Genomic DNA, 51,153 nt, shown 5'->3' with positions numbered 1-51,153 from the left:
GCCCGGTCCCATTCCGAACCCGGAAGCTAAGGCCACCTGCGCCGATGGTACTGCACTCGACAGGGTGTGGGAGAGTAGGACACCGCCGGAACATCATTGCGAAAGGCCCTCCAACTTCGGTTGGAGGGCCTTTTTGCGTTCCCGGTCAGGTGCCGTAACCTGTGCTGCCGGTTGACAACTCGCACGTCCGATCTCCACACTAGCGGGAGGGCGTGGGCCTGAGGCGGACGTCGCTGCGAGCTGACCGAGCTGTGTTCACACCACGCACCAGGGGAAGGTCAATGGCTGTCTTCATCAGCTACCACAGCAGCAAGCGGTCCGTCGTCGAACACATCGCCGGCTACTTTCAGCGTCGGGGGATTACCACATGGTGGGCGCCACGGGACATCCCGCCGGGTTCGAAGTGGGACGAGGCGATCTCGGTCGCCATCAGAGACGCCTCGGCGCTGGTTCTCTTGTTCTGTGCCGGTGCCGATTCGAGCGTCCACGTCAAGCGTGAGGTCCTGCTCGCCGATCGCGCCAAGATCCCGATCTACTGGGTGCGCCTGGAGCAGGTGGAGCCGGACAAACTCGGCTACTTCCTCTCGCCGACCCAGTGGGTGGATTGGCTGGACAGGCGCGATGGCACGCTGGAGGGCTTGGTCGCGGACCTCCTGAATCCCGCGGTCGGCGGCCGCGGCCTCGATCGAGACCAGGGGGCTCGGCAGGACTTACCAGCGAAGGTGACGGGCTGGCCGGCAGGTGTCGTGGCCTTCGACAACGAGGCTCAGGCGGCTGAAGCCGCCGCGCACACCTACTTTCGGGCAGCCAACCAGATGCCGCACCGCAGCGTCGTCCTGCCGACCGGCCGCGCCGGGACCCAGCTGTTCAACGCCATGCTGCGCATCGCCGACGACTATCACCCGCTGCCGTTCGGTTCCGCGCCGATCCTCTCCGACACCGAGACCTTCGGGGTGTTCGACCGGCACGATTCCTCACGTACCCGGCACGTCCTCGAAACCCTGGTCGAGCCATTGGCAGACCGCGGCCTCGGTCCCGCAGCCAAACAGCTTCAGCTGCTGTCGGGACAGATCAATCAGAACTCCGACCCGCTGCAATCCACCCGGCGCATGCTGCGCATGTACCCACCTGCGGTGCATGGCATTTCGATCTCTCCGGATGGAGAGGTGCTCGGCTACGAGGTCGGCGCGTACACCGAGCCGGATGACATCGCCGGCGACGGATGCCGGATCGTCGAGCTGAGCGAACACGGACGGCGCTACATCGACCCGAACCAACCGTCACGGTCCGTGATCACCATCGGCCTGGCGGCGGCCATCGAATGCTCGGCCTTGATGATCCTCGCGTTCGACCGAAGCAAGTCACGCATCATCCACCAGATGTCACACTTCCCGGCGACCGCGGGAGTGCCCGCGACACTGCTTCGGCGCAACGCCGGCGCGGTGATCGTCACGACCAGGCGCATCGCCGAGGAAGCCGAACTCGACAACGTCCACTATCCGATCTCGGCCAAGGCAGGTAGCGAATGGATCTTCGGCAAGTGTTTGTGAGACCGACTCCCACCGTGGCGGTAGTCGGGATGGCCACCATCGACTACCTCTATGTCCTGGACAGCCACCCGGCCGAGGACAGCGAGAACCCGGTGCGCCAGCACGAGGTGGTGATCGGAGGTCCGGCTGGGCGTGGCGCGATCGCGGCCGCACGGTTGGGCGGTGAGGGAGTCACCCTGTCGGCGATGTGCGGGACCGGCGTCCACGCCGACGTGCTGCGACGGGAACTGGACGCCGAACCGCTGACGACGAATCTGTCCGTGCGGCAACAGGAGAGCCAGCATTCGGCGGTGATCGTCACGGCCGATCGCGGCACCCGCACGACGATCTGGACCCCGCAGCCGCGTGCGGACGAGGAGTTCATCGACGCCTTGCCCACCGTGCTCGAAGGGGCTGACGCGGCTTTGCTCGACTGCACTGACCAGGCGTTGAGCAAGGCGGCGATCGCCCGGTGCCGCGAGTTGGGCGTTCCGGTCGTGATCGACACGGGCGGCTACAAGCAGTCCAGCGAAGACCTGCTGGCCGGTGTCGAATTCATCGTCTCGCCCGAGAAGTTCTTCACCGGAAGGCACCCGGGCGAACCTCTGGAACGCAGCATGGCGAAGGTACACGAGGACTTCCAGCCGAAGGTTCTCGTCGCCACCCAAGCCGCCAGTGGCGGCGTCTATCTCGACGAGGCCGGCTCGCACCGCTACCGCGGATTCCCCGTGGAGACCAAGGACTCCTGCGGCGCCGGCGACACCTTCCACGGCGCACTCGCATGGGCGGTGGCGGCGGGCGCCGACACGGCGACCGCACTGGATATCGCGTCATGGGCGGCCGCGCAGAAGTGCGCGGTCTTCGGAAATGGCGGGATCCCGGATCGTCGTCAGCTGGAACGATTCCTGGAGGAGTCGATCGGGGGATAGCGCCAGGTAGCTACTGGGTGTGCGAGGCCCGCCACAAGGTGTGCTCGCGACTGATCGCTTCCTCGGCATCGGCGACCGCCGACGACCACTCCTGCTCGGTATGGTCGCGCTCGAGCATGTCCCGGATCGTGCTCAGCTCGTGCGCGGCCACCGAGTAGGCGACCGCGGTGGTCGTGTGCTGCCGGGCGGACGACCACGCGGCGAGGCCGGCGATCGTCGCGGCGACAATGCCCGCCAGGTCGAAGTCGACAGCACCCAGCGCCTTCGCCAAGGCCGCCGAGATCCCGACGATCTCGAAGCTCAGCGAGACGAACCCGAACTGATTGGCCCGCCGGTAGTGGTACTCCGCCTTGGTCGCGTACCAGTGCTGCTGCTCGAGCACCCGCGCCTCGTTGTAGACAGCGCGGCGCTGACCCAACGGGAGCTGCCGCACCTCGCGCATCCGGTCGCTGATGGTCCGGCCGGTCGGTGGCGGAAAGTTCAGCGAACGCAGCGGACGCTGCAAGCGCCGCACCCGGTCGACGAGCAGCTGATCGGCAGCCGCTGCCGGCATACCGCTCGGGAACGGCGAACCGCCAACCATGTACTTCCAGGTGAGTGTCTTCACCGACTCGGCTAGTGCGCGTCCCTCGTACCAATCCTGATCGGGACGGTCACGCAGCTGCCAGACGTTCAGCGCGAGCATCGTCACGAACGCCACGGTCGTGACGATGGCGGCGGCATCGATACCGTGCGAGCCCACGCGAATGGTGAACGCGGCGAACACAGCCGCGACGACGGCCAGGACCAGCCGCGCACCATGAGCGCGCAGGAACTGGAACTGCCCCCGCAGCGAGGCAGAATCGGCAGATTGGTACAGAGCGGGATAGTCCTCGGTGGAGAACACGAACCCGTCCGCATGGCCCCCAGACACCCAACGAGAGTAGCAGTGATGGCCAGACCAGATCCGAGATACGTTCGACCACTGGCCATTTCACGGGTCTTTCTGCCTTCATCGAAGGCCGAGATACGATCTGGCGTAGGTGGTCTCGTCATCCACCGTGATCACGTCGCAGGTTCGGACAAGAACGATCGGCATCTCGGCGCCGAGATGCCCAGGTGGGGAGTGAAGGCCGCTTCGCTGCCGGTTCGCAGGACAACAGTGATCAGCTGGGTGATCGGATCGGGGGTTCGTGGGGTGAACACGATGGTTTTCGCTAGGTCGTAGCCGTATCGCTTGGCCAGCGAGCGCATTTGGATCTCGTCCCAGGTCTGGGCCGTGGAGATATCGGATCGGAGGTATGCGATGGCGGTGGGTTTCATTAGGCAAGGACCGATCGTGGGATATCGAGCATGGCCTTACCGCTGGGTGTCGTCGTGTAGGCGCTCCCGCAGGTCGACAGCTCCCACGCCGGGCGGTGGGTGGTTCGGCGGAGGAGCCCATTGAGGTGGAGTGTGCGCAGTGCTCGTCGGGTTCGGCGGAGAGACATGGAGGTGCACGCGGCGATCTGGTGGTCTGTGAGTTGTCCGCCTGGTTGCAGGATGCGGAGAACGAGTGCTTGAGCGACTAGCGCGGTCATCGTGTGGCTCCTCTCGTACGCAGCGGATCACGAGCCTGAAACAGGCTGGCCTGCATAGCGCGTCACGAATTTGTCGGTTACGGCGCTTGCCAGCGCGCCTCCAAACTGGAATCCGCGTGTCTTGACGTTGAACCGAAGCTATGCGTCAGCGGAGGGCATCTGAACTGCGTGGAGGACGTTTCGGCGGACATTTCAAAGGTCCTGTGCGTCCCGGAAATGCGGCGTAGGGTTCGGTCATGACCCAGCGGTTGGAATCGGCGATGCTGCGCGCGAGGCTGGACTCGTCCGCGTTGGCGGCTGCTGTGGGTGTTGACGCGAAGACCGTCAACCGCTGGTTGGCAGGTCGTGTTCCGCACCGGCGGACGCGGGCGGTCGTCGCGCGGATCCTGGACGAGCCGGAAGACCTGCTGTGGCCGCAGACGAGGCCTGATCTCGCACCGGGGGCGTCAGCCACGGCCGAGGTGCAAGTGGCCTACGCACACAGAGCCGATATCCCCAATGACCTGTGGACCTCGCTCCTCCTCGGCGCCAACGAGCAGATCGACATCGTCGGCTACGCCTACCCGTTCGTGATGGAACTGTTGCCAGACGCGGCGGATGTCCTCGCGACGAAGTGCCGCGAGGGAACTCGCATCAGGCTGGCATTCGCTGACCCCGATTGCCCGCACGTCGCTGAGCGTGACGCGTTGGAGCAGATGAACGGAACCCTCGCCGGCCGAATCCGCAACGCGCTGAACATGGTGGGGAAGTTGGCGGACACCCCGGGATGCGAGATCCTCCTACACGCCAGTCATCTCTACAACTCGGTCTTCCGGTTCGACGACGAGATGATCGTGACGCCATATCTGTTCCGAGCCCGCGGTTATCAGCACCCAGCGCTGCACCTGCGGAAGCTATCCCCTCATGGAATATTCTCCTCGTTCGCCGAGCAGTTCGAACAGATCTGGGGTTCGGCGACCCCCTACCCACAAGGACTTTCGCATGGGCTCACGGCGTGACTACTACAGGGACCCGAACGCGCCGAAGGCGAACAGTCTGGTCCCTGGTGGTTCGGTGCTTGTGGTGGACAGTGCGGGTCGAATTTTGATGCAGCGCAGGGGTGATTCCGGCAATTGGTCTCTGCCTGGCGGTGTGATGGAGATTGGCGAGACGCTTGAGGAGTGTGCAGTTCGGGAGACAAAGGAGGAGACCGGCCTCGACATCGAGATTACCGGGCTGTTGGGGATCTACACGGATCCGAGCCATGTCATCGAGTATTCCGACGGAGAAGTACGACAGGAGTTCGCGGTCACATACTACGGCCGGGTGACCGGCGGAGTTCTACGCGTCAGTAACGAATCGACCGAGGTTCGATTTATCAGAATAAAGGAGATGTCGGAACTGCCGATCCATCCCACAGTCAGGCTGCGGCTCGAGCATTACGCCGATCAGAGGGATACGCCGTACCTGGGGTAACGCCATAAGCGTGGGCTTCGGCAGAGCGAATTGACGATACCGCAGCGGCTATTTCGCCCGTGCGAGTGAGACCCAAAGCTGGGTCATCCTGTTGTTCTGGCCGCCCAGTGGTGAGATTCCTCATCGTTGGGTGATCACGCAACGGGAATCACCCCCGCAGTCGGGACTGCTGCATGGATAGGTGACATCTGACCTGCACGCCGAATGAGTTCCAACTCCGGTTGCTAACCGGCAGCCGTCCCGAAAGGCTGACCAACGTGCCACGCGCCTATCCCACGGAGTTTCGGACCCGGGCCATCGCTCTGGTCCGGGCGGGCAAGTCAATCGCGAGAGGATCCAATGCCTCTGGCGCGACGAGGGATTACGAGTGCCGCAGCGACACCGCCGAAAGCGCCTGGGCACCTCCACCACCACGAGGACGGAGGCAAACGCACCCACCGGGTGTGGGCAGTTGACCACCAATTCGATGCCACCGACGACGGACGCCCAGTCAAGATCGTCTCCATCGTCGATGAGCACACCCGCGAACGCTTGGGCGGGCTGGCGGAACGGTCTATCACCGCCGACAGACTCATCGACGAACTGGACCGGATGCGGCCACCCCGCCGCGCCGCGTTGCGACAACGGCCAGAATTCGCGTACCGAGCGATGGTCGACTGGGCGGCCGAACGGGTCGGGCTGACGTTCGTACCGCCCGGTCAACCCCGGCGCAACGGCTACATTGAATCGTTCAACGTCCGCCTGCGCGAGAATGCCTCAACATCAACAGCTTGTGTTCGTCGACTCTAGCTCGCATTGTGATCAGCGACTGGAAGGACGAATACAACCACCGCCGAAGACATTCCGCCCTGGGCTACAACACCCCAGCTGGATACCTGCATCCACCAATAACAAGCTCTCTCACACGGTGGACCGACTACCGGGGTCCCATCACTGCGACTTCGACTGTTGTGTGACACCCAGGGTCACGCGGTGACCTCCTCACTTCCGGTACGACACGCGCTCGGAGCTCGGGCTGCTCCGCTGGTCGGGCCTACACCACGTTTATTGGGCGCAACCGTCGATAAATGGCAACAAGCAGGGCTTTCACGGCGTGGACTTGGGTGGTGTCGGTGACAGACTGTTGGTTCCCACTTGGCGATCACGTCGTCGTTGGAATGGGTGGTTGTGGTGGAGGGTGGTTTGTAGGTGACTTCAGCGAACCCGTCACGTTGCCGGACTCGCAGTGATCGCCGCGTCTAACTCTTGACCTCCATCTCGCCAAGAGCGGGAGATTAAGCGTATGAACACGGAAGAACCCGGTCACACAAGTAAACGTTCGGTAAGATTGCAGGAAGGGGGCCAGCGACGTCTCCGCGTGAGGAGACCTGCAGCGTGAGCGAACCATGGTTGTCAGCTCATGACGTCGCCGCTCACCTCGGTGTCACGAATGACACCGTCTACGCCTGGATTGCCCACCGTGCGATGCCTGCCCACAAGGTCGGCCGGCTCTGGATGTTCCAGGCCAGCGAGGTCGACGCGTGGGTCCGCCGGGGAGGCCCAGAGAATCCGGATTGACGAGCCGCGCCGGAACCGACGATAGAAAGGTCGGTGGTCTCGGATAGCCTCATCTACTGCCCAAGAACAGGAAGGAGGCCCTGTGGCCGTGACCCACCGCCCAGGATCGCGCTATGCCTTGTCGTTCACCAGCGGCGGCCTCTTGGCACGCGAGGGCGAGGTAGTCGCTGAGGTGTATCTATCCTGCCGTTCCTGGGACGAAGCTCGCACCCGCGTCGTGAGGGGTAACCGGCTGCAGGCCCGCACATCCTCATCGAGCACCCGGGTCACCCGCGAGACTGTTCAACGACTCTCCGTGTTGAGCGACGGTGAGCTTGAACTGCTCACCGATGCAAGTCCCACCGAGCAGCGTCATCTCATGTGGGTTGCGGCTTGCCGTCGCTACGACTTCATCGGCGACTTTGCCGAAGAAGTTCTCCGCGAACGCTTCCTGTTGATGACTCCCACACTCAGCGCTGAGGACTTCGAACGCTTCCTGACCGGCAAGAGCCTGTGGCACCCGGAACTCGACGAGCTGAAACCTTCAACCAGTCAGAAGCTCCGCCAGACCCTCTTCCGGATGCTCCACGAGGCGGGACTACGCACCACGAGCGGGGATATCATCCCTGCGGTGCTCTCTGCGCGTGTCGTCGAGGTGCTCGGCCACAGGACCCCTAGTGACATCCGATTCTTCCCGACCACGACGCCGATCTACCAGTTCAACCACGAGGTGCAGCGATGAGAACCGCCCAGCGGGATCGCGTCAGCGACGAGAAGCACGTCTACGACGTGCTGCGTAGTGAACGGTTCCTCAAGATGGAAGGCCTGTCCAAGGAAGTCCCGTTTTTCATCTACCACTTCCCGCCCTCCTGGGCACTCGACGTCGAAGACATGCGTGACCGTGTGCAGACGAAGCTTCAGAGCGACGACGGTCTCAGCGTCGTGGATATCAATCTCTACGACCTCGCCGTGAGGCTGTTGCAGGACCGCGGTGTCTGGGAGCGCGTCCTTGACCTCGAGCCGACTATGGACAAGTCGGAGTTCCGTGAGGTGTTGCAGGGCATGCTCGACCCGCACGATCACCTCGCACCCGCCATCCGGGCACGGCTCGATGAACAGCCCAGCGACATCGTCTTCCTCACCGGCATCGGTGAGGTGTTCCCGTTTATCCGCACTCACACGGTATTGGAGAACCTGCAAAGCGTCGTGGTCGGGCGTCCGATGCTTACCTGGTTCCCGGGGACCTACGAGTTCACGCAGACAGCCGGTCACCAACTGCGCGCACTGAACCTCAGCGGCAGCGACAGCTACTACCGGGCCAAGGACATTTTGGAGCAAGAAGCATGAGCGTGAGCATGATCAACGAGATCTTTGGTAAGCGGATTGACCGACCGATCGAGGGTGTCATCAAGGCCGATGACACCTCCCAGCTCGCCACCGAGGTCGAAGAGTACGTGCTCACGAACGAGGCCGCCAAGGGTGTGGAACATGTGCTGGAGGCCTACACCAACTACACGAACGCCAACGGCGTGTGGATTTCCGGCTTCTTTGGCTCCGGCAAATCACACCTGTTGAAGATGCTCGCCCACCTGCTCGGTGACATCGACGGCCACGAGTATTCACGAGCCCAGGTCTCGGAACAGTTCCGGGCCAAGGCCGATGACGCGTTCCTGCCTGCCCTGATTGATAAGGCCGATCGGATCGCGGCCAAGAGTCTGTTGTTCAACATCGATCAGAAGGCGACGCTGATCTCGAAGGACCAGAACGAGGCCTTGCTCAAGGTTTTCGTGAAGATCTTCGACGAGTCCCGCGGCTACTACGGCAATCAAGGGCACATCGCCCGTTTCGAACGCGACTTAGACTCCCGCGGTCAGTACTCCGCGTTCAAGGCTGCCTTCGAGCGCCTCGCAGGGATTCCATGGTCACAGGGCCGCGAACAGTCTGCTTTGGAAACTGGGAACATCGACAAGGCCTTCGCCGAGGTCAACCACGTCGAGAGCCCTGGCATCATCCGCCAGTACAGCCAGAACTACAAGGTCTCGATCGAGGACTTCGCCGACGAGGTCGCCGCTTGGCTGGGCCAGCAACCCGAGGGCTACCGGCTGAACTTTTTCGTCGACGAGGTCGGCCAGTTCATCGGCACCAACACCCAGCTCATGCTGAATCTCCAGACCATCGCAGAGTCTCTTGCCACGAAATGCAAGGGGAGGGCATGGATCTTCGTCACGTCACAAGAGGACATGGAGAAGGTCGGCGGAGACCGCACCAAGCAGCAGGCCAACGACTTTTCCAAGATTCAGGCACGGTTCAAGAACCGGCTCAAGCTCACCAGCCAGGACGTCGAGGAGGTCATCCGCAAGCGACTGCTCGCCAAGACCGAATTCGCCACCGGTGAGGTTGCGGCGATCTACGGCGCCGAGCACGCGAACTTCAAGACGTTGTTCGACTTCGTCGAGGGACGTCACTACCCGAACTACCGGGACGAGTCGCACTTCGTTGGCACCTATCCATTCGTGAGCTATCAGTTCCCACTGTTCCAGTCCGCGATCGAAGGCATTAGCGACCACGACATCTTTGAAGGTCGCAACAGCTCTGTTGGTGAGCGCTCCATGCTCGGCGTTGTTCAGCAGGTCGCCACCGATCTGGCCGACAAGCCCTTGGGGACGCTCGCTTCCTTCGACCAGATGTTCGAGGGCATCCGCGCCTCACTGAAGTCCGCAAACCAGCGGGCCATCAACGACGCAGAGCGTAGCCCCTCGCTGCCTCCACTGGCCGTCAGGCTGCTGAAGGGCCTGTTCCTTGTCAAGTACGTGGACACCTTCAAAGCCACCGCCCGCAACCTCACCGTGCTCGTCTACGACCACTTCGGTACGGACCTCACCCAGCTGAGCAAGGACGTCAACGCGGCTCTCAATGCGTTGGAGGCGCAGACCTATGTCCAGCGCAACGGCGACTTGTACGACTATCTGACCAACGAGGAGCAGAAGATTGAGCAGGAGATCAAGAGCGTCGACATCGACAACTCCGAGGTTTCCGGAAAACTCAACAAGTTGCTCGCCGAGTCCGTGGTCAAGCTGACCAAGACTGCCTACAAGAACGGGCAGAACTTCCCCTTCGGATACAAACTCGATGGCACCCCGTATGGCAAGCAGTACGAGCTATCGATCCATTTCACCAGCCCTGAAACCGAGTTCAGTCTGGAGCAGATCAAGGCTCACAGCGCCGGTCTCGACGAACTGCGCGTTGTTCTCCCGGCCGAGGCCAACCGCATCCTTGGCGACCTGCGCCTGCTGTTGAAGACAGAGAAGTATGTCAAGCGTGCCCAGGGATCGAGCCGCACGGCAATTGAGCAAATGATTCTGCAAGCGAAAGGCACACAGAACGCGGAACGTGAAAAGGAGATCGTCGAGCGGCTGCGTACCGCGGTCGGCAACTCGACGCTGATTCACAACGCCGGCGTGCTGGACGTCAGCTCGTCTGACGCGCAGGTCCGTATCAACGATGGCTTCCATCGGGTCATCGCCGCGACCTACACGAATCTCCGGATGCTCGCCGGCAAGACCTTCAACGAGCAGAGCCTGAGCGGATTCGTGAACCCCGCAGGTGACGCCTTGTTCGAGCAGGCCGCCAGCATCCTGGACGTTCCTGGCGGAGACGTGCTCGGTCACCTGGAGATGCGCAGCAAGCGCCACGAGCAGGTCACCATGCGACAGCTCATCGATCGTTATTCGGCGAAGCCGTTCGGCTGGGATCAATGGTCGGTCGCCGCGGTAATCGCATACCTTGCCGGGCAGTCGAAGATCGAGATCCAACTGAACGGGAAGGTCCTGGCCCGTACCGAGATCACTGGTGTGCTGCGGAACACCCAGAGCTACTCGGCGATGGTCGTCGCGCCGCAGCGTGTGTTCGATCCCAAGATCGTGAACGCATTCCGCAAGTTCATCGTGGCGTTCACCGACGACGGTGGGATCACCAAGGACCCGTTGGAACTTGCGCGGGTCGGCAAAGAGCGCTTGGAAGCCAAACTCGCCGAGCTGAAGACCCTGCGTACAGCTTCACGGTTCGCGTTCGTCGATCAGCTGGACGAGCCGATTCAGATGCTCGCCGACCTGAGCGCGCACAAGGCGGATTGGTTCATCACCGACTTCCGTGACGCCGATGACCTGCTTGATGCGAAAGACAACGTGATCGACCCGATCAAGGCCTTCTTGAACGGCAGCCAGCGCGCCATATTCGAAAACGCTCTGGCCTTCATGCAGAAAAACCAGTCCAACATCGGCAATCTGCCCGTCGGCGCTACAGACGTCGTCGCGTTCGCGCTGGAAGACGCACAAATCTTCCGCGGCAACAAGACCCAGCAGCTCGGTGTTGCGGTGAACGAACTGGAACAGCAGCTGCACAACCTGATCGACGCTGAACGTATCGCCGCTACCGACGAGATCAACGACTACTGGTGCCAAGTGCCACAAAGTCAGGCCTACGCTGACTCAACCGACACCGCACAGCAATCGGTGACGCGTAAAGTGCAGGTGGTGCGCGACCGGGTGCAGCAGGAGACACAGATTCCGGCGATCAGGAACCTTGCATTGCACTTCGCCGACACGATCTACCCGGAGATTATCGACGAGCTGGAAGCCGCCAAGTCCGCGCCGGTTCCGAACACCGAACCGAACCCGCAGCCCGGCACCGACCCAGCCCCGACGCCCGCTCCTGGACCGGTCAAGCAGACCGTATCGATCAAGAAACTGGCGCTGCCGGGCAATGGTCAGGTCCTCGAAACCGCGGACGACGTCGACGCCTACCTCAACAAGCTGCGCGCGACGCTTCTCGCCACGATCAACGACAACAAGCGCATCACGCTCTGAGGAAGACAAGCACATATGGATACTAAGTCCCTGGAGCGGTTTGCCACCCAGGCCCGCCGGGAATTGCTCACCGCGGTTGAGGCTCGGACTTCGGCGGTGCTCGCTGCCGGTTCGGTCGCACGGAGCGAGCGCAGCGAGCCCGTGAAGCGACTCGAAAGGGATATAGCCAAGCACGGCCAGAAGAACGTGATCGACAAGATCGCCTACACGTGGTTCAACCGACTGATCGCACTGCGCTACATGGATGCCCGCGGTTACACGAGCGCCGGAATCGTCTCACCAGCAGCAGGACATCACCACGGCCAGCCGGAGATCCTCGCCGACGCCAAGCGGGGACACCTCGATTCCGACGTGATCGCCGACGGCCAATCGGCCTCCGCGATAATGGGGTTGCTCGACGGGACCCGTCGCAGCACGGACGCCGAGGGGGAGGCCTACGCGCTGCTCTTGACCGCATACTGCCGGTACTGGAACAAGGCCATGCCCTTCATGTTCGAACGCGAAGGCGATTACACCGAGCTACTCGTTCCGTCAGGACTCCTCGCCGATGGAGCCATCGTGTCACGTGCTTGCGAGGTCCTGACAGAGGAGGTCTGCGAGGATGTCGAGGTCATAGGCTGGCTATATCAGTTCTACATCTCCGAGCGGAAGCAAGAAGTTTTCGACGGGTTCAGCGCGAAGGGCGAGGCAAGGAAGCTTGCGGGGCCGGACGAGATCCCCGCAGCCACACAGCTCTTCACACCACACTGGATTGTTCGCTATCTGGTTGAGAACTCGCTCGGCCGACTGTGGATGCTCAACCATCCGACCTCGGGCCTCGTTGACAGGATGGATTACTATCTCGCCCCGGTCGACGAAGTAGCCGACTTCCTTGAGATCAACGGCCCCGAAGAGCTGACGGTGATCGACCCGGCCTGCGGGTCGGGACATATGCTCACCTACGCATTCGACCTGCTCTACGCAATCTACGAAGAACGAGGGATCGCGCCCGCGGAAATCCCGAGCCTAATCCTTGCCCACAACCTTCACGGCACCGAGATCGATCCTCGCGCAGGATCTCTGGCTGCGTTCGCGCTCACCATGAAGGCACGCGACAAGGACCGACGCTTCTTCACTCGTTCGCAGGTGAAGCCTAAGATCTGCGTAATCGAACCGATCTCGTTCGGACCCGATGAACTGGATTTCCTTGTGACCAAGGATGGCAACCGTCACGCGGAGGAAGCGTTCTGGAATCAGTTCAGTGATGCCGACAGACTCGGTGCACTGATTCAACCGGACCCCGACGAAACTCGGCGCGCCGAAGTCGAATTGGCCGCGCTCGACAGCGAAGGTGACATCTTCCACTGGCGAACTCTCGAATCGGCCAACAAGGCTATCAAGCAGGCAAAGATCCTCAGTTCCGAGTACGCGATTGCAGTTGCGAACCCGCCCTACATGGGCAGCAAGAACATGGACTCGATGCTTACGAGCTATGCCAAAGATCGGTATCCGGACGCGAAGTCCGACTTGATGACGATGTTCATGAAGCGCTCTAATGAACTGACGAGACATGGTGGGTGGTGGGGTATGATCAATCTGCCCTCGTGGATGTCTTTATCTTCATTCGAAGACCTTCGTGGATGGCTCCTTCAAAGCGTATCGATTGACACGATGTTGCACTTTGGGCGAGGGGTATTTGGATCCGATTTCGGCTCGGTCGGATTTGTGATCGAGAATCGGAAGCCGTCCCGTGGAAGGCGTGGCATCTACCGAAGGCTCTTCGAGAAGCATGTTGACGTGCGCTCGAACGAGAAAATCGAAGCGCTTTTCCGTGCCCCTTCATACCAGCGATTTTATGTGGAACAGGACGCGCTCGTCGGAATGCCTGGATCTCCGATCGCATACTGGCTCTCCGACGCGATGCGTGCCGCTTTTGCGAAGGGGAGACCGCTGAAGGAAGTCGCTGATTCAAGGCAAGGGCTTTCAACTGGTGACAATGACATGTTCGTCAGGAGCTGGTGGGAAGTCAGTGCGTCGCGGAGCGCTCTCACAGTTGGCTCCCGAGAGGAGGCCGCCGAGTCTGCGGCGCGCTGGTACCCATACAACAAGGGGGGCGAGTTCCGAAAGTGGTGGGGGAACCAGGAGCATCTGGTGAACTGGGAAGGCGACGGGAAGGCGGTTCGATCGTTTGGTATGGAAAATGGTGGTCGAGTCAGGTCTGCTGTTCGGAACGCAGATTACTACTTCCGTAATTCCGTGTCCTGGAGCAATGTAAGTTCAGGCGCCCCTGCATTTCGGCAGTACCCCAAGGGGTTTATTGCTTCAGCTAGCACTGGCGATGGCGTCTTTCCTGGTAATTCTCGCGAACTGGACAGAATTGTTGGAGTCTTGAACTCGTCGTCGGTTCAAGCCATGCTTGCGGCAACCGCGCCTACCGTGACGTTCAATGTCGGCACGATTAGTCTGGTTCCGATGCCAATTTCCGATCTTCACCTGGAGGGGATTTCCGCTGTAGTCGTCGACCTTGTTGCTACTGCACGTCGTGATTGGGATGACTTTGAGACTTCGTGGGGTTTCACTGCGCCATCATGGCTCGATAGGTCCTCCGGATGTGTGGTGCGACTACGGGAGCGGGCGACGGCATCGTCGTCCCAGTGGGCGGCGGAGTCTAGGGAACAGAAGTCCCGCGAATCAGAGAATAACTGTGTTGTTGCAGCGGCATATGGTTTGCAGGATGAAGTCCCCATTGAAGTGTCGCTACACCGGATCTCGCTAGCCCGCAACGTTGAGTTCAGGTATGGATCCGGCAAGTCTGCCGCAGAGTATGAAGCTCTAGAACGAGCTGACCTTGCTGCTGAACTGATCTCATACGCCGTCGGCTGCATGTTCGGGCGCTACAGCCTCGACAAGCCGGGCCTGATCCTGGCTGACCAGGGCGCGACGCTTCAGGACTATCTCGCGAAGGTGCCGTCGCCCACGTTCCTGCCGGATGCTGACAATGTGATCCCGTTCGTCGATGACGGTCGGTTCGAGGACGACATCGTGGAGCGCTTCCGCCAGTTCCTGCGTACCTCGTTCGGTGAGGAGCACTTCGAGGAGAACCTGCATTTCGTCGAGGAATCACTTGGCGTGAAGAATATTCGAGATTACTTCATTGCGAAGTCGAATCCATCGGGCAAGAGCATCGCGAAATCAAGGTTCTATGACGACCATGTGCAGCGCTACAAGAAGCGTCCGATCTACTGGATGTTCTCTTCGCCCAAGGGGTCGTTCAATGCGCTGGTCTACATGCACCGATACAACCCCTCGACGGTGTCGACGGTGCTGAATGAGTACCTGCGGGAATACCGAGCCAAGCTTGAGGTCGTGCTCCAGGGGGCGGAGGAAGCGGCCGCTGGTGGCGCCTCGGCAAAGGAACAGAAGAAGGCTGATCTTCTGCGTGCGATTCTAGCGGAGTTGCGTGATTACGAACACGACGTCCTGTACCCGTTGGACATCCACCGGGTAGAGATCGACCTCGACGACGGCGTGAAGGTGAATTACCCGAAGTTCTACCCAGCTTTGAGAAACATCACAGGTCTGGAGGCATCAGATGGGTGACTTGGAGTCCGTTGGTGCACGGCGCGCGGCGCACCTATTCGGGAGGAACTCGGCGCTGATCGAGCAGACTCGCATTGTCGTCGATACCCAGGCGAATGCGGATTTGTCGCAGACGAACTGGGAGATCAGTCCTCTCATCGACACAGCGGTGCTCCAGGACCAGCGAGCCGGGTACCTTCGGGAGGCTCTGGCGACCCGGGTTGTGCGCCGCGAACTCGGCCGCGATGACAGAGACGACGAATGAGCGAAACGCCGACAATCTTCGACTACCTGGCAAGTCGCTTCGCCGAGCAACGCATCGTCGTGTGGCATGACCCAGACGGCGGTTACGAAGCTGACCTTGAGAGCCACGTACCGGGGGGTATCACCGTGCTTCGCATCGAGGACAACGAATTCGCCGCTAAGCATCGTGTGCTCCGCGAGGACACGATGACTCAGTTCGTGCTCTACCGCTGCAGAGCCGTGGCGGAAGGAGTGGGTAACTGGCTGCTCGACATCGAGTTGGCCTATGGTCCGGTGTTCACGGCAGATCGTGATGCGCTCATACGCGCTGGCCTGGGGCTGGCCTTGCCTGGCGCTGACGCGCTTATCGCCGAGCACGCCTCATTCTTCGCTGATGCCACGTTGGTCGACAAGTTGAAGGCGCTGCTCGCGCCGAGCGACGACCTCGTGACGGTCCAGGCGAAGATGTGCGCTGTCGCGATCGGTCAAAAGGAACATAGCTTCTCCGAGCTCACGCGCACTCTGCTGGTCCAGCAGTCGGCCGGTAGCTCGGCCGGTTTCGACGCCATGTCAGAGTACGGGCTTGCCGACTTTCACTGGAGCGGCGCAAAGCATATCTATGGGTACAGTTCCGAATCGCCGACAGTACCCGGCTTCATTCTGTGGATGTTCCAGCGAGCCCACGATGGCTTCGACGTCACCTCGTCCAACGGCGCCCGCAACCTCGCGATCGACTTCCGTAGCTTCCGGGACTCCAAACGTAGCGCTCACGCGATCAAGGTGCTTGCCCGCAAGACCGAGAATGATCTCGGATATCAGGAGCAAGTCGCCGAGATCCCGTGGGATGCACTCACCGACGCTGACATTTTCGATGCCGCTGAACGGGAGACTATCCGACGTCTGGTCGACGGGATCGTCAACCAGACGATGCCGCAACGCGATGTTCTCGACGCCATCAGCACCCGCCGTCGCGACAGCTTCTGGTTCGAGGACTACGCCACCCTCTACGAGGCACTAGCGGCCGCCGCTGAGCTTTTCCCCGCGATTCGTACCGGCCGAGTGGATTTCACCAGCTTCGACGAGGGGATCACGCGTTACCGAGACGAGCTGTTCCGGATCGATCAGCTATACCGCCAGTTCACTCACGCTTACCTGACGGCCGAATTCAAGCAGCCGCTCGACGAGCTGGCGGACCGGGTCGAGGCCGCCTACGTCACGAACTTCCTCGCCCCTCTCGGCATCAGCTGGCAGCAGCAAGTCGACGCGGTTGAGCAGTGGCGCACACTTGCTGTGACCTCTCAGTCTTCGTTCTACGAGCAGTATGTCGCGAAGCTCACCAAGGGCGGTCACAAGAAGGCTGTCGTCGTGATCTCTGATGCGATGCGTTTCGAGGTTGCTGAGGAGCTGACCTCGAAGATCCGTGGTGAGAACAAGTTCGAGGCCAAGATCGAGGCATTGCTGGGCGTGCTACCCAGCTATACGCAGCTGGGCATGGCAGCGCTCTTACCGCACAAGATGCTGGCGCATTCGCCGACCGGTGATCCGGTTCTGGTCGACGGTCTGAAGTCCGATGGTTCGGCGAACCGCAACAAGATTCTCAACGCGGTGGGCGGCGTGGCTATCCAGGCGAAGGACTTCGTGGAGATGAAGCCTGCCGACCGGCGAGACCTGTATTCATCCCACCAGGTGCTCTACGTCTACCACGATACGATCGACGCCACAGGAGACAGCGCGAAGTCGGAACACCGGACCTTCTCGGCAGTGGCAGAAGCACTCGATCAGCTGGTCGACATTGTGAAGAAGCTCGCCAACGCGAACGCTACGAACATCTTTGTCACCGCGGACCACGGGTTCCTCTATCAGCGGTCCACACTGGCGCCCCAGTTCAACCTCACGGTCAAGCCGCAAGGTGATCAGATCGTGGCGGAGAAGCGCCGTTACGTGCTCGGCCGTGGCCTGAAGAAGGACTCTGGGCTCCGGATCTTTCAACCGGAGCAGCTGGGGCTGGCCAGCGATCTCGAGGTGCAGATCCCGAATTCGATCCACCGGATCGTCAAGCCAGGTGCCGGTTTCCAATTTGTGCACGGGGGAGCATCCCTCCAGGAGATAGTGGTGCCGGTCGTCTCGATTAACAAGCGACGCTCCAACACGGTCGAGCCGCTCAATGTCGACATCCACCCTGAGTCGGACAAGATCACAACGGGTCAGATTGTCGTCAAGCTCTACCAGTCGATGAAGGTCGAACCGCAGCGCCCTGCACGACGGTTGCGTGCTGGGCTCTACTTCGGGGACCAGCTGATCTCAAACGAACAGGAGATGATGTTCGACTCGGAAAGCGACCAGGGGCGTGACCGGTTTCAGAGCGTGCGGCTCCTGCTGAGCAAGGACGCGGACGACGCTAACAACCAGAGTGTGGAATTCCGCCTGTTGGAGCCGATCGAAGGCACCGACCAGTGGAAGAAGTACAAGAGCGTGCCGTACTTCATCAAACGCTCCTTCACAACAGACTTCGACTTCTAAAGGAGCGATGATGAGCGAGAACATCGACCTGACCCAGGCCGCGCCCATCGAGGAAATTCTGGAAGACGAGGCGCCGAAAGCAACAGGGCAGCCCAGCAATCTGGATCGCACGATCAACGCGCACTTCGCCGGCGCCGTGGTCCGCAAGGACCTGGTCAAGGCGGTCAAGGGAAACGCGATAGTGCCCTCGTACGTGTTGGAGTACTTGCTCGGTCAGTACGCGGCCTCTGACGATGAGGCCACGATCCAGGCAGGCATCGACAAGGTGCGAGACATCCTAGCGCAACACTACGTGCACCGCAATGAGTCCGAACTGGTCAAGTCGCGCATTCGGGAAAAGGGCCGCTTCCGGATCATCGACAAGGTGAGCGTCACCCTCAACGAGAAGGACGACGTCTACCAGGCCTCTTTCGCCAATCTCGGAATCAGCGGAGTTCTAGTCGACCCGAGTACCGTGAACGCCAATCAGAAGCTGCTGGTCAGTGGTGTGTGGTGCCTGTGTGACATCGAGTACTTCCACAGCGACGACGTCCGTGCCGTGCCGTGGATTCTCGGCAGCTTGAAGCCGATCCAGATGTCGAATTTCGACTATCAGAACTACTTGTCTGCGCGTGCGAAGTTCACCACGGATGAGTGGATTGATCTGCTGATCCAGTCGATCGGCTTCAACCCGGAAAAGTTCGGCCGTCGTGCCAAGCTTCTCCAGCTCGTCCGCCTGATCCCGTTCGTCGAGCGCAACTACAACCTCGTTGAACTCGGACCGAAAGGAACAGGCAAGTCGCACATCTACTCGGAGTTCTCGCCCCACGGCATGCTGATCTCCGGCGGCGAGATCACCGTGCCCAAGCTGTTCGTCAACAACGCCAACGGCCGCCTAGGGCTTGTCGGCTACTGGGATGTGGTTGCCTTCGACGAGTTCGCGGGCAAGAAGAAGCGCACCGACAAGGCGCTCGTCGACATCATGAAGAACTACATGGCGAACAAGTCGTTCTCCCGTGGTGTCGAGACCCTGGGCGCGGAGGCATCGATGGTGTACGTGGGCAACACCGCGCACACCGTGCCGTACATGCTCAAGCACTCCGACCTCTTCGACGAGCTGCCCGAGAGCTACCACGACTCGGCCTACCTCGACCGCCTGCACTTCTACATCCCCGGCTGGGAATTCGACACGATCCGCGGCGACATGTTCTCCACGGGATATGGATTCGTCGTCGACTATATCGCCGAGGTGCTCAAGTCGATGCGGGACCGCGACTACTCCGACCGCTACAAGCAGTATTTCACGCTCGGTTCAGACATCTCGACTCGCGACCGCGACAGCATCCACAAGACTTTCTCCGGCCTGATGAAGCTGCTCTACCCGCACGAGCAAGTCAGAGCTGAGGAGATCGAGGAGATCCTGCGCTTCGCGATCGAGGGGCGCAAGCGTGTGAAGGACCAGATCGTGCGAATCGACGACACCATGGCCGCGGTGAACTTCGGTTACCAGCGTTTGGCCGGCGAATGGACGGCCGTCACCACGCTGGAGGAAGACGAGTACCCGGGGCACTACCATCGTGGTCGACCGAGTACTGGGAGCGTCGATGACGAAACTGCCGAGCTGGCTGTGCCAGCATCACGCCGGGCTACATCGGAGTCCTCGGCTACGGCCAAGGAGGAGCTGTTCCAAGGACAGCGGGACTTCGTCGAGAACCAGCGCGGAGTCTCCTACGACACCCTTCTCATGCCGTACCTGCGTGGTGCGACAGAGATCGAGTTGCACGATCCGTACATCCGGATGAGTCACCAGGGCCGGAACCTGGTCGAGTTGCTGGCGTTGATCGCTTCAGCGAAGGATCCCGCTGACGAGGTGTTTTTCAAGCTGTTTACCCTGCTCGACGATGATCCCGGGTATCAGAAGAAGCAGTTGCAAATGCTCAGCCAGATCGTTCAGGGAGCCGCTCAGCAGGGGATTAATGTGGATGTGGCTAAGGACCCCGGCGGTCATGACCGCTGGCTCCGCACTGACAACGGATGGCGCATCAACCTCGGTCGTGGTCTGGACATCTTCCAGAAGCAAGAAGGCGGCTGGTTTGACTTCGGCAGTACCCGCCAGGAGTTCCGCCAGGTTCGTGCGTTCGGCGTGACGTACATCCGAGATGACAGCTGATATGGGGTTGCTGCATGAGTAGTTGACAGTGTCACCTATGCCTGAGACCCCTTCTGGCCTCGGCGTAACCCGTATAGGTTTGTGATCAGTGGGCCTTGTGTTCAAATCTGGTGCTGCCACGACGAGTCCTGTTGCAGTGCAGGTTGTTTTGCCGTGGCAGCACCGTGGATTGTGGACGACCGAAGGTGGGCGGTGATCGAGTAATTGCTGCCGGTCGCAGCGCCGCGAAGGCTGAGTCCGGTACGGATGAACGATCTGCTTGTCCTGCACGAAACTTTCAGCGCTGATCATTCGGCATCGGTTGGCAGGTCTGCCTGAAGGTCCCAGCAACTGCGCGGATGGCAGTGGCCGACCGAAGTCTGGTCAGGTGGACAGGGCGTCGGCGATGTCGCTGTGTCCGCAGCGGGCTGCTTGGGGTGCGAGGAGAGTGCGGAGTCTGGGAGGGAGGTCGGAGTTGATGGCCGCCAAGGACTTCCACATTTCTGGGTCGGTGGTCGTGAACGAAGTGACCAGGGACTCGAGGTCGTCGAAGTCGGCGAGGTGGGTGAGTGAGCGGGCTCGGGTGGTGGGGTCCTGGCGGAGGACGATGCGGATCAGGGTGGTGGTGGCGCCTGCGGCGGGGGCCGCGGTGAGGGCGGCGTGGAAGTCGGGGGTGGAGAGGGTGGCGATGATGGTGGCGAGGTGGTCGTGGGTGTGGGGCGGGAGGATGTCGACGAGGGGGAGGGCCGCGGACCAGAGGTTGTGGGCGGCGGCCGTGGTGACGGCGGCGGACAGGGTGTCCGGGCGGTGCATGACGGGGAGGGTGGCGAAGCGGCGGCGGGCGGGTTCGTCGAGGGCCAGGGCAACCGGGATGAGGATGTCCCAGTGATCGTTCGTGTGGGCCTGTTCGATGAGCGCGGTGAGGGCGTCGTCCGGCTCCGCGGAGATTCGGGCGGCGACGATGTGGAGCTGGGTGGGGGTCAGGTGCTCGGCAACGGGGAGTAGGTCGAGCCAGAGGTCCTGGGTGAGGGCGAGGTCGGTGATGCCGGTCAGGACGGTGGGGTCGTGCATGAGTGGGCGTTCGGCAAGGCGTTGCAGGGCAGTGGGTTCCATGCCTGCGGCTACGGGGAGGAGGGTGTCCCAGGCGTTGAGGTCCGTCACTGCGGTGAGGAGGGCGTCGAGGATTTCGGGGCCCTGGTCTGCGACGACATTGCCCAGGTGGGAGCGCTCGGCGGGGCCGAGGAGGTCCAGGAGGGCGATGGCTTCGGGCCATTGGTTTTCGGCGGCTGTCGCGCGGATCATGCCGGGGATGCGGTCGGTGACGATGGTGAGGAGGCGGTCGGCGGCGTCGGTGTTCTCGAGGTAGTAGCCGACGTGGAGGAGGTCGATGTCGGCGGCGTGGGGGAGGGCGGCGCGCAGGACCTGGTCGGGGACGGCGCCGGCCAGGCGGCCCATGGTGAGGTAGTCGCCGCGGGTGATCAGTTCGCGGGTGGTGGCGGCGGCCATGCGGTCGGGAACCTCGGCGATGAGGGCGGTGGCGCGGCGGGGGTCGAGGGTGACGGTGGCGTCGGCGAGGAAGGTGGGGGAGAGGGCGCCGGCGATGGCTACGGCGCGGGCGGGGTCGACCGAGCCGGCGATCGCGGCGGCCAGGACGGGGCCGAAAGCGGCTTCGGTGATCTTGGCGGCGATCGGGGCGGGGATAAGTTTGGCGGCGGCGCCGATGCGCTGCATGCGGCGGGATTCGCGGTCGGCGATGGTGGTGGTGATCTGGTCGCGGAATCGGCGCAGGGCCGCGGGTGGGAGATCGGCCAAGAAGTTGAGGTCGGCGCCGTCTCGGCGGTCGAGCACGCGGGCGAGTTTGGCGATCTCGGCGGTGCTGTGGTGAGTCGTGGTCACAGTCCGAGCACCTTCTTCACGGCGGGGCGGGCGAGGCGGGGGATCAGGCGCATGCCGGAGTTGACGGCGTCGTCGAGGGCGTCGCGGCGGCTGTCGAAGGCGGCGCGGACGTAGGTGTCGAGGAGGGTCAGTTGCTCGGGGGTGAGGCTCGCGAACTCCGGGGGCGGTGGGGCGCCGAGTGTCGCGGTGAGTTGAGCCAGGGCATCCGGCACGGACCTTCTCCTTCGCTGCGGTGATCGGCAGATCGTACTGCCGGTACGAATTGCGATACTGCCGGTCCGGAAGGTCAATGTAAAGCGAGGCTGACTGGGTGGTGACGCTGGTCACGCCTGGCAAACCTGGTGTTTATCGGGTCGAATCGAGACCCGGCCTCCCGTTCGTACTTGCGGTACGTGTACGGTGTGACGGGTGACCAGACCGAGCCGCCGACCGCCGCCGGTGGGCCGGGATGCCATCGTCGACGCCGCGATCCGGGTGCTCGATCGGGATGGGCCGCGGGTCAGCATGGACTCCTTCGCCGCCGAGGCGGGGATCACCAAGCCGCGGTTGTATCGCCAGTTCGCCGACAAGAGCGATCTCTACACGGCCATCGGCAACCGGTTCGCCGATACCGCTTTCGCCGCGACCGGCACCGATCTGACGCTGCTGCTTCAGCCGCCTCGAGAGGCGATCGCGCGGGCCCTCGGAGATTACGCCGTCGGGATTCTCGACCATCCGAATGTGTTCCGGTTTCTGGCGCAGGCGCATGCCGGGACGAGTGGGGACGGGGCGACCGGGCAATACGACCTCAGTAGCGCTGTCGCGGACCGGTTCACGAAAAGAGCGCGGGCGGTGGCGGATTCGATTCCGCTCGACGCGGAGGGGATCGAGTATCTGGCGCGGGCGATTGTCGGGGTGATGATCGCGCTCACCGATCTGTGGTTGAGCGAGGACGAACCGGATTCGGGTGAATTCGTTCGGCGGGTGGGGGAATTGGTGTGGGGGATGATCGATGCGTTTTTGCGGGGGCGTGGGGTGGAGGCGGCGCCTGATGTGCCGATCTTCGTCACCCTGGCGGCGTTGAACGCGGAGCCGGAGTAGCGGCAGTTCACGGAAATTCGATTGGGGTGCTGCAGGCTACGGTCTCCGGTCCGATGGTCGGGACGTCGTACAAGGGCTCGCCGTCGACGTCGCGGGGATCTTGATCGGCTGTCGACGAAAAACCCAGACAGAACGAGATCGGATGGTGAGGGGTGAGTGGTGGCAGGTATTCCGCCGCCGACGGTCCTTCTGGGTGGATCACGCGCATGGGCAAGGGAACGTGGATGGTGTCGGTGAGGGTGGATCCGGGTTTGATCCGGGACGCCAGTGGGGGCGGTAGTGGCATCGACCTGGGTACGACACAGTTCGGCGATCGGTACCGGAATTGTCGTTGGCTGATCTCGACGACATCGTCGGAGCGGGGTACGACGAAATGCCTTTCGCGAGGTGCGGCCGCGCCGGTGTCCTGCTGGATTCGGTTGATCGCGTAGACGGGAGTAGTTCGGTTGTTGGTGGCGGTGTAGCGGATGATCAGTTCCGTGGGGGTTGTCGCGAAGTCCACGGTCAGCCCCAGCTTTTCGTCCCACTGCGCCGCAGCAGGTTCGCACCACTGATCGCGGTACTCGTCGGTCTGGATGACCGGAGGTTGTGGTGAGGTGCTCGGGATTGCGGGGTATTGCGCGGCCGAGTCATCGGGTTCCTGAGCGCATCCAGCGAGGACGATGATCGACGATACGAAGAGAACGCATCGTAGGTTCATGGGAGTTACCGGTCACTTCCCGGGTGCGTAGTGTTCTCGGCGGGGAATCCCCAGTTCGTCTCGCAAGGCATTCTCTGTCAGCGCGGCGGGATGTTCGCTCTCGTCGGCGACCTGTTCCGGTGTGCTGGGGTCGTTGTCGTGGTCGATAGTCAGGCCCACGGCGACCCGTTCGCGTTCGAACATGCCTTCGCCGGTCGGTGAGTACTGGTTCGGGTACCGGCGGTCGACCGCGTCGGTGCCGGTATAGACATCGGTGGTCGGCCGCATTGTGCCGTGCGTTTCGTCGTAGGCGTGCGCGGCTTCGTGGTAGAGGGTCGTGATCGGTGGGTGGTTGTCGTAGGGCGTTCCAGCATACGTGGGGCTGACCTCGGAGAACGATGTGCCGCGGGGGTTGTAGGTGATCGTCGAGGAAGTGCCCGCACCCGGCTTTCCGTCGGCTCCGAGATCGGCTGCGGCAGGATCGGTCGCTTTGGCGGAATCCGTGCCGGCCTCCCCTTCGATGATCGTGACGCTGTGCGGGGTCTCGCCCAGGCTCGCGAGCATCTGCTGCCCGGTCGGTGAGGAACGCATGAACTCCAGGTCGGCCCGTACTCGTTCCTGGAATTCCGGTGAACCGGTGACGGTGACATTGTCGGGAATATCGCTGAGCACCACGTTCACGACGTTGTTGGTGCCGTTCTGGTCGGCCGCCGAGACGGAATCCTCACCGTCCTGCGCGTAGATGGTGTCGTTGCCGCCGTCGTTGCCGACCGAATCGGTGCCGGCGCCGGTGTAGACCTTGTCGTCACCGCCGCCCGACTGCAATCGATCGTTGCCGAGCCCGCCGGACACGGTGTCGTTGCCGAATCCGCCGAAGACGGTGTCGTCACCAGCCGAGCCTTCGACGTAGTCGTTGCCGTCGCCGCCGAAGAGGGTGTCGTTGCCGTCGCCACCGTAGATGACGTCATCGCCCGTGCCGCCGCCGAGGATGTCATCGCCGGCGGCACCGTTGATGTAGTCCTTGCCGCCGCCGCCCTGGATCTTGTCGTTGCCCGCGCCGCCTTCGAGTTTCAACCCGACCTGCGTGCCCGCGTCGACGGAGATCGTGTCGTTGCCGCCTTCGGCGAAAATCGTGATGTTCTGGGCTTGCTGGCCTTCGAACTTGTACTCCTTGCCGTTCACCGTCACGGTGACGACGTGGGTTTGGGGGTCTTCGTGGACGTCGACATCGTCGTCGCCGTCGCCTGTCTTGATCACCACGGTCTTGCCGGTGGTGAGGACGACGGGTTGCCCGGCTGGATCGATGCCGCCGCCCAATTCCGTGGCAGCGGTTCGCAGTGCCGCGGCGGCGGTCTGGTCGTCGGTGGTCGCGTCGGCGACAATGGCTGCCACGGTCGCGACGATGTCCGATTGCACTGTTGTGCGGCGGGCGCGTTCGGACTCGGACAGGTCGGTGTCTCGTCCGTCGCGTTTCCAGCTGTCCGTCACCGAGCCGTCTGCGGCGATCTCGAATCCTTCTGTCGTCGCCCAGGTTTCGAGGTCGGTGGCTCGTGTTCGGAGTCGATCCATCGTGTCGGCACGGTTGATCGCGACCTGGGTGAGTGGCTCGACGATTCCGGCGATTCGACCTAGTTCGGTCTTGGACGTCAGCAGATTCTGTTGCGCGGCGTTCTTCGTCGCGCCGGTCCAACCGGTGAAGGCGGACGCACGATCGATGTACCCCTCGAAATCGCGGACTGATTGGGTGCGGCGGGACAAGGCACGGACCGCGTTCATCAGTGTGTCGGAATTCCAGGAGGTCACGTCGGCCCAGGTCGCCATCAGATGCCCGCCTGCGCTGTGAGGGCTGCCGCTGTCGAGCCGTCGGCCGCGGCGAGTGACTCGATACTCGCCGTGACGGCCTCGGAGAAACCGGTCAGTGCGGTCAGCACCGCGGTTCCGACGGTATCGAACGCGGTGCCGAGAGTCGTCGCGGCGGTCGCCGATTCACCGCCCCACCCCTGCTCGGCGCCGAGCATCTCGGTGGACAGCGAGTTCCAGTCGTAGCGAACTGTCTCGACCTCGGTGCCGAGCCGCTGGATGGTCGAAACCAATTCCGCGACAGGCAGGTCCAGATTTTCGGTACCGCTCATGATTCCCCCTTGCTGGAAGGCTAGTGAGGGAGCGGGTTGGGGTCAACGGTTCGGAACGGGTGGTTGGCAGTCCGTACGGACTACGCCTCCCTCGCCAGAGCTGCGGCGACTTCGTCGAGGCCGCAGGCGCGGGCCTGGACGACCAGGAGTTTGCGCATGCGGTCCGGGAGTTCGCCGCTGATGGCGACGAGGGTTTCCCAGGCGGTGTGGTCGCCGCCGCCGAGGAGTTCGACGAGGGAGTCGAGTTCGGGGAGGCCGTCGAGGAGGGTGAGGACGCGGGTTCGGGGTTCGCCTTCGACGATCAGGGCCAGGGGGAGCATGGTGGGGGCTTCGGGGCTGGCCAGGATGATCAGGTCGCGGAGGGCGGGGTCGGGTTCGGCGAGGACGCGGGTCGCGATGCAGCGCTGTTGGGCGGGGTCGAGGTGGCGGACCAGGGGGAGGAGGTCGAGCCAGAGGCCCTGGGCCAGGGAGATGTCGGAGACTCGTTGCAGGGTGGCGGGTTCGTGCATGACGGGGCGTTGGGCCAGGCGTTGGAGGCCGGTGATGGCCATGCCCGCGGCGACGGGGAGGAGGGCGTCCCAGGCGTCGAGCTGGTTGACGGCGGTGAGGAGGCCGTCGAGGATCTCGTCGTCTTGTTCGGCGACGATGTCGGCCATGCGGGCGCGTTCCTCGGGGCCGATGATGTCGAGGAGGGAGATGGCGTCGGCCCATTTCTCCTCCGCGTACATGGCGGTGACCATGCCGGGGACGCGGTCGGTGACCATGTTCAGCAGGCGTTCGGCCTGGGAGCTGTCCTCGAGGTGGAGGCCGACCTGGAGGATGTCGCTGTCGGCGGCTTGCGGGAGGGCGGCGAACAGGATGGAGTCGGGCATGGCGCCGGCCAGGCGGCCCATGGTCAGGTAGTCGCCGCGGGCGATGAGCTCTCGCGCGACCTCGGCGGCCATCGCGTCGGGGACGCGGGCGATGACTTCGGCGGCGCGTTTCGGGTCGAGCAGGACCGTCGCGTCGGCGAGGAACTTGGGGGACAGGGATTCGGCGATGCCGACCGCGCGGGCGGGCTCGACGGCGCCGGCGACCGCGGCGGCCAGGGCCGGGCCGAGTGCCTTCTCGGCGACCAGTGCGGCGATCGGCTTCGGGACGAGTTTCACGGCGGCGGCGACGCGCTGCATGCGCAGGACATCACGGCCGGACATCTCATCGCTGACCTGGTCCCGGTACGCCTTGATGGCCGAAGGGGGTTGCGTCTTCAGGTAATCCAGTTCGGCTGGGTCGACGCCGAGGACGCGGGCCAGCTTGGCGATCTCGGCGATCGTGTGTCGCACGCTGCTCATAGTCCTAGGACCTTTCGGACGGCGGGGCGGGCCAGGCGGGGGATCAGGTGCATGCCCGCTCCGAGGGCGTCGTCCATGGCGGCCTTGCGGGCGGCCAGTGCCGATTCGGTGAGGTTGTGGAGGTGGGTGAGGTCGGCGACGTCGAGGGTCGCGAAGTCCGCCGGGGGAGGGGCTCCGAGGGTCGCGGTCAGCTGGTCGAGGCGGTCCGGCACCGGGGGGCTCCTTCGATAGTGTTGTGGCAGTGGCGATTACACGATAGCGGTGGGGAACCGCTGCCGCTTCTTCGGCGAGCGGGCATCGCCGGGTACTCGGCGTTCGATTGCGACGGTGGGGCACGCTACGAACCGCCATTCGGGATCAGTCGGGATTCGTCCGCGCACGGGGCGGAGCAGGTACAGCTAGCGGAAACCGATGATGTCGAGAGTGGCGCCGCCGATCTCTTCGTTGTTCTGGCACACGACCAGGACGGCGGACGGGACGGTGGTCAGTGTCGGTTGGGTGCGGTTGGGACGGCAGGTGCTCGCGACCGGAATCGTGGTGGGGGGAAGCAGGGTTCGGCGGTCCCACACCGACAGCGTCGGCGGGGAGTCGAAGTCCAGATCGACGATCTCGTCGGTGAGGAACCCGACGGTGGAGCTCGGGGCGAGGCTCGGCACCATGCCGGGGATTCGTCGGGCGGGAGCGCCGTCGGTCGTCGTCATGGCCGCGTAGCTGCTGTAACGCGGGCCTTCGGGGTCCTTCAAACCGAGTATGACCTCGGTGCCGAGGGGATCGGCCGCGAATGGACTACCTGTTGTGTGGACCAGCGCGGTGGTGAGTTTGCCGGGGTGGTCGACGAGAACGTAGATACTGTGTTCGTCTTCGGGTTGCCGCCAGTCGACCAACACGGTGTTCGAGAGCAGGGATAGGTAGGGGCGGTTGCTCGTGTGGAGGTCGCGGCTTCCGGCCAATGCTCCGGTACTCGGGTCGATCGCGAGGATCCGCCACAGCGAGTCGGTGCACCGGATCACTCGGTAGACCGCGTTGGCCGCGACCAAGGTGTCACCTTCCCTGGGCGTGCAGTCGGACTGGACGGGGACCGACCACCGGCGTTCCGCGGTGCGAGCGTCGTATCCGGTCACCGCCGTTCGCGAGACGAGGAGTACCTCTTTCGACGTGGCGGATTCAATCAGGCTGCTCGCACGGTGGCGATGGTCGGCAGCGAAGTCGTTGTCCTCGTTGGAGTTCCACAGGATGCGGCCGGTCACGGCGTCGAAGGCGAAGACGATCGTCTCGCCGCCGCCGTACCACCGGCTGATCAGAACCGACCCGTCGGCAGTGGTGAACGGTGACTCGCGTTCGGGGGACAGCGCTCGGTGGCCGGACTGCGACCGGCGCAGATAATGCCAGCGTGGTTCGCCGGTCGCGCCGTCGAACGCGCGCAGGCCGTCGATGCTCACCACCACGAATCCGGTTCCCGCGGCGATGACCTTGCGGCCCGTGGCTTCCTGTCGTTCGTTGATCGGGGGTAATTGGAGTCGGAAGGCTTCGGTACCCAGACGGCTGGGAACAGGGCCGATCGGAGTTGGGGCGACAGTCAGGTGATCGATGTTGGCGCTGTCGTCGCCCGCGCGCACCGCGGTGATGCCCACAGCTGCCGAGACCGCCAGCCCGGCGGCGATCGCAGTCGCGAGGATACGGCGGCTGAGGGTTCTGGCCAGGCCCATGTGGATGGTGAGCAGCAGTGTGAGGATCGCGCCGGCACCTACCAAGAACGTCGCGCCGACCGCGGTAGGTAGCTGGTCGAAGTAGCGCTGCTCCGCGCGGATTACCGAGTAGCTGCTGGGCAGATGCATCCTCCAGGACATTCCGATGAGGAAAACGATCGCTAGCTCGGTGGCGCCGCTGACGCGAAGCTCCCAGGTGTGCTGGTTGTTCCACAGATCGATCGTGCGTCGTCGGCCGGCGAACCACGCGGCGACGACGATGGCGAGCACAACGGCACCGAGCACGCTGGAGATAGCGGCGAACTGCGCGGGCTGGGCCAGGGTGCTGCTCACCGCGCGGGTGGTGGCACCGAACCAGCTGTAGAGGCCGAGCAGGACACCGCCGGCGAGCAAGCCGGTGCCGATCGCGGCGGCTATCGCGCGGGCTCGGGGAAAGCGGCCGAGGGGGCGTTCCAGGGTGGGGAGCGAGGTGGGTGGATCGTCGACGGTGGTGCGTGCTTGTTCGGCGCTGGTGCTTTCCCCCACGGAACTGTCCCCTCGTCTGTTCGTTCGGCCGTGAGCGGCACGGCCGGGAACAGCGTATGCGGTCTGGATGACCGGCGCTGATCGCCCGATGCCCGCCCACCGAACTCGGCTACGCTGGAGGGGGAACGAGGGGAGCGGCCATGTCCGAGCAGCACGAAGGTGATCCGCGAGCGCGCTGGCGGGAGCTGCCGCCGGAGCCTACCGAGCTCATCGAGGAGACGACGGTCGAGACCAGGGCCGCCGATCTGGGGGTTCCCGCCGTTGATCTCACCGAGGAGTTCGTGCGCAAGTACGGGCTGTAAAGCCGATGCCGATCGCGCGCCGGCACGAGTCGGTGTGCTGAAATCGGACTACCTCCAACGTGATTGGCGCTGCGCCGGGAGGACGCGGCGATGTTCCGGGCGTCCGCCGATCGCTACAAGGCGGCGATGCTCGCCGAGTACTCCGGATACGACCCCCGGGTCCGCAACGAGCTGCTCGAATCGCTCATCACCGACTATGGGACGGAACTCGATCGGCTCATCGAGGCGGCGGTGCGTCATCGGTCGCCGCAGCATCCCGGGCCCGGGGTGATCGCTGGGGCTCCCGCCGCGCCTCGGGCGTCATCGGTACTGGCGCAGCGGTTCACGCGGCTGGTGGGGCGGATCGGGTGGAAGCGGAAGGCCCAGGGTGAGCGGTAAACCGAAGGGCGGGAAGCGGTCTGGGCCGTGGAAGGCGACTATGCGGTCGATGCCGGAGGCGGTCGCGGTGAGGACTTGGATGGAGTGCGCTTCGCCGTTCATGTAAACGGCGAAGGCGGGTTGGCCGTTCGCGGCGGTGGGGATCATGCGGACGGTGCTCGCGATGGACGGGCACTGGGTGGCGATCAGGTCCAGGATGCGGGCGCGGCCGCGGAACCAGTCGGGGATCGGGGGCATTTCCCAGACGGCCTCGGACTTCAGCAGGGTGGCGAGGGTGGCCATGTCGGCGGATTCGAAGGCGGTGGCCCAGCGGTCGAGGATCGCGCGGGTGGCGGGGTCGTCGGGTTCGGTGATGTGGTCGGCGTCGGTGGTGTGGGCGGCGAGGGTGGCGTGGGCGCGTTGCAGGGTGCTGTTGATCGCGGTCGGGGTGGTGTCGAGGAGGTCGGCCACCTCGGTCGCCTTCCAGTGCAGGACATCTCGCAGGATCAGGACGGCGCGCTGGCGGGGCGGCAAGGTCTGCCAGATCGCGATCAGGGCCAGGCGGGTGGCGTGGCGGGTGGCGACGATCGCGGCGGGGTCGGTGGATTCGGGTTCGATGAGGATGTCCGGGATGGGTTGTAGCCAGGGGACGGTGTCGGCGTCGCCGCGCAGCTGGTCGGGGTGGTCGGCGGGGCCGGTGAGCCCGGAGGGGAGGACGCGGCGGCTGCTGTGCTCGAGTGCGTTGAGGCAGGCGTTGGTGGCGATGCGGTAGAGCCAGGTGCGCAGGGACGCGCGGCCCTCGAAGTCGGCGTAGCCGCGCCAGGCGCGCAGCAAGGTCTCCTGGACCAGGTCCTCGGCGTCGTCGAGGGAGCCGAGCATGCGGTAGCAGTGGGCAAGGAGTTCGCGGCGGTAGGGCAGGGTGCGGGTCGCGAACTCGTCGGTCTGGGTCATTCGCCGTCCTTCCGGGCACAGGGGTCCCCTGCTAGTACTGACCGTCTGTCCGGCGAGAAGTCATCGGTGTGCGCGCGATGAGTTTGTCGCGGTGTCCGGTCGGTATGTGTGTGGGCTCGATCGACCGGAAGGACACCCCATGGAGATACCGACAGTGTCGAAGGCTACGCAGCGCTGGGTGCTCGCGCTGGGAGCCGTCGCTTCGATGATGGCGGCGCTGGACACCCTGGTGGTGGCGACCGCGCTGGGCACGCTGCGCGAGGATTTCGGCGCCTCGCTGGCGACCTTGGAATGGACCGTCAACGGCTACAACCTGAGCTTCGCGGTGCTGTTGATCACCGCGGCGGTGCTCGGGGACAGGTTCGGGCGGCGGCGGATGTTCGCGGTCGGGCTCGCGATCTTCGTCGCCGGATCGGCGGCGTGCGCGGTCGCGGGGTCGGCCGGGGTGCTGATCGCGGCGCGGGTCGTGCAGGGCGCGGGGGCGGCGCTGATCATGAGTTTGGCGTTGGCCTTGGTGACCGCGGCGTTCGCGCCCGAGCGGCGGGGTGGGGCGATCGGGGTGCTGGAAGGGGTGACCGGGTTGGCGGTCGCGTGTGGGCCGCTGGTCGGCGGGGCGGTCGCGGAGGGGTTGTCGTGGCAGTGGATCTTCTGGGTGAACGTGCCGCTCGGGCTGCTGGCGATTCCGCTGGTGCTGGTGCGGATTCCGGAGAGTTTCGGGCCGGACACCGCGGTCGACGGTGTCGGGTTGGGGCTGGTCACCGGTGGTGCGCTGGGCGTGGTGTGGGGGCTGGTGCGCGGCAATCTCGTGGGCTGGACCGACCCGGAGATCCTGCTGACGCTGGGTGGCGGCATCGTCGCGCTGATCGGCTTCGGGGTGTGGGAGGCACGGACGCGCACACCGATGTTCCCGGTCCGGATGTTCACGTCCCGGGGCTTCGCGGCCGGGAACGCGGCGATCTTCCTGACCTTCGCGGCGCTGTTCGGCGCGGTGTTCTTCTTCGCGCAGTTCCTGCAGATGGTGTTCCACTACGGGCCGCTGGGCGCGGGGCTGCGATTGCTGCCGTGGACCTTGACCCTGTTCTTCTGCGCGCCGCTGGCCGGGGTCCTGGCCGATCGGATCGGGGAGCGTCCGCTGATGACCGTGGGACTGACCCTCCAGGCGATCGGTCTGGGCTGGATCGCGATCGTCGCCGACCCCGCGATGGCCTACACCGCGATGATCGCGCCGCTGGTGGTGGCGGGAATCGGGGTGTCCATGGCGATTCCGACGGCGCAGAGCGCGGTGGTCGGGGCGGTCGAGCACGGCGCGATCGGGAAGGCGGCGGGCGCCAACAGCATGATGCGGGAACTCGGCGGGGTGTTCGGGATCGCCGTGGTGGTGGCGGTTTTCGCCGGATTCGGTGGGTACGGGTCGGCGGGGGAGTTCGTCGACGGGTTCGGTCCGGCGATCGCGGTGGGCGCGGCGTTGTCGTTGCTCGGTGCCGTCGTGGCGCTGGCGCTACCGGGTCGCCGGGCGCGGACGGCCGACGGCGCGGCGGCGGCGATGGTTCCGGTGTGAGCCGCGATCGCCGCGCGGGGATCTATCCGCCGGCGACGGCCGGGATGATCATCAGTTCGGTGTTCGTGGTCAGCGGGGTGTCGACGCCGTTCAAGGTGCGGCATTCGTCGCCGTCCACATAGAAATTGACGTAGCGACGCAGGGTCCCGCGCTCGTCGCGCAGGCGGCGTTCCAGGGCGGGGGACCGGTCGCGGAGAGTGTCGAGGACCTCGCGCAGGGTGGGGGCGTCGATGTCGAGTTCGTGCGCGCCGTTCGCGTAGGGGCGCAGGGCGGAGGGGAGCAGAACGCGGGCCATGGGTCAGCCGATGACGGCGGCGCGCACGCACAGGACGTCGGGGAGTTTGTCCGCGACCAGGTGCCAGTGGTCGCCTTCGTCGGGGCTGCAGTAGACCTCGCCGTTGCGGGTGCCGAAGTAGATGCCGGTGGGGTCGGCGTCGTCGGCGGTCATCGCGTCGCGCATGACGGCGGCCCAGAACGGCACCGTCGGAAGACCTTCCGTGCGCGCGGACCAAGTCCGGCCGCCGTCGTCGCTGCGGTAGACCGCGCAGGTGGCGTCGGGTGGGAAGCGGAAGCGGTCCATGTCGGCGACGAGCGGGAAGGTGTAGACGACGCCGGGACGGCGGGGGTGGGCCACGATCGGGAAGCCGAAGTTCGACGGCGGGAGGTCGGCGTCGATGGACTGCCAGGTGGTGCCGTCGTCGGTGCTGCGGAACACGCCGCCGTGATTCTGGAGGTAGAGGGTGCTGGGGGTTTCGGCGTCGCGGACGACCTTGTGCACGCACTGGCCCCATTCGGGCAGCTCGCCGGGCATGAAGTCGGCGGTGACGCCCTTGTTGGTCGGTGTCCAGGAGGCGCCGCCGTCGGCGGTCTGGTAGACGCCGCCGGTCGACATGGCCACGGCCAGGCGCCGGGTGTCGGTGGGATGCGGGAGGACGGTGTGCAGCGCCAGCCCGCCGCCGCCCGGCTCCCACTGCGGCCGGTGCGGGTGGTCCCACAGGCCTCTGACCAGCGTGAAAGTCCTTCCGCCGTCGGTGGAACGGAACAGGGCCGACGGTTCGACGCCCGCGTAGACCACCTCCGGCTCGGCCTCGGTGGCCGGTGTGATCTGCCAGACGCCTTGAAGTGCGGCGTCGGTGTCGTCGGGGAAGGCCAGTGGGGCGTCGTCGGGTTCGGTCCAGGTCGCGCCGAGATCGTCGCTGGCCACCAGCGTCGGACCGAAGTGGCTGTTGAGGACACCGGCCAGCAGGCGCGGCGGTGTGCGGCGCGTGTCGATGGCCAGGGCTTTCACATCGGCGACCGGGAACTGGGGCGGGCTCACCGTCCAGCTCACCCGGTTGTCCGAGCTGCGGGCCAGGAACAATCCCTTGCGCGTTCCGATTCCGAGAAGTACGTCCATCGCCGACCTCCAGGTCGTCAGCACCGACGCGGATGAAAATGAGCGTACTCCGCGGTGACGTAAGGGCCGCATGATCACGTTTCGTGAGGGATACTGGTCCGATCGTGCGCAACCCGCCGCACGAGCGTGACTTTTTCGCGACCATTTCGTAATCTGGCAGTGACCTTGTTCTCGACAGTAGCTGGTGATTGATAAAGTGCCTGGTCAACATCGCACCCCCGCTCCTCCGACGGGGCGCATGTCGTTGGCTGTGTGCAGCCTCGCAGCAACGGTTCCCGGCATGCTCTGGATGGCGTTCCGGCCGGGCGGGACCGAGGTGCAGCAGGTCGCGGCCGTCGTGCCGCACACCCCGTCCGCCGTCGAGGTCGACGTCCTGCCCGCGCTGACCCACGACGAGCCGACCATCGCGCCGGCTCCGGTCGCGGCCGACGACGAATCGGCGACGCTGTCCGCCTCGAAGCTCAAGTACCTGTGCTCGACGGAGTGGAAGGGCACCCAGCCCCACGTCGCGCAGGTCAGCCACATGGTGCAGAAGATGTTCGGGCTCTCCGACATCGGCGGCGCCCACGGACGATTCGACGGTGACCACGGCGCCGGCCTCGCGCTCGACATCATGACCTCGAACCCCGCGCAGGGTGATGCGATCGCCGCGTTCGTGCTGGCCAACAAGGCGCGCTTCGGCGTCACCTACGTGATCTGGCAGCAGCAGTTCAACGACGGCGGCGGCTGGTCGTACATGGAGGACCGGGGCAGCCCGACCCAGAACCACTACGACCACGTGCACGTGTCGTTCTCCTCGTACGGCGCGGCCAACCTCACCTGCTGATCTCCGGCACCGAAGTACCGGAGACCAGCCGCGGTCACTTGCCGATCGGCGCGCCGAACAGCCCGGCGAGGGTCTCGCCGACGATCGCCACCCATTCCGGCCAGGTGCGCTGATCGAGGGTCATGGTGCCGACATCGGTGAGCGTGCACCCGGACTCGACCGGCACGCCGGCGAAGCGGTCGCGCATCCACATCATCACGCTGGGGACCGCGATCGGTTCCAGTGAGAGATGCTCGCTGAGATGGTCACGGGTGTAGGTGATCCGGGCGGCGGGGTCCTGGCAGTAGGTGCCGTAGAGGGTGTTGACCGGGCCGACCGGGACCAGCCAATCCATGTTCGCCTGGTAGAGGAACACGGGCATGGTCGGCGTGGATTTGCCCATGCGGGTGCGGTCGAGGACCTTCTTCGCCTCCGGGGATTCGAGCGGGTCGCCGGGGGTGTTCAGCAGGCCCTTGATGTTCATGAAGGGGAATGACAGCGCCTGGTAGGTGACGCACATGCGATCCTTCGCGTCGAGCAGTGTCTGTGCGAGCGGGGTGCCGGTGCGGCGCAGGAAGGCGGCGAATTCCGGTTCCTCGTGGGCCAGTCCGATGATGCCGGCGAACACGACGCCCGAGGCCGCGTTGTTGTTGGCGAGGTTCACCAGCGCGCCGAGGTCGGCGTCGGTGCCGCCGGAGGCCGCGCCGACGATATTCAGCTCGGGCGCGTAGGTGGCGGCCAGTTCGGCGGCGTGCATGGTCGGGACCGAGCCGCCCGAGTAGCCCATCATGCCGACCTTCGTCGCCGCGCCGTCCAGGCCGAGCGGGCCGAAGTTCTCCGCGGCGCGGATGCCGTCGAGGGCGATGCGACCGGCGAGCGGGCCGTGGGCGAAGGCGGAATTGGGGCCCTGGTGGTCGGGAACGACGACGGCCCAGCCCTGCTGGAGCGCGACCTGCACCTCGAGGAAGGAGATCGAGGCCACCGACTGACCGGTGAGCTGGCCGGGAATCGACCACTGCTGCACCGCGTAGGAGGAGGCGCAGTACTGGCCGGTCGAGTCCTCGGCCATGTGGTAGGAGAGCAGGTTGCGGGTGCCGGGCGCGACCTCGCCGCGCGGCTTCAGCACGGTGGCCACCGACGCGATCGGCTGGTCGTAGCTGTTGCTGGAGCGGTAGGAGACCTGCCAGGCGTCGACATTGACCGGGAGCAGGGAGAAGTTGGCGACGCGGACCTCGCGCGCGGCGATGATCTCACCCGGCTGCTTGGTGGCGATCACCTCGGCCGGTGGGCGGTAGAACCCGTCGAATTCCGGGATCGCCGGGGCGCTGAGGAACGGCGGGGCCGGCTGCACCGGACCGTCGTAGGGATCGGCGAATGCCGGTGTGCCGCTGAGGATCAGCAGCGTGCCGAGCGCGGCGGCGCCCACCGTGGCGCAGCGGCGGAGCAGGCCGGTCCGCGTTCTGTCGTCGGATCTTCTTCGCGTACCGGGCACGCGGCACCCCTTCGTTCAGTTTAGACGCCATCGTCTAAATTGTGCCGCACGTTACAGCGTGCCGGAGCCGTTCGGCAAGAGGGTCAGGGCAGGGTGAGGGCGACCAGGAAGCGGGTGAGGACTTCGACCAGATCGTCGAATCCGGTGCGCGGCTCGGTGCTGCTCCACTGGTGCACCAGCGCCATCAGCGCGCCGATGAATCCGGTTGCCGCCGTGCGATATCCGCCGACGGGGGTGAAGTCCTTGCCGAGCGCGAGGCGCAATTCGGTGGCGAAGAAGTCGGCCCAGACCTCGCGCTGTTCGATCCGGTGCCGCTCGAACTCGTCGCTCACGCCGACGCACTCGACGAACGAGACGCGCGCGCGGTGGACATCGGAGCCGACCGACTCCGCGTAGGCGCGCATGGCGGCCCGCGCCCGGGTGACGAAATCGTCGGCGGCGGTGTCGGCGACCGCCGCGGCGACGGCCTGGCGCGCGTCGACCTGCACCGCGTCGTACACCGCGAGCAGCAGTTCCTCGCGATTGGCGAAGTGCTCGTAGAACTGGGCGCGGGCGAGTCCGGCGGCCTTGCAGATGCTGGTGATGGAGCTGTTGCGGTAGCCGGCGTCACCGAAGACGGCGAGTCCGGCGAGCAGGAATCGGTCGCGCCGCTGGGCTCGCCGGTCGTCGACGCGGCTGCTCGCGCGGGAAGAACTGGGGACCGTCACCGCCGTCAGGGTAGTGCGACGTCTCCTGGGCGGGTGATCAGCGTGTGGCTTTCCTGAGAGTCAACCGTTCATTTAGGCATATCCCCACGCGATCGGGGCCGCGCTCCTACGGTGAGAGTGGCTCAGTTCTGTCGAGAGGAATGTGGACATGGGACGGTTGGCGGGCAAGGTCGCGGTGATCAGCGGCGGAGCGCGGGGAATGGGCGCGGCACACGCGCGCCGGTTCGTCGCGGAGGGCGCGTCGGTGGTACTCGGTGACGTGCTCGACGACGAGGGTGCCCTCGTCGCCAAGGAACTCGGCGACGCCGCGATCTACCGGCACCTGGACGTGCGCGAGCCCGAGCAGTGGGCCGCGGTCGTGGCGGCGGCGGTCGAGACCTTCGGCGGGCTGCACGTGCTGGTGAACAACGCGGGGATCGTCAACGGGAACCTGCTCGTCGACTTCGCGCTGGAGGAGTGGCAGCGGATCATCGACATCAACCTGACCGGGACCTTCCTCGGCATGCAGGCGGCGGTGCCGGCGATGACCAGCGGCGGATCGATCGTGAACATCTCCTCGGTCGAGGGGATGCGCGGTAGCCCGGGCCTGCACGGCTACACGGCGACGAAGTTCGCGGTGCGCGGGCTCACCAAGTCGGCGGCGCTGGAACTGGCGGCGCAGGGAATCCGGGTGAATTCGGTGCATCCCGGTCTGATCAGCACGCCGATGACCGAGGGAATTCCGGCGGACTTCCTGCAGATTCCGGTGAAGCGGGCGGCCGAGCCGGACGAGGTGTCGGCGCTGGTCGCGTACCTGGCGTCGGAGGAGTCGTCGTATTCCACCGGTGCGGAGTTCGTCGTCGACGGTGGGCTCACGGTCGGGGTGCCGCACAAGAGTTTCTGAGTGGCATCGTGTCGGCGGAACCCCGCGGTTCCGCCGACCGGCACCGCGATCAGCTCAGGCGGCGGATGTCGCCGCGGACGCGGTAGAAGCCGCCGCGGGCGGATTCGGTGACGGCGTCGACGACGTAGCGGGTGCCCGCCTGGCGGATGTCGCGGGGGAACTGGACGTTCCAGCCGCGTTCGTAGCCGGGGCTGACGACGTGCACGCGCAGCGAGCCGCCGTGCTCGACGCATTCGACGACGATGCCGGTGCCCGCGTCGGCGGTGACCTCGAGGGTGCTGGAGGCGGTGACCGCCGAGATCTCGGGGGCCTTGACCGAGACGGTGCTGGGGAGCACGCCCTGGTCGGCGTCGCGGACGGCGGATTCGCTCACGTCGAGGCAGGCCAGCGCGCCGGACGTGGTGACCAGGTACAGCTTCTCGTCGTGGTACTGCATGGAGTACGCCGAACCGCAGCCGGTGGCCAGCTTCCACAGGCGGGTGCCGGTGGCGTCGAAGCAGTAGACCGAGGAGTGCGAGTCGCCGGCGAAGACGTAGCGGCCGTCGGGGGAGGCGGCGCAGGAGAAGACGGCGGCGTCGCACTGGTAGGCGCGGGTGGTGACGCCCTGCTTGGTGATCTCCTCGACGCGGTTGGCCGAGGTGCCCGCGTAGACGTCGGAGGTCTCCTGCCAGCCGAACAGGACCGAGCCGTTGGTCGGCGAATGCCATTGGGTGGCACCGGTTTCCAGGTGGTACTTGGTGACACCGGCGCTGTGGCCGTGGTAGACGCCGGTCGGGTCGAGGCGCACCATCCAGCCGGAGGAGCCGGTGCTGCGGGCCGACCACAGGGATTCCTCCTCGTGGTCGATGACGGTCAGCCCGCCCGCGGCGTCGGAGGCGGCGAGGATGCCGTCGTGGATGTCGAGCCAGTAGACGTCGGTGGCCGAGACGTCGTAGGCGGCGCGCGGGACCTTGCCCGACAGGTCGTAGACCCGGCCGTCGTCGCAGCCCGCGTAGATCCAGAAGTCGTCGGCCACCAGGCATTTCACGCCGTCGGGCAGCTGGTAGCGGTTGGTCACCACGCCGTCGGGGGTGAGGGTGTAGACCTCGCCGTTCTCGTTGCCGACCCAGCAGCGCTGCTCGTCGACGAAGATGCCGAACGCGGCCGCGCCGGAGTCGAAGCGCCACAGGACCGGAGCGCTCTTGGCGGTCGAGCGCTGGCTGGTGATCACCCGTCGCGTCACCGCGCGGCGCTGCCGCCCGCCCATCACCGCGGGCGCGTACCCCTTGCGGACCTTCTCGCCGATCTTCTTCTGTGCGGCTGACTTCGCCTTCTCCGCCGTGGCGAACGAGCTCGCCTTGGACTGACCCTGTTCCCCGATCCGGCCGAAGCGGATGTTGACCTGGGTGCCGGTGACGATCACCTCGTAGAACTTGTGCGAGGAACCGGTGTCGTCGGACAGTTCCAGGTAGGTGGTTTCGGCGGTCGTCATGGATCCTCGCTGAGCTCGTGCGTCTTTCGAACGAGCGAAAAGTAGCAAGGCACACCGACATCGCGGACACCCTCCGTGGATCCCGCGCGTTGACGCGGGTCACGGGGTGAACCGGGAGTCAGCTTCGTCGTCCCCGTGCGGGAGGTCGGACCGGTGTCAGCGGGACAATCGGCGACGCGTCCGATGTCGCCGACGCGGACTGGCCGAGTGCGACGACGACGGCGGCCCGGTTCAGTTCATCGCGAAGGCGAGGGTCCTCGACCTGAGCCAGGAGAATCTGGGCGTTCAGGAAGGCACGGTCGGCCCGCAAGGACTGCTCGACTTGCTCTGCCTGTCGCGCCAGGTGGGCGCGGGCCTTGCTCGCACGGGTGGTGATGACGCCACCGAATGTGGTCAGTAGGAGGCTGATAGTCGACACCGTCGCCGATGTCGCCACGCCGGGTGCGCCGGAATGCACGTCGTAGAGTGTGACGGCGGCGCTGGCCAGCATCATCACCGCGGTGGCGATGGTGAAGTACAAAGCCACGTGAAAAGTCTTGCTGGACTGGGTCAGCGCTTGGCACCGGAACTGCTCGAGGAACTGGCGGCTCTCGCTGGGAGCGTACGTGGCCGACTCGTCGACACTGTCTCGGACGACGTCGCCCACGGGCAGCGGTGACGCCGGAACGAACACGGTCGGAGCTGGACGATACCGGGCAGCCTGATCCCAGGCCCGCTTCCAGGGCTCGGCATCGGCGGCACCCATGGCACAGACCAGTCGGACGAAATCGAGCTTGGGCAGCGCTATCTCGCCGCCGCCCAGCAGCATCTGGATCAACGCGAAGGAGACGCCGGAGGTCGCGGCGATCTCCGCGGGGTCGGTCGGGGTGCCCTCGTGCAGCAGTCGCACCGCGAAGCCGAGCTCGGCGGGGCCCCTGACGGCATCGAGCATGAGTGAAAGGAGTTCTGCACGAAAAGGTTCCGAGCAGATGGCGGATTCGGCGGAGGTGCGGCCTGCATCGTTGTGATGCACCGGGTTGGACCTTTCTGTCGAGAGATCACCACGAGGCACTACCGCGGAGCCGATACCACACGTGTTCGATTGATCGAACACAGCCCAACCGATATCGTCGACACGGCAGTACTTCGTCGTGGATAGCTGAACACCGAGCACGCCGCCGCGAACTGCCATCACCCGTGTTCCGCCCCCTTGCCCGGGGCGGAACACGGCCATCGTCCTCGTGCCGAATTCCCCTCGGGGAAGATTCGATTGCTGGTCGCAACGCCGCAGTCCAGAACTGTAGCGCGCCGCTCCGACAAGATCACGAGTCAATAACTAGTGTGTTCCAGATCGGGTTCGATGCGAGCTTCCTCGCTCGGTGAAGCGAAGCGCAGGTGGCGGCCCGCGAAGGTTGTGAAGATCGAGGGAATCAAGATCAAAGTTCCTACCTGGTATGTAATCAATGTCACACTTGCACTACGGTGTTGGGTGGTCGATGGTGCGACCAGCTCGAGCGAATGACCTGTCAATCACGGCTGAAATGTAAATCACGCGCGCTTTGCTCACGGTAGGGTTAGCTGTGTCAAGGCTTTCTTGACGTGTGTCATGTCGGGGATGCGACGGGGAGGTTCGGTGTGGATAAGCCCTCCGACGAGCAGATTGCGAAGGTGGCGTCCGAGCTGAATCTGATTTTCGTGGCGCAGTGCGATCGGTTGGCTCGGGCGCTGCTCTCGGAATCCGGTGCGGCTGATTTCGCGTCGCCAGAACAGGTCTCGGAGCTGGAACTCACCAAGCTCCGGATTCGGCACCGCGCCAACGTCGCTGATCTCAGTGCAGCCGTGGCGGCCGCACGTATCGCGGGCGCGACCTGGGCGCAGGTGGGGCAGGCGGTCGGGTCGTCGCGACAGGCTGCGTTCGAGCGTTGGAACAAGGCGGTCAAAGCGTACGAGAACGCGACACGTGAGGGGGATCAGATCGCCGAGGACGTGCTCGACAAATACGACCCGTTCGGGATGAAGCTCTCGCCCACTGTTGCCCAGTTCCTCTCGGTCGACAGGGATTCCGCGGTCGACCGAGATTGACGCCGTCACATGCCCGCGACGTCGAGCAGCGGTGGGGGATAGACGGCGTGGGAGATCTCGGCGCGCCAAGGGCGGTGGATGGTGGGGCCGGGGAGGTGGGCTAGTTCGGGGAGCCAGGTGCGGGTGTAGGTGCCGTCGGGGTCGTAGCGGTCGGCTTGGCGGAGGGGGTTGAGGGTGCGGTTGGGGCGGGTGTCGGTGCCGGTGCCCGCGGCCCACTGCCAGTTGAGCTGGTTGTTGGCGAGGTCGGCGTCGACGAGCCAGTGCAGGAAGTGGGCGGCGCCGATGCGCCAGTCCAGGCGCAGGGATTTGGCGAAGAAGGAGGCGGTGATCAGGCGGGCGCGGCCGGGGAGCCAGCCGTCGGTGACGAGCTGGCGCATGGCGGCGTCGATGATCGGGTAGCCGGTGCGGCCTTGTTTCCAGGCGGTGACGGCGTCGGGGTCGGTGCGCACGGCGAACGGGCCGGGGCGGTAGCTGGTCCAGGCGGTGTCGGGGCGGGCCGAGAGGAGCTGGTGGTGGAAGTCGCGCCAGGCGAGCTGGCGGGCGAAGGCGTGGCCGCCCGGGTCGGACAGGTCGGTGCGGTGCACGATCTCGACGGGGGACAGGCAGCCGAAGTGTAGGTGCGGGGAGAGGTGGGAGGTGGCGTCGGCGGCGAGGTCGTCGTTGCGGTCGGCGTAGTCCGCGATCGGGCCCGCGAGCCACTTGCGCAGCAGGACCCGGCCGCTGATCTCGCCGCCGCGCGGGCAGTTCGGGGACGGGTCGCCGGTCGACAGGTCTCCGGGTGTCGGCAGGGGATCACTTGCCACGTCGGGCACCGACAGGTTGCGCGGAGTGCCGAGCGGGTGGCGCTGGTGGGCGTCGACCCAGCGCCGGAAATACGGTGTGAACACGGCGTAGTGGTCGCGGCCGGTGGCGGGGGTGAGGACGGCGGGGTCGGCGGCGGTGACGACCGCGCTGTGGGTGCGCACCACGCAGTCGGTCCCGGCGAGGCGCTCGCGCAGGGCCCGTTCGCGACGGGTGGAGTAGGCGCTGACGTCCTCGGCGAGATGCACCGCGCCCGCACCGGTCTCGGCGACGAGGCGGGCGAGTTCCTCGGTCACCTCGCCGTGGCGCACCACGAGTCTGCCGCCGATGCCGCGCAGGCGTTCGTCGAGTTCGGCCAGGGCGGAGGCGAGGAAGACGGCGCGATTGGGTGGGCAGCGGTCCGGGACGATGCGGTCGTCGACGACGAAGACCGGGATCACGGCGTCGCTCTCGCGGTGCGCGGCGGTGAGGACCGGGTTGTCGGCGGTGCGCAGGGCGCGGGTGAACAGCGCGATCGCGACGCTCATCGGGCGCACAGCGGGGTGATGTCGGAGCGGCCGCCGGTGGTCGGGGTGGTCAGGTAGATACAGGTGTTCTGGCCCGCGGCCACGATCGCGGCGTCGATGTCGTTCCAGGTGGCGGCGTCGACCGCGGGGGTGCGGGACAGCACGAAGCCGGACAGACGGCTGGGGTCGGTGACGACCGCCCAGGAGTAGTCCGGGCCGAGCGCGGTGACGATGTAGTTGGGGGCGCCGGTGCGCTGATCCTGGCCGGGCACGCCGGGGAAGGAGACGTGCAGCTGGGCGTTGGTGACGGGATCGGTCACCGTCGCGGTGCCCCGGATCTCGGCGGTGCCGCCCGACCAGGTGCGGCAGCGGTTGTAGACGCCGACGTCGCCGGCGTCGTCGAGGGTGTAGGTGGCGGTGGTGTCACCGGCGCAGTCGAGGCTGAACGGGGCCGGGATCGCGGCCAGCTGATGCCAGACGCCCAGATATCGCTCGACGTCGAGTGACGGCACGGGCGCCGGGGGCGCGGCGGAGGCGGCGGCCGGGACCAGCGCCACGGCGGCCGCCGCCGCGCAGGCGAGTAGCGGAACGGAGGAACGGGCGATGCGCACGGGAACTCCTCGGATCGTTGGTACTGACAGACTATCAATAAACGATGCATAATTGATTCATCCGGCGAGAGGAGTTCCCGATGAAACGGGAGTGGCCGTTCCGTCTGCTCGGTCTGGCGACCGCCGCCTATGGCGTGAGTGTGGCCGCACGCCCGGAGGTGCTGTTGCGGCCGTGTGGATGGGAGTCGGATCGGGCGGGCAGTCGGGCGCTGGCCCGGATGGTCGGGTGCCGGGACGCGATCTCCGGCGCGGCCATGGTGCTGGCGCCGGACGCCCGCGTCGCGCGCGCCGCCGCGGGGGTGCGCATCGCGGCCGACCTCGCCGACGCGCTGGTCCTGGGCGCGGCGGTCGAACCACGCCTGCGCCGGACCGCGATCGCGGTGCCGCTGGTCTGGGGCCTGTTCGGGGCGGTGAGCACGGCGCTGGCCTGGCCGCCGCGACCCGCCGCCACACGGCCGTGACACGCGGGCGCGGTGGCATCGGTCAGAATAGGACGATGCCCGCCGGTTCCGCCCCTGTCTCCGACGCGGCCGGGTACACAGTGCGCGCGGTCGCGGATCGTCTCGGCATCCCGACCGCCACCCTGCGCAGCTGGAATCGCCGCTACGCCATCGGGCCCGCGCAAGACCGTCCCGGCCGGCACCGGCTCTACACCGAAGCCGATATCGCCCTGCTCGAGCGCATGGTGACGCTGATCCGCGACGGCGCGAGCCCGGCCGGCGCCGCGGCGGCCGCGCGGGGGCCCGCGGTACTCGCGGGCAACCGTGCCGAGCTGATCGATGCCGCGTTCGCGCTGGATTCCTCGATCTCGGTCGACCTGGTCGAGGCGCATGTGCGCGCCTTCGGGGTGATCCGCACCTGGGACGAGCTGTGCCGCCCGGCCTTCGCCGACATCGTGGCGCGTCAGGGTGTGGGGGAGAACTGCATCGATGTCGAGCATCTGCTGTCGTGGTCGATCGCGGCGGTGATGCAGCGGGTGCAGACCGCGCCGGTGGTCGCCGACCGGACCGTCGTCCTCGCCTGCACCGGCGGGGAGACCCATTCGCTGCCGCTGGAAGTGCTGCGCGCGGCACTGGCCGAGCAGGGCGTCGGCGCCCGGATGCTGGGCGCCGATGTGCCGACGATCGCGCTGGTCGGCGCGCTGGCCCGACCCGCCGGACCCACCTCGTTGCTGCTGTGGTCGCAGCGGGAATCGACGGCGCTGACCTCGGCCGTGCTGGCCGGTCTCGACGCGGGCGCGCGGGTCTGCGTCGGCGGCCCCGGCTGGGACGTGGCGCTGCTGCCGCCGTCGGTCGCGCGGATCGCCTCGCTCGCTGGCGCGGTCGAGGCGTTGCGCTGACGGCTGGCCGCCGCGCATCAAACGATGCATAATTGATTCAAATCGGGTGGATCGGCCGCCCGTAGTCCGGGGACGACCGGAGGAATCGCATGCACGCATCGAATGGGCAACGCCGGGTAGCGGTGATCGGCAGCGGAGTCGCGGGGCTCACGGCCGCCTGGGTGCTCGCCCGCTCGGCCGAGGTCACGCTCTACGAGGCGCAGGGCCGTCTCGGCGGGCACGCCGACACGCACCGCGTGGTCGCGGGCAACGGCGAAACCCTCGGCGTGGACACCGGATTCATCGTGCACAACGACCGCACCTACCCGACGCTGCGGCGGCTGTTCGGCGAACTCGGCATCGTCACCGGGGAGACCGACATGAGCCTTTCGGTGCGCTGTGACGGCTGCGGTCTCGAATACGCCGGGGCGCGCGGGCTGCCGGGACTGTTCCCGCGCCCCGGGCAGCTGGTCCGGGGCCGGTATCTGCGGCTGCTCGCCGAGGTGCCGCGATTCCACCGCCTGGCCCGCGCCGAACTCGCCACGAGCGCGGCGACCGAACGCACGGTGGCCGAATTCCTGGCCGACGGCGGATTCTCCACCTACTTCCGCACCCACTTCCTGGCGCCGCTCATCGCGGCGGTCTGGTCCTGCGATCCGCGCACCGCGCTGCGCTACCCGGCCCGCTACCTGTTCACCTTCCTCGACCATCACGGCATGCTGACGGTGTTCGGCTCACCCACCTGGCGCACGGTCACCGGCGGATCGGCGACCTATGTCGCCGCGGTCGCCGAGCGCCTGCACCGGGTCCAAGTCGCCACCCCGGTCCGGGCACTGCATCGGCATCCGGACGGGGTCACCGTCCGCACCGCCGACGACGGTGTCGACGACTTCGACGCCGCGGTCGTCGCGACCCATCCCCACGAGGCCCTGGCCCTGCTCGCCGAACCGACCGCCGCCGAACGCGGCATCCTCGCGGCGATGCCCTACTCGGTGAATCACACCGTCCTGCACACCGATTCCCGCCTGCTGCCGCGCGCTCCCGGCGCCCGTGCGTCCTGGAACTACCGCCTGCCCGCCTGCGCCGCCGAGCCCGACCGCGTCCTGGTCACCTACGACCTCACCAGGCTCCAGCGCCTCGACGACACCGGCGACCGGCGCTTCCTGGTGACCCTGGGCGACGGCGACCGCATCGATCCCGGCGCGGTGCTCGAGACCATGACCTACGAACACCCGCTCTACACTCCGGAATCGGTGGCCGCCCGCGCTCGGACAGGCGAACTCGGCTGTGCCCGAACGGCCTTCGCGGGCGCCTACCACGGGTGGGGATTCCACGAGGACGGCGCGCTGTCGGGCCTGCGCGCCGCCGAGCGGCTCGGCGGACGCTGGACGGGACCGGTACCCGAGCTGGTGGCGGCCACATGAGCGCCCGCCTGATCCGCACCGACATCCGGCACACCCGGCTGGCGCCGATCCGGCACACCTTCCGCTATCGCGGGCACAGCTGGCTGGTCGATCTGGACCACATGCCCCGATTTCCGTGGTGGCTGCGGCCGTTCGCGGGTTTCGACGCGGGCGACCACCTGGGCGAACGCGGTGGATCACTGCGCGCCGCCGTCGACAGGTACCTGGCCACCGAGGACATCGACCTGCGGGGTGGGCGAGTGCTCATGCTGGCAGGCGCGCGCGCCTTCGGGTACGTCTTCGATCCGCTGACGCTGTACTGGTGCCGCGACCACACCGGCGCGCCGGTGTGCGTGATCGCCGAGGTGCGCAACACCTACGGCGGCGCGCACCGCTACCTGCTGCGGCCCGACGACGACGGTCGCGCCCGGGTCGGCAAGGAGTTCTACGTCTCGCCGTTCAACCCGGTGGCGGGGGAGTACCGGCTGCGCGTGCCCGAGCCGGATGCGGCGCTGCGGGTGTCGATCACCCTGGTGACCGACCGGCCGATCTTCGCCGCCACCGTCGTGGGCCGCTGCGTGCCCGCCACCACCGGCGCGATCCTGCGCGCCGTGCTGACCGATCCGATCCCGCCGCTGCTCGTGGCCGCGCGTATCCGCTGGCAGGGCGTGCGGCTCTGGGCGCGGGGACTGCCTGTCGTGCCGCGTCCGGTGGCCGTGCCCGAGGAGGCGCTCCGATGACGACCGTGGACACCACCGCGAATCCCGCTGTGCCGGAGCATGATCGGTGGGACCTGGCCGTGCCGCGCGGGCTGCGGGCGTGTGTGTCGGCGATGGCGGTCGATCCGCTGGTGCGCCGCCTGACCCGGCGGCTGCCGCTGGCGGTGCGCTATCCCGACGGCACCGTCGTCGGCGCGCCCACCGGGGTGCCGTGCCTGGTGCTGCACCGGCCCGGCGACTTCGCCGCCCGGGTCGGCGCGGCCGGGCTCATCGGTTTCGGTGAGTCGTACATGGCAGGCGACTGGGACGCGCCCGATCTCGTCGGCGTGCTGACCGTGCTCGCCGCCCACATCGACGAGCTGGTGCCACGGTCGCTGGCCCGGCTGCGCCGCCTCTACGTCGCCGGACATCCGGCCGCCGAACGCAATTCCGAGGCCAACACGCGCGGCAACATCGCCCGGCACTACGACCTGTCCAACGACTTCTTCGGGCTGTTCCTCGACGAGACCATGACCTATTCGGCCGCGCTGTTCGCCGATCCGGCCGCCGATCTCGCCACCGCCCAGCGCGCCAAGATCGACCGCCTGCTCGACCGCGCGCACGTGCGCTCCGGCACCCGGCTGCTCGAAATCGGCACCGGCTGGGGTGAACTCGCGGTCCGGGCGGCCGCGCGCGGCGCACGCGTGCACACCGTGACGCTGTCGACCGAACAGCGGACGGCGGCGCTGGAACGGGTGGCGGCGGCCGGACTGACGGAGCGGGTGCGGGTCGACCTGCTCGACTACCGCAGCGTGCGCGGCACCTACGACGCCGTGGTCTCGGTGGAGATGATCGAGGCGGTCGGCTACGAGTACCTCGACACCTATTTCGCGACCATCGGCCGGGTGCTCGCGCCGGGCGGCCGGGCCGCGATCCAGGCCATCACCATGCCGCACGAGCGCATGCTCGCCACCCGGCACACCTACACCTGGATTCAGAAGTACATCTTCCCCGGTGGATTCCTGCCGTCGGTGCGGGCGATCGAGGCATCCGTCGCGCGGGCGACGGATCTGTGTGTGCGCGAGGAGTTCTCGATGGGCGCGCAGTACGCACGGACCCTGCGGATGTGGCGGGAACGGTTCGAGAACGCGCGGACGGAGGTCGGCGGGCTCGGGTTCGACGAGACGTTCGTGCGGATGTGGCGGTTGTATCTGGCGTACTCGGAGGCGGGCTTCCGGTCGGGGTATCTCGACGTCGGGCAGTTCGTCCTCGCGCGGGGGTGAGTCAGCGACCGAGCAGGTGACGCAGCGTCTGTTCGAGGTCGGGGCCGCGGAAGATGTGGCCCGCCGCGGCCAATCGGGCCGGGGATACTCGCTGACTCGCCGCGGCCAGCTCCCGCGCGCCCTGCTCGCCCAGCAGCAGCGCCGGGCCGAACGACGGGACCGGGAGCAGGGCGGGCCGGTGCAGGACCCGGGCCAGCACCTCGGTGTAGTCGCTGTTGCGGACCGGATCGGGGGCGACCGCGTTGACCGGGCCGACGAGCGAATCATCCCAGAGCGCACGGTGATAGATGTCGAGCAGATCGTCGAGACCGATCCAGGACAGCCACTGGGTGCCGTCGCCGATCCGGCCGCCCAGACCCGCCGTGAACAGGGGGCGCAGCAGCCGCAGTGTTCCGCCGGTGGGTGATTGGACGATGCCGGTGCGGACCTGCACCACGCGGCCGCCGGCGGCCGCGCTCGCCGCCTCCCAGCCGGTCACCACCTCGGCGAGGAAACCGTCACCGGGATCGGCTGTCTCGGTGAGGATCTCGTCGCCCCGGTCGTAGCCGTAATAGCCGATGGCGGAAGCGGAGACGAAGGTGCCGACGCCGCAGCGGGCCGCGGTCTCGGCAAGCGCCTGGGTCGGGCCGATCCGGCTGTCGGCGATGGCGCGGCGGTGCGCCTCGGTGAACCGGCCCGCGATCGGCGCGCCCGCCAGGTGCACCACCGCGTCGACGCCGTCGAGCAGGTCCGGCGCGGGATCGGCCGGGTCCCAGCGGCGTTCGGCGGGACCGGACGGCGCGTGGCGCACGAGCCGGACGACCTGATGACCGCCGGTCGACAGGAACGCGCACAGCGCCGTGCCGACCATGCCGGTCGCGCCGCTGACCGCGATGGTGCGCGCGGTGAAACCCGCCTCGGCGGCGCGCCGGTGGGCGGCGAGGTCGTCGGCGAGCTGGCGGTAGCGGTAGTCGAACATCGGGCGCAGCAGACGGGCGGGGAGTGGGGTGTCGACGTGGTCGGCCACGCGGGTGTGGGTGTCGTCGACGGCGGTGAAGTCGTGGGTGTGCCGCCACGGCAGCAGGCGGCCGACCGGTGCGGAGGCCAGGCCCTCGACCGCGGTCGCGTCGGCGAAACGGTGGGGCGGGTCGTAGGCGGCCGGATCGTGTCGCGCGACCCAGCGCAGGCCGCCCGGCAGACCGAGCACGGCGGCGCCCCGGGCCAAATCGTCGGACTCGCTGAGCAGCCGGACCGGCTGCCAGGGCGGCGCCAGGCGGGTGAACGCGCCGGGCCGGGCGAACCAGGCGAAGACCTCGTCGCGGGGTGCGGAGACAACCATCGAACAGTCGATGCCCATCACTCGACTCTAGCCCCGATCCGCCATCGATGAAACGTTTGTGCATCGTTTCTCGCGGTATTCTGGGAGAGTGAGCACGAACAGTGGGAAAAACGATGCGAACTTCGAGCCGTCGTTCGTCGACGCGTCGCTGGACCGGACCGTGCTTCCCGGCTATAGCAGGCTCGGGATCGCGCTGCGACGGCGCACTTGGCCGGAACCCGACCCTTCGCCCGACGCGCTGCGCGGGCGGCGAGCCGTGGTCACCGGGGCCAACAGCGGCATCGGGCTGGCCGTCGCGGACGGATTGGCGGAGCTGGGAGCCTCGGTCGTGCTGGCCGTTCGGAGCCCGCGGCGCGGCGAGGACGCGGCGGCCGGACTGCGCCGACGGCATCCGGGGATCACGGTGACGGTGGTGGAATGCGATGTCGCCGAACCCGATTCGGTGCGGCGCTGCGCCGCCGAACTCGGCGAGACCCCGATCGACGTCCTGGTGCACAACGCGGGCGTGCTCCCGGCACAGCGACAGGAGACGAGCACCGGGCACGAACTCACCTTCGCCACCCACGTGCTCGGGCCGCTGCTGCTGACCGAGCTGGTCCGTCCCCTGCTGGCGGCCGCGCACGGGGCTCGGGTGGTGCTGATGTCCTCCGGCGGGATGTACGCCCAGCCACTGATGACCGACGACCCCGACTACCGGCGCGGCGAATACCGGGGCGCGCGGGCTTACGCGCGCACCAAACGGATGCAGGTCGCGCTCACGCCCCTGCTGGCCGCCGAGCTCGCCGACGAGCGGACGTGGGTGCACGCCGTGCACCCCGGCTGGGTCGACACCCCCGGCATCGCCGACGCGCTGCCCCGATTCCGCCGCGTCACCCGGCCGCTGCTGCGCACTCCGGCCGAGGGCGCCGACACCGCGATCTGGCTCGCCGCCACCGCACGGCCGGTGCCCTCGGGCCGGTTCTGGCACGACCGCCGGATCCGCCCGCTGCACCTGCGGCGCGGCACCCGCTACACCGAGGCCGAGGCCGCCGCGCTGTGGCGGGACTGCCGGGCCATGATCGGCGTGCCGGAGTCCACCTGACCGACACGGTGAAGGGCGGCGGTTCCACGGAACCGCCGCCCTTCCTATCAGATCGATCAGCCGAAATGGCAGACGTAGTGCAGGGTCTCGACGACCTCGATGTCGAAGGCGCTGTTGCCGGGAACCGAGAACGACTCGCCACCACGGAAGACCTTCGGCTCGGTCTCGCCGGGCAGGGTCACCTTCGCCTCACCCTCGATGAGCTCCATGATCTCCGGGGCGCCGGTGGTGAAGGTCAGGGTGGCGGGCAGGATCACGCCGACGGACTTCGAGGTGCCGTCGGGCAGCTCGATGTTGTGGCTGACGCACTTGCCGTCGAAATAGACATTGGCCTTCTTGACGACGGAGACGTTCTCGAACTTCGACATGGGTCCTTCCGGGGGTGAGGGGACCCTTAGTCTACTGGCGGGGGGGGGCGGGCCCCCCCCCCCCCCCCCCCCCGCAGACACCACTAACTCCGCGGAGCGGGCGACGGTCATA

Annotated in this window: 46 protein-coding genes, 1 rRNA gene and 1 pseudogene; 26 read left to right on the top strand and 22 right to left on the bottom strand. The window is 66.0% G+C overall.

The window, feature by feature from the left end; genetic code table 11:
* The 3 genes from rrf to AB0H54_RS28515 all read left to right on the top strand — a co-directional run.
* A 5S ribosomal RNA gene (gene rrf, locus AB0H54_RS28525) occupies positions 1 to 91 on the top strand; the annotation flags it as partial.
* A gap of 190 nt (positions 92 to 281) precedes the next feature.
* On the top strand, positions 282 to 1,550 hold the full coding sequence (locus tag AB0H54_RS28520; protein ID WP_357349454.1) for a TIR domain-containing protein: 1,269 nt from the start codon (positions 282 to 284) through the stop codon (positions 1,548 to 1,550).
* Entirely contained in the window at positions 1,526 to 2,458 is a 933-nt protein-coding gene (locus tag AB0H54_RS28515) for a PfkB family carbohydrate kinase (RefSeq protein ID WP_357349452.1), read from the top strand. Before AB0H54_RS28520 ends, AB0H54_RS28515 begins: the two co-directional genes overlap by 25 nt.
* A 10-nt stretch (positions 2,459 to 2,468) precedes the next feature.
* On the opposite strand, the gene AB0H54_RS28510 is transcribed toward AB0H54_RS28515, so the two are convergent.
* The 3 genes from AB0H54_RS28510 to AB0H54_RS28500 all read right to left on the bottom strand — a co-directional run bounded on the left by AB0H54_RS28510 (position 2,469) and on the right by AB0H54_RS28500 (position 4,017).
* Positions 2,469 to 3,371, bottom strand: a complete 903-nt coding sequence (locus AB0H54_RS28510) for a DUF4231 domain-containing protein (RefSeq protein WP_357349450.1) — start codon at positions 3,369 to 3,371, stop codon at positions 2,469 to 2,471.
* Between the two features lie 131 nt (positions 3,372 to 3,502).
* On the bottom strand, positions 3,503 to 3,760 hold the full coding sequence (locus tag AB0H54_RS28505; protein WP_357349448.1) for a hypothetical protein: 258 nt from the start codon (positions 3,758 to 3,760) through the stop codon (positions 3,503 to 3,505).
* Positions 3,760 to 4,017, bottom strand: a complete 258-nt coding sequence (locus AB0H54_RS28500; RefSeq protein WP_357349446.1) for a replication-relaxation family protein — start codon at positions 4,015 to 4,017, stop codon at positions 3,760 to 3,762. Before AB0H54_RS28500 ends, AB0H54_RS28505 begins: the two co-directional genes overlap by 1 nt.
* 236 nt (positions 4,018 to 4,253) lie before the next feature.
* Here AB0H54_RS28500 and AB0H54_RS28495 point away from each other — a divergent pair, with 236 nt between their 5' ends.
* From AB0H54_RS28495 to brxL, 11 genes and pseudogenes are all read left to right on the top strand, one after another.
* Positions 4,254 to 5,015: an XRE family transcriptional regulator gene (locus tag AB0H54_RS28495; protein ID WP_357349444.1), complete on the top strand. Its 762-nt coding sequence runs from the start codon at positions 4,254 to 4,256 to the stop codon at positions 5,013 to 5,015.
* The gene (locus tag AB0H54_RS28490; protein ID WP_357349442.1) at positions 4,999 to 5,472 is read left to right on the top strand and encodes an NUDIX domain-containing protein; all 474 of its coding nucleotides are present in this window, start codon (positions 4,999 to 5,001) and stop codon (positions 5,470 to 5,472) included. Before AB0H54_RS28495 ends, AB0H54_RS28490 begins: the two co-directional genes overlap by 17 nt.
* Before the next feature lie 319 nt (positions 5,473 to 5,791).
* A pseudogene (locus AB0H54_RS28485) lies at positions 5,792 to 6,428 on the top strand (integrase core domain-containing protein); the annotation flags it as partial.
* A 418-nt stretch (positions 6,429 to 6,846) separates the two neighbouring features.
* Entirely contained in the window at positions 6,847 to 7,029 is a 183-nt protein-coding gene (locus AB0H54_RS28480; RefSeq protein ID WP_357349440.1) for a helix-turn-helix domain-containing protein, read from the top strand.
* Between the two features lie 82 nt (positions 7,030 to 7,111).
* Complete coding sequence (locus AB0H54_RS28475) at positions 7,112 to 7,750, top strand: DUF1819 family protein (protein WP_357349439.1); 639 nt, start codon at positions 7,112 to 7,114, stop codon at positions 7,748 to 7,750.
* A complete protein-coding gene (locus AB0H54_RS28470; protein WP_357349437.1) occupies positions 7,747 to 8,355 on the top strand; it encodes a DUF1788 domain-containing protein in 609 nt (202 codons plus the stop codon). The genes AB0H54_RS28475 and AB0H54_RS28470 overlap by 4 nt, the downstream gene beginning before the upstream one ends.
* Complete coding sequence (brxC, locus tag AB0H54_RS28465; protein ID WP_357349435.1) at positions 8,352 to 11,873, top strand: BREX system P-loop protein BrxC; 3,522 nt, start codon at positions 8,352 to 8,354, stop codon at positions 11,871 to 11,873. The genes AB0H54_RS28470 and brxC overlap by 4 nt, the downstream gene beginning before the upstream one ends.
* A gap of 15 nt (positions 11,874 to 11,888) precedes the next feature.
* The gene (gene pglX / locus AB0H54_RS28460) at positions 11,889 to 15,452 is read left to right on the top strand and encodes a BREX-1 system adenine-specific DNA-methyltransferase PglX (protein ID WP_357349433.1); all 3,564 of its coding nucleotides are present in this window, start codon (positions 11,889 to 11,891) and stop codon (positions 15,450 to 15,452) included.
* Positions 15,445 to 15,696, top strand: a complete 252-nt coding sequence (locus AB0H54_RS28455) for a hypothetical protein (protein WP_357349431.1) — start codon at positions 15,445 to 15,447, stop codon at positions 15,694 to 15,696. Before pglX ends, AB0H54_RS28455 begins: the two co-directional genes overlap by 8 nt.
* Positions 15,693 to 18,194 (top strand): BREX-1 system phosphatase PglZ type A, encoded by a 2,502-nt coding sequence (gene pglZ, locus AB0H54_RS28450; protein WP_357349428.1) that lies wholly within the window; start codon positions 15,693 to 15,695, stop codon positions 18,192 to 18,194. Before AB0H54_RS28455 ends, pglZ begins: the two co-directional genes overlap by 4 nt.
* A gap of 10 nt (positions 18,195 to 18,204) precedes the next feature.
* Positions 18,205 to 20,343 carry a BREX system Lon protease-like protein BrxL gene (gene brxL, locus AB0H54_RS28445; RefSeq protein ID WP_357349426.1) on the top strand — a complete coding sequence of 713 codons (2,139 nt, stop codon included), beginning with the start codon at positions 18,205 to 18,207 and terminating at the stop codon, positions 20,341 to 20,343.
* Between the two features lie 363 nt (positions 20,344 to 20,706).
* Here the strand turns inward: brxL and AB0H54_RS28440 are convergent, their stop codons facing one another.
* Together AB0H54_RS28440 and AB0H54_RS28435 are read right to left on the bottom strand one after the other, a co-directional pair.
* The gene (locus AB0H54_RS28440) at positions 20,707 to 22,218 is read right to left on the bottom strand and encodes a hypothetical protein (RefSeq protein WP_357349424.1); all 1,512 of its coding nucleotides are present in this window, start codon (positions 22,216 to 22,218) and stop codon (positions 20,707 to 20,709) included.
* A complete protein-coding gene (locus tag AB0H54_RS28435; RefSeq protein WP_357349422.1) occupies positions 22,215 to 22,430 on the bottom strand; it encodes a hypothetical protein in 216 nt (71 codons plus the stop codon). The genes AB0H54_RS28440 and AB0H54_RS28435 overlap by 4 nt, the downstream gene beginning before the upstream one ends.
* Before the next feature lie 226 nt (positions 22,431 to 22,656).
* Here AB0H54_RS28435 and AB0H54_RS28430 point away from each other — a divergent pair, with 226 nt between their 5' ends.
* Entirely contained in the window at positions 22,657 to 23,298 is a 642-nt protein-coding gene (locus AB0H54_RS28430) for a TetR/AcrR family transcriptional regulator (RefSeq protein ID WP_357349420.1), read from the top strand.
* Between the two features lie 7 nt (positions 23,299 to 23,305).
* On the opposite strand, the gene AB0H54_RS28425 is transcribed toward AB0H54_RS28430, so the two are convergent.
* The 6 genes from AB0H54_RS28425 to AB0H54_RS28400 form a co-directional block, all read right to left on the bottom strand.
* A complete protein-coding gene (locus AB0H54_RS28425; RefSeq protein ID WP_357349418.1) occupies positions 23,306 to 23,998 on the bottom strand; it encodes a hypothetical protein in 693 nt (230 codons plus the stop codon).
* Positions 23,999 to 24,010: 12 nt separating this feature from the next.
* Positions 24,011 to 25,798: a M91 family zinc metallopeptidase gene (locus AB0H54_RS28420; protein ID WP_357349416.1), complete on the bottom strand. Its 1,788-nt coding sequence runs from the start codon at positions 25,796 to 25,798 to the stop codon at positions 24,011 to 24,013.
* Positions 25,798 to 26,109, bottom strand: a complete 312-nt coding sequence (locus AB0H54_RS28415; protein WP_357349414.1) for a hypothetical protein — start codon at positions 26,107 to 26,109, stop codon at positions 25,798 to 25,800. Before AB0H54_RS28415 ends, AB0H54_RS28420 begins: the two co-directional genes overlap by 1 nt.
* An 80-nt stretch (positions 26,110 to 26,189) precedes the next feature.
* Entirely contained in the window at positions 26,190 to 27,440 is a 1,251-nt protein-coding gene (locus tag AB0H54_RS28410) for a hypothetical protein (RefSeq protein WP_357349412.1), read from the bottom strand.
* Positions 27,437 to 27,652: a hypothetical protein gene (locus AB0H54_RS28405; protein ID WP_355279858.1), complete on the bottom strand. Its 216-nt coding sequence runs from the start codon at positions 27,650 to 27,652 to the stop codon at positions 27,437 to 27,439. Before AB0H54_RS28405 ends, AB0H54_RS28410 begins: the two co-directional genes overlap by 4 nt.
* 186 nt (positions 27,653 to 27,838) lie before the next feature.
* Entirely contained in the window at positions 27,839 to 29,671 is a 1,833-nt protein-coding gene (locus tag AB0H54_RS28400; RefSeq protein ID WP_357349410.1) for a PQQ-binding-like beta-propeller repeat protein, read from the bottom strand.
* Between the two features lie 140 nt (positions 29,672 to 29,811).
* On the opposite strand from AB0H54_RS28400, the gene AB0H54_RS28395 reads away from it, so the two are divergent.
* Complete coding sequence (locus tag AB0H54_RS28395; RefSeq protein ID WP_357349408.1) at positions 29,812 to 29,973, top strand: hypothetical protein; 162 nt, start codon at positions 29,812 to 29,814, stop codon at positions 29,971 to 29,973.
* Between the two features lie 300 nt (positions 29,974 to 30,273).
* Here AB0H54_RS28395 and AB0H54_RS28390 read toward each other — a convergent pair whose 3' ends face one another.
* The gene (locus AB0H54_RS28390; protein WP_357349406.1) at positions 30,274 to 31,281 is read right to left on the bottom strand and encodes a sigma-70 family RNA polymerase sigma factor; all 1,008 of its coding nucleotides are present in this window, start codon (positions 31,279 to 31,281) and stop codon (positions 30,274 to 30,276) included.
* A gap of 139 nt (positions 31,282 to 31,420) precedes the next feature.
* Here AB0H54_RS28390 and AB0H54_RS28385 point away from each other — a divergent pair, with 139 nt between their 5' ends.
* Entirely contained in the window at positions 31,421 to 32,839 is a 1,419-nt protein-coding gene (locus tag AB0H54_RS28385) for an MFS transporter (RefSeq protein WP_357349404.1), read from the top strand.
* Positions 32,840 to 32,861: 22 nt separating this feature from the next.
* On the opposite strand, the gene AB0H54_RS28380 is transcribed toward AB0H54_RS28385, so the two are convergent.
* Together AB0H54_RS28380 and AB0H54_RS28375 are read right to left on the bottom strand one after the other, a co-directional pair.
* Positions 32,862 to 33,134, bottom strand: a complete 273-nt coding sequence (locus AB0H54_RS28380) for a MoaD/ThiS family protein (protein WP_355279879.1) — start codon at positions 33,132 to 33,134, stop codon at positions 32,862 to 32,864.
* A 3-nt stretch (positions 33,135 to 33,137) separates the two neighbouring features.
* Entirely contained in the window at positions 33,138 to 34,235 is a 1,098-nt protein-coding gene (locus AB0H54_RS28375) for an exo-alpha-sialidase (RefSeq protein WP_357349402.1), read from the bottom strand.
* A gap of 280 nt (positions 34,236 to 34,515) precedes the next feature.
* Between AB0H54_RS28375 and AB0H54_RS28370 the strand changes: the two genes are divergently transcribed.
* Entirely contained in the window at positions 34,516 to 35,061 is a 546-nt protein-coding gene (locus AB0H54_RS28370) for a hypothetical protein (protein WP_357349400.1), read from the top strand.
* Between the two features lie 34 nt (positions 35,062 to 35,095).
* Here the strand turns inward: AB0H54_RS28370 and AB0H54_RS28365 are convergent, their stop codons facing one another.
* Both AB0H54_RS28365 and AB0H54_RS28360 read right to left on the bottom strand, forming a co-directional pair.
* A complete protein-coding gene (locus AB0H54_RS28365; RefSeq protein WP_357349477.1) occupies positions 35,096 to 36,391 on the bottom strand; it encodes a lipase family protein in 1,296 nt (431 codons plus the stop codon).
* A 224-nt stretch (positions 36,392 to 36,615) separates the two neighbouring features.
* Positions 36,616 to 37,239 carry a TetR/AcrR family transcriptional regulator gene (locus tag AB0H54_RS28360; RefSeq protein WP_357349398.1) on the bottom strand — a complete coding sequence of 208 codons (624 nt, stop codon included), beginning with the start codon at positions 37,237 to 37,239 and terminating at the stop codon, positions 36,616 to 36,618.
* 148 nt (positions 37,240 to 37,387) lie between these two features.
* On the opposite strand from AB0H54_RS28360, the gene AB0H54_RS28355 reads away from it, so the two are divergent.
* On the top strand, positions 37,388 to 38,122 hold the full coding sequence (locus AB0H54_RS28355; RefSeq protein WP_357349396.1) for a glucose 1-dehydrogenase: 735 nt from the start codon (positions 37,388 to 37,390) through the stop codon (positions 38,120 to 38,122).
* A gap of 49 nt (positions 38,123 to 38,171) precedes the next feature.
* On the opposite strand, the gene AB0H54_RS28350 is transcribed toward AB0H54_RS28355, so the two are convergent.
* Both AB0H54_RS28350 and AB0H54_RS28345 read right to left on the bottom strand, forming a co-directional pair.
* On the bottom strand, positions 38,172 to 39,593 hold the full coding sequence (locus tag AB0H54_RS28350; protein ID WP_357349394.1) for a WGR domain-containing protein: 1,422 nt from the start codon (positions 39,591 to 39,593) through the stop codon (positions 38,172 to 38,174).
* A gap of 118 nt (positions 39,594 to 39,711) precedes the next feature.
* Positions 39,712 to 40,605, bottom strand: a complete 894-nt coding sequence (locus AB0H54_RS28345) for a hypothetical protein (protein ID WP_357349392.1) — start codon at positions 40,603 to 40,605, stop codon at positions 39,712 to 39,714.
* Between the two features lie 602 nt (positions 40,606 to 41,207).
* Here AB0H54_RS28345 and AB0H54_RS28340 point away from each other — a divergent pair.
* Positions 41,208 to 41,654, top strand: a complete 447-nt coding sequence (locus AB0H54_RS28340; protein ID WP_357349391.1) for a hypothetical protein — start codon at positions 41,208 to 41,210, stop codon at positions 41,652 to 41,654.
* A gap of 5 nt (positions 41,655 to 41,659) precedes the next feature.
* Here AB0H54_RS28340 and AB0H54_RS28335 read toward each other — a convergent pair whose 3' ends face one another.
* Both AB0H54_RS28335 and AB0H54_RS28330 read right to left on the bottom strand, forming a co-directional pair.
* Entirely contained in the window at positions 41,660 to 42,982 is a 1,323-nt protein-coding gene (locus tag AB0H54_RS28335) for a deoxyribodipyrimidine photo-lyase (RefSeq protein ID WP_357349389.1), read from the bottom strand.
* Entirely contained in the window at positions 42,979 to 43,572 is a 594-nt protein-coding gene (locus tag AB0H54_RS28330) for a lipocalin family protein (RefSeq protein WP_357349387.1), read from the bottom strand. Before AB0H54_RS28330 ends, AB0H54_RS28335 begins: the two co-directional genes overlap by 4 nt.
* 80 nt (positions 43,573 to 43,652) lie before the next feature.
* On the opposite strand from AB0H54_RS28330, the gene AB0H54_RS28325 reads away from it, so the two are divergent.
* The 5 genes from AB0H54_RS28325 (at position 43,653) to AB0H54_RS28305 (ending at position 48,274) form a co-directional block, all read left to right on the top strand.
* Positions 43,653 to 44,033 carry a hypothetical protein gene (locus tag AB0H54_RS28325; protein WP_357349385.1) on the top strand — a complete coding sequence of 127 codons (381 nt, stop codon included), beginning with the start codon at positions 43,653 to 43,655 and terminating at the stop codon, positions 44,031 to 44,033.
* Positions 44,034 to 44,068: 35 nt separating this feature from the next.
* Complete coding sequence (locus AB0H54_RS28320; protein WP_357349383.1) at positions 44,069 to 44,911, top strand: MerR family transcriptional regulator; 843 nt, start codon at positions 44,069 to 44,071, stop codon at positions 44,909 to 44,911.
* Positions 44,912 to 45,000: 89 nt separating this feature from the next.
* Positions 45,001 to 46,314 (top strand): FAD-dependent oxidoreductase, encoded by a 1,314-nt coding sequence (locus tag AB0H54_RS28315; protein WP_357349381.1) that lies wholly within the window; start codon positions 45,001 to 45,003, stop codon positions 46,312 to 46,314.
* Positions 46,311 to 47,033 carry a DUF1365 domain-containing protein gene (locus tag AB0H54_RS28310; RefSeq protein ID WP_357349380.1) on the top strand — a complete coding sequence of 241 codons (723 nt, stop codon included), beginning with the start codon at positions 46,311 to 46,313 and terminating at the stop codon, positions 47,031 to 47,033. Before AB0H54_RS28315 ends, AB0H54_RS28310 begins: the two co-directional genes overlap by 4 nt.
* Complete coding sequence (locus tag AB0H54_RS28305; RefSeq protein WP_357349378.1) at positions 47,030 to 48,274, top strand: cyclopropane-fatty-acyl-phospholipid synthase family protein; 1,245 nt, start codon at positions 47,030 to 47,032, stop codon at positions 48,272 to 48,274. The genes AB0H54_RS28310 and AB0H54_RS28305 overlap by 4 nt, the downstream gene beginning before the upstream one ends.
* Position 48,275: 1 nt before the next feature.
* Here AB0H54_RS28305 and AB0H54_RS28300 read toward each other — a convergent pair whose 3' ends face one another.
* Entirely contained in the window at positions 48,276 to 49,610 is a 1,335-nt protein-coding gene (locus tag AB0H54_RS28300) for a TIGR01777 family oxidoreductase (protein WP_357349376.1), read from the bottom strand.
* A 70-nt stretch (positions 49,611 to 49,680) separates the two neighbouring features.
* On the opposite strand from AB0H54_RS28300, the gene AB0H54_RS28295 reads away from it, so the two are divergent.
* Positions 49,681 to 50,673: an SDR family NAD(P)-dependent oxidoreductase gene (locus AB0H54_RS28295; RefSeq protein ID WP_357349374.1), complete on the top strand. Its 993-nt coding sequence runs from the start codon at positions 49,681 to 49,683 to the stop codon at positions 50,671 to 50,673.
* A 56-nt stretch (positions 50,674 to 50,729) separates the two neighbouring features.
* Here AB0H54_RS28295 and AB0H54_RS28290 read toward each other — a convergent pair whose 3' ends face one another.
* A complete protein-coding gene (locus AB0H54_RS28290) occupies positions 50,730 to 51,041 on the bottom strand; it encodes a pyrimidine/purine nucleoside phosphorylase (protein ID WP_218715933.1) in 312 nt (103 codons plus the stop codon).
* Between the last annotated feature and the right edge of the window lie 112 nt (positions 51,042 to 51,153).

The sequence above is a fragment of the Nocardia sp. NPDC050718 genome (assembly GCF_040654235.1).
Lineage (GTDB): Bacteria > Actinomycetota > Actinomycetes > Mycobacteriales > Mycobacteriaceae > Nocardia.
The sequence above is the reverse complement of the archived record's forward strand: the minus strand, read 5'-3'. Positions and strand labels throughout refer to the sequence as shown.

Excerpts from the sequence above, each read along its gene's own strand:
- AB0H54_RS28520 (WP_357349454.1), top strand. The coding sequence starts at position 282 with ATGGCTGTCTTCATCAGCTACCACAGCAGCAAGCGGTCCGTCGTCGAA.
- AB0H54_RS28515 (WP_357349452.1), top strand. The coding sequence starts at position 1,526 with ATGGATCTTCGGCAAGTGTTTGTGAGACCGACTCCCACCGTGGCGGTA.
- AB0H54_RS28505 (WP_357349448.1), bottom strand. The coding sequence starts at position 3,760 with ATGAAACCCACCGCCATCGCATACCTCCGATCCGATATCTCCACGGCC.
- AB0H54_RS28500 (WP_357349446.1), bottom strand. The coding sequence starts at position 4,017 with ATGACCGCGCTAGTCGCTCAAGCACTCGTTCTCCGCATCCTGCAACCA.
- AB0H54_RS28495 (WP_357349444.1), top strand. The coding sequence starts at position 4,254 with ATGACCCAGCGGTTGGAATCGGCGATGCTGCGCGCGAGGCTGGACTCG.
- AB0H54_RS28490 (WP_357349442.1), top strand. The coding sequence starts at position 4,999 with ATGGGCTCACGGCGTGACTACTACAGGGACCCGAACGCGCCGAAGGCG.
- AB0H54_RS28470 (WP_357349437.1), top strand. The coding sequence starts at position 7,747 with ATGAGAACCGCCCAGCGGGATCGCGTCAGCGACGAGAAGCACGTCTAC.
- brxC (WP_357349435.1), top strand. The coding sequence starts at position 8,352 with ATGAGCGTGAGCATGATCAACGAGATCTTTGGTAAGCGGATTGACCGA.
- pglX (WP_357349433.1), top strand. The coding sequence starts at position 11,889 with ATGGATACTAAGTCCCTGGAGCGGTTTGCCACCCAGGCCCGCCGGGAA.
- AB0H54_RS28455 (WP_357349431.1), top strand. The coding sequence starts at position 15,445 with ATGGGTGACTTGGAGTCCGTTGGTGCACGGCGCGCGGCGCACCTATTC.
- pglZ (WP_357349428.1), top strand. The coding sequence starts at position 15,693 with ATGAGCGAAACGCCGACAATCTTCGACTACCTGGCAAGTCGCTTCGCC.
- brxL (WP_357349426.1), top strand. The coding sequence starts at position 18,205 with ATGAGCGAGAACATCGACCTGACCCAGGCCGCGCCCATCGAGGAAATT.
- AB0H54_RS28425 (WP_357349418.1), bottom strand. The coding sequence starts at position 23,998 with ATGAACCTACGATGCGTTCTCTTCGTATCGTCGATCATCGTCCTCGCT.
- AB0H54_RS28420 (WP_357349416.1), bottom strand. The coding sequence starts at position 25,798 with ATGGCGACCTGGGCCGACGTGACCTCCTGGAATTCCGACACACTGATG.
- AB0H54_RS28415 (WP_357349414.1), bottom strand. The coding sequence starts at position 26,109 with ATGAGCGGTACCGAAAATCTGGACCTGCCTGTCGCGGAATTGGTTTCG.
- AB0H54_RS28410 (WP_357349412.1), bottom strand. The coding sequence starts at position 27,440 with ATGAGCAGCGTGCGACACACGATCGCCGAGATCGCCAAGCTGGCCCGC.
- AB0H54_RS28395 (WP_357349408.1), top strand. The coding sequence starts at position 29,812 with ATGTCCGAGCAGCACGAAGGTGATCCGCGAGCGCGCTGGCGGGAGCTG.
- AB0H54_RS28390 (WP_357349406.1), bottom strand. The coding sequence starts at position 31,281 with ATGACCCAGACCGACGAGTTCGCGACCCGCACCCTGCCCTACCGCCGC.
- AB0H54_RS28385 (WP_357349404.1), top strand. The coding sequence starts at position 31,421 with ATGGAGATACCGACAGTGTCGAAGGCTACGCAGCGCTGGGTGCTCGCG.
- AB0H54_RS28380 (WP_355279879.1), bottom strand. The coding sequence starts at position 33,134 with ATGGCCCGCGTTCTGCTCCCCTCCGCCCTGCGCCCCTACGCGAACGGC.
- AB0H54_RS28375 (WP_357349402.1), bottom strand. The coding sequence starts at position 34,235 with ATGGACGTACTTCTCGGAATCGGAACGCGCAAGGGATTGTTCCTGGCC.
- AB0H54_RS28370 (WP_357349400.1), top strand. The coding sequence starts at position 34,516 with ATGCTCTGGATGGCGTTCCGGCCGGGCGGGACCGAGGTGCAGCAGGTC.
- AB0H54_RS28355 (WP_357349396.1), top strand. The coding sequence starts at position 37,388 with ATGGGACGGTTGGCGGGCAAGGTCGCGGTGATCAGCGGCGGAGCGCGG.
- AB0H54_RS28350 (WP_357349394.1), bottom strand. The coding sequence starts at position 39,593 with ATGACGACCGCCGAAACCACCTACCTGGAACTGTCCGACGACACCGGT.
- AB0H54_RS28335 (WP_357349389.1), bottom strand. The coding sequence starts at position 42,982 with ATGAGCGTCGCGATCGCGCTGTTCACCCGCGCCCTGCGCACCGCCGAC.
- AB0H54_RS28325 (WP_357349385.1), top strand. The coding sequence starts at position 43,653 with ATGAAACGGGAGTGGCCGTTCCGTCTGCTCGGTCTGGCGACCGCCGCC.
- AB0H54_RS28320 (WP_357349383.1), top strand. The coding sequence starts at position 44,069 with ATGCCCGCCGGTTCCGCCCCTGTCTCCGACGCGGCCGGGTACACAGTG.
- AB0H54_RS28315 (WP_357349381.1), top strand. The coding sequence starts at position 45,001 with ATGCACGCATCGAATGGGCAACGCCGGGTAGCGGTGATCGGCAGCGGA.
- AB0H54_RS28310 (WP_357349380.1), top strand. The coding sequence starts at position 46,311 with ATGAGCGCCCGCCTGATCCGCACCGACATCCGGCACACCCGGCTGGCG.
- AB0H54_RS28305 (WP_357349378.1), top strand. The coding sequence starts at position 47,030 with ATGACGACCGTGGACACCACCGCGAATCCCGCTGTGCCGGAGCATGAT.
- AB0H54_RS28300 (WP_357349376.1), bottom strand. The coding sequence starts at position 49,610 with ATGGGCATCGACTGTTCGATGGTTGTCTCCGCACCCCGCGACGAGGTC.
- AB0H54_RS28290 (WP_218715933.1), bottom strand. The coding sequence starts at position 51,041 with ATGTCGAAGTTCGAGAACGTCTCCGTCGTCAAGAAGGCCAATGTCTAT.